The organism is Hungatella sp. SB206, from assembly GCF_051132295.1.
Taxonomy (GTDB): Bacteria; Bacillota; Clostridia; order Lachnospirales; family Lachnospiraceae; genus Hungatella; species Hungatella effluvii.
Genome location: NZ_CP096603.1, coordinates 305858 through 361057, shown reverse-complemented (window position 1 = coordinate 361057; position 55200 = coordinate 305858). Strand labels below are relative to the sequence as shown.

The window sequence follows — 55200 nt, the reverse complement described above, 5'->3', positions numbered from 1 at the left end:
CTTCCCGCATATAGGGATCGTAGGCGATGGACAGGCCGAAGAAGTTGGGTTCCTCCATGTCATAGGGCCGGTTCTCATCCTCATCCATGTCCTCAAACCAGTGCAGATGCATGGAGTAGTCTAACCCATCTCCCCATGGGAACAGGGTCCGACATCCGCCGCCACACAGGTAGGCCCACTCGTCCACCGTGGGCAGCGAAAGCCCCTGCTTTTCCAGCCTGGCAAGAAGCGCATTGTAGTCTGTGCGGTTATAAATCCAGGTCTGAAATCCATCTTCTGTCCGTTCTATGCGAGCCGACTGATGCAAGGTAAGACTGCTGCTGTCACTCCAGGCAAAATCCCGGAACTCCTTCAGCCAGTCAGGATGGGCGGTCAGTCTGGAATCATCTATCTTGACTGGCTCCCAGCAGAGTTCCTCCAACTCCCGGCCCACCAGCATGGGGCCAATGGCCGCCTGCCGAACGGGAGCCATGCTTTCCCGGATCATCTCCTCCGGGTTCTGCGGTTCCATCTCCCACTCCTGGAACAGATAGTCCAATTCCTCCCGGCTCTCCTGATTCAGTCCCACGGCAAACTGCTCCCAGCCCAGGGTGACGGTATCTCCGGGGACAAAGACGAACTCCCGGCCATCTTTCTCGAAGATGCCGGTGGTGCAGCTCTGGCCCCAACGGTCAAAGGTATGTAGACCGAGAAAGGTCATATCATAACGAGCAGCCAGGCTTTCCATCAGCGCCTGCTTCTCGGTGTTTTCCATTTGATTGAATTGGGTGCGAAATAGTTTTTCGTTCATGGAAAGTCCTCCTTCAATCCTTTTTGCGTGTTCCAGCAGATAGCTCCGACCATCCTGCTTGGCCCGTTCCAAGTATTGTGGAAGCAGGTCGGAATGGATGGCATCCAGTGAGACCAGAACGGCGATCCGCTGGTATTCCTGAAGCTCAGGAGAGTAACAGTTGCGCTCCCAAAACAGCGGAGCGAACTGTTCCACACAGTCAGGACGCAGAGCGGGCATCGCCAAAAGCGCCCGACGGCTCACATATTCATTGGGGTCCTTTGCGAAATCCAGAATTATGTCCCTGACTTTCTGACTACATGAGCATTCCGGCAGATAGGCGGCAAACTGCCACTTGGCCTCACTCTCATTGGAGGCTGAGGCCCTGCGGCAGAGGCACTCAAACCATTGGGGATGGGAAGTGGTTTCCTGTATAAATCCCTCCGCTTCGTTGTCCCTGGCAATTAAATAGACCATCTCATCCATCAGGACGCTGTCTGCCATTTCTACATTCATTTGGGTCAACACATGGCAAAAGGCATCAAATATATCATTCCACGCAGGGTAATCAACCTCCCACACACCGCCAATCTCCTCGGTGGTTTTTCCGGGATAAGTGATTTCCTGCCACTGATGAAATTTTCTTGCCTGCTCCAGCAGGCACTCCCTGATGTCCTTTGCCATACGCTTACCTCACGATTCTTTGCACCATTTCTCCACTTTGTCATTCTGAGATGCCCGTTCTACACTGCGAACCGCCTCTGTCAACAGCGCAGGAAGTTGATCCCTATCTGCCGTTTCATACTGCTTGACCGGATGCACCCAATCAAAATCCCGAATGACAAGAATGATATATCTGTCCTGATACCAGCCCATATCCAACAAAAATCCGTTTGGATATTCCACTTGCAGTATATCTTCTTTTTGTGTGTCATCCAGAAAGGTGACCGTTCCGGTGCCAAAATCCACCTTGCGCCACGCTTGAACCATCATTTATCCTCCTACAGCTTATCCCAATTTTCCTGCAAATCGCCCTGCATCAAGTGCTGGGCAATGGCTTGGTTCAGTTCCTTGCGGCAATAATAATCTTCCTGCTCCATGCCGCGAACGCATTCCTCCATCAACGCCTCCGGAGAAACTCCTTCTCGTTTGCCATAAAGGTGGCCGAAGGCATAGCACACTGACTTGAGAAAGCCGAAAATATAGTCATGATTTCCACGCATACTGGGTAGGTCGTTGAAGGAACCCATGCCTCCGTATGCCCGAAGGTGGTGGGCGACCTCCCGCCGCTGGGTCCAGTCCTCAATATCCCGCTCCAGCCAGTCGATCCAGTTTTCAAATTCAGGGTGATCAGCCAACAAAATTAGGCGCAGGCAAGACAGAGCCTCGGTATAAATATCTGTCTGTTTCATCAGATTCCTCCTAACTATTCTCCGAAATGTTCCAGATACAATTCCCGCACGGAATAGGGGCCTACAAGAGTCGTTTCCTGTCTGCCATCCCAGGAATACACATGAATTTTGCCTTCATCTCCAATGTATTGCTGATCTTCAAAGGGTGCGGGAAAGGGAAAACTCTCTACCACGCTCCAGTCGATCTCGGATTTCAACGCATCAAACTCCTCGCGCTTGAGCCTTTTGAAATTAAACACCAATGCTGACCCGATTCCATCGAACAGCAGGTCAGCATATTCTCTGGTGGTGATGCTCGCGCTCACATTGGCGGCATCAATATTGACATCCAGAACCTTGTTTCCGCAGTTTGTCCAGATTTTATCAGGAGAGAACCAGGTGGCGCGTTCCTCAGCGTCTGCAAAGTCCTCACGGGGATACCATCCGTTTGCGCTGTCCGGCTTGACGCCTTCCCGAAGCGGCCCGTTGTACGGGGAAAGCGGATAATATCGGTGCCGCACCGGATCAAATCGGTGAAACGAAATTTTCAGCAGATACCTATGCTTTTCGCTGCGCATGAGCTTATGGGGCTTCACGATATGTTCTTCGATCAAACTCCAAATGTACTCATCCACACGGATGGATACACGGGGGCGGCCGAATAGTATGATTTTGTTGGTGTCTGTATCCACATTGATCCAGACGCGATTGATCTCAACCATTGTCATTCCTCGCTTTTCAAAACGCTCCGCTATAAAATCGGCTTTCCCAGATAGCCTCAAATTCCGCTTTCTCTATGACGCAGGCGTGGAATTCCTCGCCCCAGACATGGGCGTTCAGTTCATCCACGGTGGGGATCGGCGTGATCTCGATAGCGCCTTCGTAAAGAGCAGGGATATTGCGGGTGCGGCCATCCGCAAAGATGTCAATGGAGCGGAGAGCCAGCCGCTCATTTCCTGTATCCACTTCATAGAGGATCACCAATGGTTCTCCCTCCGGTGCGTCCTCCCAAAAGAGCTTGATATATTCAATCATCTCGATACCCTCATCGTATCATTTGAAATAGTAATACCAATTCCCGCCAAATTCCCGGTCACATTCCTCCTGGGAGGCAAAGGTGCAGTCCTTGATTCCCTCAATGGGGTAATGACGCTTTATCAGCTGCTCTCTGTGATAGGAATTGATCTGTTCCGTCAGGCCGCTCCGCCGCGCCGTCTCTAATTGCGAGTCGGTGGCAAAGATGTAGGACACAAAGTAGTTGTCCGGCTGGATGTACCAACCAAACTCAATGGCCTGCTGGATGTCAGCGAAGTGATTTTTCACATCCTCCATGCAGGCTTCTATTACTTTTCGCCATGCAAACTCCTGCTCCTTATTTTTCATGTTCCACCTCACCTATACCCAGATAAGTCCGCATCGCTTTTACATCATCACAGGCCGCCCGGATCATTTTGGACAGCAGCATCAAATCGTCGATGTACTGGGAGTACACGCAGAACACATCCTCGTCGGAGTCGAAGTGAAACAGATCCACGCCGCTGTTACTTTCCTCGAACTCCTGGATCACGCCCCGGACAAGCTGTTCCCAGTCCTTGCTGCTGCCGATCAGTCCCAGTCGTCGGAATTCCTCTGTCCGGAATCCGTCGCTGATCTTTAGCAGAAGGGAGATCGCATAGGGGTGGTGGGGAATGAGAAAGAATGGCGCGATCTGCTCTGGTTTCACCCAAATTTTGAAGGGCGGGCGCAGATCAGGTATCCAGGGCAAGATTTCCCATTCGTCCTCTGGCCGGTTTCCGTATTGGCAAAGGTCTTTCATAGTGTTCTCCTCATTCGATGTCGCTTAGTTCTTCTTTCAAATCCAGTGGAGCACCGTCCAGAGATGTGATCTGTGACAGTTCTGTTTCTGTCAGATTTTTCAGGAAAATGCAGTATTCGTCCGGGTGGCCTCCCACAAACTCCATTTTAGGCATCCCGATCTGCTGTGGGTCGGTGATCCACAGGCAAGGCTCTCCCGTTGCCCAAAAGTGAGTCAGAGTAAGAATTTGGCCGTTGTAAATTACTTTCTGTTCCATTCTCATTTCTCCTACATTTTCTTCAGCAGCTTCACGATCCGCTCCCGATTCTTTGCGGTTTTCATAAAGGTTGGAAGATGATCGGCCTGGGTCTTTTTCGCTCTTCCCGGCGGCTTTTCCCGCAAATCGGCACTGAGATAGTCGATCAGATAGGCAAGGTGCTCCCGGTTGAGGGCCCAGACTGGCTTACCCTGGAAGGAGGTCAAAAACCAAAGTTCCAGGCCAAAATAGGGTTCTCGTCCGTTCTGAATATCAGCAATGTAGGAGAAAGCCTCCGCTGTTTTATGGACTTCTCCCGACATGATTGCCCCGCAATAGGGACAGGCCACATGGAGAACGGAAAAGTGCTGTTTTGCTGTATCTTCAATATCCACTCGGTAGTACCTGCCGCAGTTTTTGCATTGGTTATGAACATCATAGCGGTAAATCGTCCAGTCACAGATTTCCTGATGACCGCAGCTCAGGCATCGGAAATAGGCGTTGTCATCATCCGCTGTCACCACACCTGCGCCGTGGCACTTGGGGCATTTCACCTGGATGCCGGTGGCGAGGGCGCTGTAGGCACTATATGTAAAGTAGGGTTCATCAACAATTCGGCTCATGCGCCCACACACTCCTTTCATCCGTCTTTCTCTAAATAAAATCCCCATACGCAGTTGGAGAACTCTCCAGCAGCAAAGCGGTGGATCTGCCCGTCAATCTCTACCTGCCAGACCTCGAAGGTATGGTTTTGGTGATAGATCGGGTCTTGGACTTTTACTCGCTTCCCAGTGGGTTGCCAGTCGTAGTCAAAGATGTTCACACCGAACAATTTGCATTGACCGTCCGAGCCAAAGGTTTCATATTCCCAAGCCATGTGATGCCTCACAATCCTGTTCGCTGCCAGCCGTCCAGCCGCTCCTGCACCGCATCGATCATCCAGCCCTCGCCCACGCGCTTCATGAGGAAACGACGGTCAAAGCCGGTGTTTTTCTCTCTGGTGTAAATGTAGAGCTTGTTTTTGGTAATCTGCTCTGCGTCAAGGAATTCTTCCCCGTTGTAGGTGCCCTGGGCGCTGTATGAGAGGCCCAGAGGTCGATAGCCCGGACGGGGCTTTTCGCTCACATACTTCTCCCAAATTGCCAGCACGCGGGGCACAGCATCAGCATCTTCAAACCCAGCCTGCTCCATGTATTTCTCCCATTCTGTCATCTCGGCAAAGAAAGCGGACAAGATTCTGCGACATTCTTCCGCCGCCTGCCCATCCAGTTGGACGGGCTTTTTGGCCTTTTCCCGTTGGAGCTGGGAGAAGTGTTCCATCTGCTTCTTGGTGAATTGCACATGGGATACCGGCTCAATGCGGTTGTTGCCGGCGCTGGCCAACAGGCCCTCATAGGTAACGGCGGTATGGTCGATCTGGATGTGGGAGAGCTTGGGGATGGAAGCCGCCTGGAGCAGACCGGCATCATCCAGCCCGGTCCGGTTAAGGGTCAAAAGGTCCAGCTTGCAGCCTTGCAAGGAGGACAGGCCGCTGCCGTGAATGGCGGCGTTGCCGTCCAACAGCAGATAGCGCAGCTTGGGCATAGCAGAAAAAACGGGAAAGCAGGCGTCGGTGAGCGCACCGTCCTCCACGCCGAAGTTGGCCATGCTTTTATGCCCGGCAAAGGGGGCAAGCAGTTCATCGGTCACCGGATAGCCTTTCACATGAAAGCCCACCAGGGTGTAACCGGCCAGCTGCTCCATGATCTCTGCGGTCAGCTCCGGGACTTCAAATTGCTTTTCCCCATCTAAGGTCAGGACACCGCTCTCCCAGTTCACTGTCCGCGCCCGTTTCGGTAATTCCATAGTGCGCCTCCTTATTCCTGCTCCTTGTAGCTGGCTTCAATGTCGATGAAGCGCACATACACGGCGCAGACTTCGCCCTTGGCGTCGTAGCCGAAGTAGACGGGATAGTAACCATCACCCCAGCCGGAGGAGAAGATGGGCAGGTTGCAGTCCGTGTCCGGCACTGTCCAGTTGAGCCAGTCGCCGCAGTCCCCCTGATATTTGGGGTAGGCTTGGGCGTTTTCCTCCAGTAAGTCGCAGAACAGGTCGTTGTAGGGGTCAATGTCCGGGGCTTCCTCCAGCCGCTTAGCCCAGTATGTCTTGAAGGCCGCCTGGGTCTGGATGTCCGCAACGCAGCCCATCCCGGCGTCTACGCCAAAGCCAAAATAATCGTCCTCATCCAGTCCCTCGTCCAGATCTTCTTTGCCCGTCATACCCAACTCATAGCGGACAGGCTTCTCCCGACTGACCTCCACCTTGACACAGGCGTAGCGGTCGCCGTATTTTTCACTGGGCACCACGCAGATCTTTACGGGATAAGTCCCGGCGGGGATCGTCTGGATTAAGGGCGGTGTATCCTCCAGCTCCACCAGAGGATCGCAGGCGAAGATCGTCCCGGTAGGGAAGTGGACGGCACCAATGTCCAGCACATTCACGCCCATGTTCCCAATCACTTTTTCTGTGAAATGAGCGTCCAGGTCCGTTTTGCAGACCAGTTTATCCTTGATTGATTCGTATTTATTTAGCCATTCGGTAGTCGGCATAGTGGTTTCCTCCTGTTGATTCGGTTTAAGCATCGGTCAGCTCTCTACAATGCGAACCTGTTTTCCTCCAATTTCTATTTCCAGCTCTACGCCATAGTCCTCTGCCCAAGCAGGGCACTTGCTGAGCAGGGCCAGGATGTGCTCATCCGGCTCCCGGCCAAGGGTCACACGCAGAATTACGGGCCGATCCCCATATTCCTTTTGAAATTCCTCGCTCTGGGTGTGGTTCAGATAGCCCTCCATCTTGTCCAGCAGGGCCTTCTGCGTTTCCGGGGAGCCGTCAATAAAGCCATTGCAGACCAAAACCATTAGAACTTCTCCGGTTTTGGTTTCTGCCAGAATGTCGATCTTATCCAGTTCGCCAAACATTTTTTCAATGGACATCGTTTTCACCAATCCCTTTCCCGGATGGCCTCCTCGGTGTCAATGGGGATGCCAAACCACTCCAGAATGTAGGCCACGGTTGCCGCGATACATTCCCGTGCCACCGTTTCGATCTCGCTGTCGTTCTCGTCAAACTCCTCCTGGAGATCATTGATGCCGCAGACCGCCTCGTCCAGCGTTTCCTGCACCACTTCGGTATCGGTTTCGCCGCCTTCCAACAGGTCGATGACCTTCTGAAGCTCGTCCTTTACCTTGTCTACCAGAAAAGCAGGATAGTAATCGTCCTGATACATCTCGTCCAGCAGTTTATAATTCGGATCAAATGTTTTCATCGTGATTCCTCCTTTCTCATTCAAACATCAAACCGTATGATTCGGTCAAGCTTCCGTCGTCCTCGTGGAATATACACTGATACACGGGCTCACGCTGGGTTGCTTTGCGGAACCGCTCCAGAACCGGAGCCAGCGGCTCACCGGTAGGGATACCGAGCGCATCAGACACCCGCCGCAAGCTATCCATATCTTCCAAGTTTGTGTTACGCTGTCTCTGCCCATATTCCTCCAGTGTTTTGGAATCTACATACTGCTTTGCGTCACAGCAGTCGTGCCAGCAGATACAGCTCACAATCAGGGAAAAGAGAGCGTCCATGCTCTCGGCCAGACGGCCTGCCTCACCTTCGCTGCTGTAATATCCAATGGAGCCATCTTCCAACAGGTGGTATTCTCCGCCGGAGCCATCTCTGGCAAACGCCATGCCGGGCATTGAAAAGGTGCATCGGCCTTCCGCGTCATCCCGCGGGGATAACTCATCCAGCAGGAAGAAGTCGAACAGCGAATCAAATTCCTCTGCCAAATCAGGGTTTTCATGCAGTATTTTCAAATAGTCCATTGTCGTTTTCCTCCGTTTACGGTTTTTAGGTTATCTCGTGCAGCCTTTCCAGCCACAGTGTTTCGTCTATCATCTCATCGTTCTGGTAAAAATGGTCTTTGTCGCGGGCCAGATGATCGGCAAGCGGAGCCGCATCCATAGGAGTGCAGACTGTGAAACTGTCCCGATCCGCCCCCTTGATCTCCCGGTTGAGGTAATACACCCGCTTGGCATCGCGGGAATACCAGTGCCCAAGTAGTTCCCAGGAAGTCAGCTCTGCCTTTGGAAGCTGTTTGCCGTAGGCATAGATCCGTTTCTCATCCCTGGCAAAATAGGTATCGCCCAACGAGCGGAAAGAGGAAACTTCCGCGCCCTTGATGATTTTCACCCTGCCGTCCCCGTTATGAAAGTAGACCTGCCGGCTGTCCTTTGCATATCCCTGGGGCGCACCTGAATCGTTCTGGCCATTGTCTAATACCTGGAAGGCTGCCAGATCTACATCTGGAATTCTCCCGCTGGTGGTGTAGACGGCTGCTTTGTCAATCGCGTAGGCATAGTTTAACACCCGAAACGATGCCGGGACTGCTCCACGCAGGCGAATCCCGCCGAGAAAGCAGGCCGTAGAGGATTTGCCCCAGTAACGCCAGCAGCAGAAGTCTTTGGGCGCAACACCCTTCAACAAGCCGTTTTCATATAGGCCAGAGAAATAGACGGCTCCATCCCGAAGGAAAAATTCGTTGTCCACCGGCTCTGTGTTGGTGATTGGTTGCAGCGTTTCTTCGTGCTCGGCTGTGATGCTCAGTTCAATCTCATCGTCGCTGTAAATCAAGTAGAGCCCATGAGGAGCCTTTCTATCGAAATGCAGTTCAATGTCATGGTATTTGAGGATCAAAGGTTTCCCATCGCTTTTCATGGTGGAAACGGCATCAGGATTCCCGAAGATTTCTATGACCTCATCCTGCGATATTCCGAATTTCAGCGGTAAAATGTCCCGCGGATTCTGTAATATTTGATTGCGCCAAATAGTAAAGTCCTGTTTCATGTTTTTAGTAGCACTGGAGGACCAGCCATATCCGATCAAAGCGGCGGGCTGCCAGGTCCTCTTTGGTGATGTAGAAATAGATGTGCCCGCAGTTTCCGAACATCAGCTCGAAGTCGCCATACTCCACGATATCCAGCTGGAACAGCAGCATCCAGCGGTCACGGGCCGTTTCTTCCGCCCGCTGACGAACCTCCTTTGGAATCTTAACCCAGCCATTGCCCAGATAGTATCCTTGGTTAACCAAATCACATTCGGCAAACATGCTGTTCTGGATCACATAGGGCCAGCCCAGCAGCTGGGAGCGGTCATCCGGGTCCTCTGGGTCCTCGCCGGTCAGTTCCTCCCATGCATCGTTGAAAGCCTCGTCATCCTTCTCATCCGGGAACACCTCATGGAAGTCCTGCCAGGAAGGATAGGAGTATTTTGCGTCCATCTTGATCTTGACCATAGGAAATTTGAAATCTTCCTCCATATCAACAGGAAAGTTTGCAGCGGACAGTGCCGAAAGATCCTCAAACCAATAGACGCGGGCGCAGCCCTTGTCCTTGGGGTCATAGCCCCAGCACTGGGTATCCGTTTCATAGAAGAAGGAGAGCAGGCCGTGATCGGGCAGAAGATGCTCTTTGTCAAACTGGGCCAGCTCCTCAAAGTTGAACTGTGCCAGGAAAGTGAGGGGACGATCCTTCACCACATGGTCATAGCTCTCGCCCTCATAAGTAGGCCAAACGAAGTCCGGGGGCACATCCGGCTTCCCACCGAAGCGGGTGGCGCCCAGCTTATATTTTTCTTTCTTAGCAATTTTCAACACAATGCTGTTTTTGCCCAACGACTCCAGTTTTTCTTTCATGTTCATAACATTTTCTCCTTATTGTTTCGTCATACCTTTCCATCCAGTGCCTCAACTGTTTTCATGGCAGCGGAATCAAAGTTGCACTGCCGCAGTTCCCGTTCGATCAGGGCAAACACATCAGGAAAGCACTCAATCTCGTCCTGATACTCATATTTCGCATACAGTTTCCCGTACTCCGAGATCCAAACCTCTGCCGGGTAGTAGTAGCCGATGTGACCGATGGGCTGGCACTTCTGACCGGCAGCCTGTTCGATTTCCGCCAGCTCACAGCCGGACATATCCCGGAAATAGGCTTCTTCCAAATGGTTTTTGATCTCGTTGACCAGGTAAGGGAACAAAGCAAACTCAAAGTCAGCCGCCCATTTCAGCTTTTTCTGCGCCAAGTACCACTCGCAGCACAGGCCGAAATACTTGCGGTAAAATCGTTGGGTGGTCTTCATCATCGGGACGCCATGATCGGCGTAATACTTCTCCGCAATGGAAATATCCACACTGCGGCCTTCGTACCATCCGGCGTACTCCATCAGCTGCTTAACCTTGCTGCCCAGATCGCCAGAGATAGGGATGCGTTCTTTCGTCATGGTAGTATCCTCCTGTCTTTCGTCACCACAGCCGGTCGATCTGGGTATATATCTTATTCGGTTCTCTGTCCATAAAACTGGTCAATGAGTCGGTGGGTTCTGCAAGCGGCATCACATTCAAAATGTCCAGCACATAATACCAGATCCCGGTGTCCCAGTCTCGGAACCGCCCATTGCAGACAGCCCAACCATAATCACCAGGAATCAAATCCAGTGCCAGCTCATTGAGAGGCTGTTTTTGCCCGGTCTTATCATAGGTATATCGCTCCGGCATCGCACCAATATGCCAATCATAGCGGTAACGCACCTGGATTCCGGACTCCAGCTGAATCAGTTCAAAAGGGTGAAGCCGCATTGTGCCATTAGGCTTCCATTCCATTAGCCTGCGACAGTCCTTATCGATCTGAAATCCATCGGGCCTCTGTAAGATAGATACAAAGTGTGTAGGCAGGCCAAAGGAATAGTAAGAGAAGAAGTCTTTAGGCAGCCGCATCGCTCTGGGATACTGGTTTCGTTGTGCGGCGGCGTTTCCGCCCCGACAGTCTTTATACCATTGCAGGCGGATCTGCTGGATCAGAAGTGTGGGCAGATATTTTTCTCTTTTTCGTTCCTCAGCTCTCATGTGTGATACAGAAAATCTCCTTCTTCAAATCAAAGTAGACCACCATCAGTTCGTCGGTGATTTCCGGATTGAAGGACAGATCCAGAATGAAAACTTGCTGGTTCATCTCGCTATCCACCAGGCTGCCAAACCGTTTGAGCCGCAAAAAGTCCACCATCTCAGTAAAGGACAGCTTGGCCAGGTCGGTTCCTGGAAAAAGATCCGCCGCAATATCAGGGCCTACCTCGTCCCGGTGGAACTCCATGAAAAATGTCACAACGCTATGGTAGCAGCTGTCCTCGTCCGCCAGCGCCCCTTTGATAGCGGCTTTGGCCTTTTCCGCCAGTTTCTCCGCCTCATCCAGCATTTCTCCCACCGCATCCATAGCGGCAGGATCAGCAGTCAGTTCTTCCTCTACATCGAAAAGAAAGGGAAGTCCCGATTCCTCGGGAAAGGTGAAGATCTCCTCGCCGGGCGTATATGGTAAATCAATGCGTTTACAATTCAGTTTCATCATGGTATCCTCCTTACCCCTCAATGCAGGCAGCTTTGAGATGGGTGATGTAAGTTCTGTTTTCTTCTGTCATCGGTTTGCTCCTTATTCCTCAAACTCACCCTCGATCATCCCGTTCAGATACCGGCCTGGGTCTGCGATGAAGTCGTCCCATTTGGCCAGAGGGTGGAATTCCTCATGCTCGATGTCCAGATACCACAGCTTTTTGTCCCTGGGGCTCCACAGCAGCAGGTAGTCGCTGTAATTATCCATGGCCGCCATGAGGGAGAGCAGCTTTTTTCGTTTCCAGGTCATCTCCTGCACATCCATGTAGGCGTACAGCTCCGCCCATTTCACCCATTCCTGCTCCTGGAACTCCAGCCGCAGGGGGCCGGTTTTTAGATATTCCACCAGCTTGGCGGGCAGCTTATAGGGCATGAGCTGCCGGACCTTTTCCTGTTCGTTGTGCCATTCCTCCGGTTCCAAGGCTTTTAAGTAGTCGGCCAGCTCCTGATTTTTGTTCTGCACCGCCACGGTGTAAGGCCGGTCGCCGTATTTGTCAGCAATGGTGATGTCGGCTCCTTGCTCAATGAGCCAACGCACCATGGGGAGATTTTTGTGTCGGACAGCTTCAGTGACAGCGGTGGAGGCGTTCGGAAACACCATGTCCGGCTTGTGGTAATTGATGTCTGCCCCTTTTTCCAGAAGCAGTCGGGCAAGTTTGGTATTGCCTTCGGACACAGCGGCCCGGAATGCCTCGCCGCCAAACTTGTCCACTGTGATCCCGGCTTGCTCCAGCACCTGGATATTCTCCGGGCGCTTGCCCCAGCGCACTTCCTGGAAGGCCCGCTCTTTCTGCTTCGGGCTGAGTTTTGCGGCCTGTCCAGCAAAGAGCGCCACCACCTCTGACCCACAACAGCGGACAGCGGTGAGCAGCAAGGGCTGTTCCTCTGCCAGACCGGAATCAGCTCCATGCTCCAGTAGGAAGTGAATCATGGGCACATCATTCCGAAAAACCGCGATTTCCAATGGCATTAGCTTGATGTATTCGCTGAGTTGGATGGGAACATCTAAATCCAGACCGTCTTGGAGCAGCGCCTCCAGCTTGGGAGTGTCATGATCACAGATGGCGGCAGCCGTTTCCGGGAGAGTCTCCCAGCGGCCAATATATGCAATTTGGTACATAAGACACCTGCTTTCGTTGTTGTTTCAATTATTATTCATCTCCGAACCGCTCAGCAGCGTCTTTGTAAACAGTAATACTTTCTTCCACTCTCACTTTTTCGCTGCGAATACGGAAGTAGTCCCGTAGAATGCGCTTCAGTTCCGGGTTTTCCACCTTGCGGGGCAGCAGACTGATGAACATTTCGTCGTAGCTTCCATACAGAACACCGCCCCGGTTGTAAGTCTGCCATGTCACCGTAGGTTTGCGTCCTTCTGGGTCTTTAGCCAGATCAAAGAACCACCGCTCATCCAGATCCACATAGCGTTCAATCATAAACCTTGTGTCATAGGTTCCATAGCTATAATAACCCCAAAAAATCAGAGCGATCATTCCATCCGGGCCCAGGCGTTCATAGGTCCAGCCTTCCGGATAACAGCGGTAATGGAGCATTCCCAGCGCATGGAACAAATAGCCTTTTTGCGGCGTATCCAGAAGGGGCGAATAGGTCTCATACACCTGCTCCTTGGGCTGGGTGATGATTGCCTTCATAAAGACCGGCATCAGCCAGCTGCCGCCGTAGCGTTCATTCAGCTCATCAGCCAATGCTTGCAGTCGCTCATCCGGGTTGCGGATCAGGGCGGCGGTCAGCACTACAGCGGGAATTTTCTCTTTTTCCTTGGGTGTGGCATCCCAAATGCGAAGCCCGTCCGTAATCCACCAGGAGGTACAATCATCACGAGAATAAACAGGCGTGCGTTTCAGCTGGGCGATCCGCTGGGTGTTTTCCGCCAGGAAGCGGTAGACCTCCAGCATTTTAGGCGAGGCTTTCCCCAACATCAAATGGAAACAGAAGTTCAGTTGTTCTATATCCAGTGGCTTTGTGTCCCCCTCGTCCAGCAGCTGGGAGAGAGTCTTCAGAATAACCGGGGCGATCTGCTCCGATACACAGTCGGAGCAGGCATCTGACATGATATTGCTGCCCATCCATTTGCCCTTGACCAGTTTGGCCCACAGTGGGGCAGCAGGGGCATACTCCAGCTGCGCCAAGGCCTTCTGAGCAGCCGTTTTGCACTTGCCCTTTTCTGTATTCACAAGCTGGAACAGCAGTTCGCCGTTTGCTTCATCCTTGCCCAGCTCCAAAATGGCCTGTTCTCGCTTTACGCCCTTGGGAGGCAGTTGTTCCAAAGTCATCATTCGTTTTCTCCTATCCCACAATGGTGGTTTCCTTGACGGCCAGATTGTCGTAATCCATGGCGATCAGCTTCTCAGCGGCCTGTGGGGTACACATAAACCAGGTGCTCACGCCCCAGGCGTCCATCCTTGTGACGGTGAAAAAGTCGGTTTCTGCGGGAGTCGGATTTCTGGCGTCAATGTAGTGGTCGGCGTAGAGATAGACCAAATCCGCCTCCCGCTCCGGCAGCCACTTGGCCCGGCGCGCACGGGGTTTGCCGTTTTTCAGTGTCTTTTCTCTGGGGTTCTCGAACCATTCCAGCTCCTTGAGTTTCAGGCCAGTGAAGGCATCCATCAGCCGCTGGGCGATCTCCCAGTGGGTAAACACGCCGCAGTTCCAGGAGCCCATCAGCCATGTCTGTATAGAATCCCCCACCTTGCTGCCGGGGGCAGGAGGTCCATAGACGCTCTCATTCGCCCACATGACTTCCATCTTTTCGCACTGATCCGGTCGGGGGCAGGGCTGTTTGTTGCCGTAGCGGTACATGATATTTACATAGCCATAGTCTTCGCCGGTTCGGTCATGGCCGACGGCTTCTATTTTATAAGCAGTGATCGACATTGTAGTTCCACCTCCTGAGCCAGTACAAAGTCATTGGGGGTTAATCTGCTTCAAGTTGTTCTTGCACCTCTTTGGGCAGGTCATTCCACAAAATATCGTATGTAAAATCCCGAATCTCCGGGTAACACTCCCGTGCGGTCTTTTCCGCAATATCTCTATTCAGGTAGTGCATCTCTTGGTGGAAAAACCAGTTGAGTTTTTCCATCAGCCGATAGAGTCGGATCTGTTCTTCTTGGGTCATGGGATTGCTCCTCCTATTTCAATTTCAGCACAAATCCCCAGATACTCACCACAATCAGGAGGACACCCAGCAGAAAGAAAACCACACGCCGGTATCCTCTGCTGTGTCGATGAGCATCCCGCGTACCAGTGGGGTCGCAGAGCCAGTTCCAGTTGCGGATCGCCCCAATTAAAATCACGGCCCCGATGAGCACCCAGGCAATGTACCAATGCTCTTGCAAAAATGCTGTGATCTGTCCACTGTTCATTTACAGATACCCCCCTTTACATCATCGGGAGTTTCCTTTCGGATGATTTCCTCCCGCTCTTTTAAATCCAGCTCCAGAGCTTTTTCCTCCTCCAGATATTCCTCGCAGTCCCGAACCAGCTTTTGGGCGGCTGGGTCATCCGGGGCCAGGGCCAGCCAGCATTTTGCGTATTCATAGGCGGTGGCTGCGGAGCGGTATGCCATCAGGCAGGAATAGCCCATCCGGGAGTTCCAGTAAGGGTCGTTCTCTCCCTGGGTGCGGACGGACTCCAGCAGATCAATGGCGTGTCGGATGAGATCCTCGTCCACTTCACCGTCGGTCCCATGCACTCCATGATCTCCCAGAACCGCCAGATTGCTGTAAGCCCGACTCAGCTTGACGGTCAGCAAATAGCCCCGCTCCTGTTCCGGGATAGCTTCGATGGCCTGGATGCACTGGGAATACTCGTCCTTGCTATTCCACTGTTCGAGTTGCTCCAGCAGCTTTATTTCTTCTGTCCGATTCATCGTTTCACCGCCTTTTCTGTGTTATCCCTTGCCTTTTTTGAAGTGTCCACTGCCTCGCCAGGTGTTGACCACACAGGTGAAGATCTGGCCACAGTGCTTGCACCTAATCATGTGAGCCATAATTTCGTCTGCCCATCCATCCTCAGTCTTTACCTTCTCCAGCGAGCAGGTGGAGTCCTCTGCTATCAGTTCAAATTCGCCTTGTCCCACCAACTGCTGAATATAAGCAATACAGGCCAGGTAGTCCTTGGGGGCATCAAATTTTCTCCATATTTGAATGTTTCGGCAGTGCTCGCACATAATGGGCACCTCCTTCCATAAACGGTTGTAGTCAGCCCTGTATATCAGCGTCAACAGGGCCTTTTTTCAGTGTCCCATCCACAGTGACCACATGGCCCCAGAACATATCGTCGTCCTCATACCAGACGGTAAAACGCCCACCAGGAGATACTGTAAACTCGGTGAGCAGGATGCGCCGGGCGAACTCATCCTCGGTGATGGGGTCTTTCTCCGGGTTTCGGTCAGTCTGGTCATTGTCGGCCAGCCATTCGTTGGCCTGAGCAGTGAGTTTCTGGGCAGCCATAGTTCGCAGAGATTTATCCCAGACTTCCTGATCTGCCAGCAGTTTTTTCATCACATTGGTGACGCGGGTCCAGGACGCTTTCTTTTCAATCTCCACATCCAACGAGATCTGGACTTCTTTTCCCATCCACTTACAGGTCCCATCGAATGTGCTCATCTCACGATCCAGCGTGAGGGTTCCCAGCACTTCATCTTTCAGAAGAATGGGTTTTGTATATTCCGCCCAGATTTCCTCCAGTGCCGGACAGGACACACCTTCCTCCAACACTTCCGTGACATACCACTGGGGTTCACTGAGGGCATCACCTTTCCAGCCGCGGGCTTTGATCCGGTATATCTGGCCCTTGGCGAACCGCTTGGAATAGTCACCGGCATCCCGTTCCTTGTCCGTCAGCGGCCAGCTCAGGTAGCATCGACCGGAGATCACCTGTCCAGTCTGGACATCTGCCATTGCGAGGACATGGGTATGCGCCGCCCAGAAGGTATCCAGAAAAGTTTTATCCGCGCTGATACCGTCCTGAATCAGTACCAGCTTTTCCTCATCTTCCGGGGCGTACAGAGCAATAAAGTCCTTAACCGTTCTCTTTTTCATGGCGTTCTCCCTTTCAGGTCTGCTGGTGCTGCATGGACACGATATGGCAGTCCGGGCAGAACTCCACATAGAGCGTGCCCTCCGCACAGTCAAACACCGTATCCCACTGGATTTGGGCCAGATACTTCATGGGCTTGCCGCAGTGAGGACAGGTCGTATATTCCGCGTCCTGCACCCAGTTGGCAAAGCCGCCGATGGTGTTCACATCCTGACAGGCCGCGCCGTAAAACAAGGGTACCGGCGTCTTGCCCAGCACAAAGGGATTTTCAGTGAGGGCCTTGTAGTCCTCGGGCCGAACATAGCACTTCGTCTTCTCCGCACCATCAAAGAGTTCGGAGGGAAAGACCTCCACGCCGCCGTCCAGAGTAAAGCGGTTGAAGGCGGGGCCTTTCAAAAATCCCACACAGTTGGGGCAGCAGGTGGCGGTCAGGATGCCGTCCAGCCCCAGGAATTTCAGCCGCTCATCCCGGCCATCCAGCACCAAAATATCCACCATGTGTCCGCCGCAGTGGGGACAGGTGTCCTCCCGTGCTCGGCCAATGCGGATGGGAGATTTCTCGCCAGTGGTTCCCTTGACCATAGGATAGCAGGTGTCGAAGTTGAGTTGGATTCTCTGGCCCTCCTTGTCGAAGGTCCAGCCTCCGATCTGCGCATAGCTGGATGAGTCTACATAGAGACCCTTGCGCCAGGGCCGGGGATTTCGCTCCAGCTCCAGCAGAGTCTCCATTGCCTTGTCATCTCCTTGCATAGCAAGGCAACTCATCAGGTCGGCGGCATTCCGAGAGTATTCTGCTTTTAGCAGGGCAGCAACTAAAGCGTCCCGCACATCCTCTGGCGCGTGGTAGTAGAGCTCACAGGGCCAAAACACCTCTGCGGCCAGTGCCACCTGCTGAATCTCCGGGGTGATGGCATCATGGTAGCCAAGCAGCTGCCAAAAGTCGGTGAACTCCGGGTCCTCCATATCAGCCAGCTTCTGGATGTTCTGGATCAGGTTTTTCTGTTTCTGCGTGATTTGTTCCGGCGTCCAGGCAAGAGCAGCTTGCCGTTCTTGCTCGCACTTACATTTCCAACACAATCCCTCATAACCCAAGGGGGTTCCACAGCTGGGGCAGGTATATTTCAGACTCATGTTCTCATACTCCTTTCAGGCAATAAAAAAGCCCCACGCCGCACTGTCATAAAGACAGGCTGACGCAGGACATGAAGAAGCCGCGTTGAAGGAGCCGCATCCACCAGCAGATGTAGTTTCTTCAACAACCAAAATATTTTTTTCGTATCTTAAAGCAGCAAATTGCTGTCCAATATATTGTTTCATCGCAGCACCCTTTTTGTTCACATAGCATTGTTTTTTATTATACCACATATTGTTTTATTCGGGAATATTTTTCTTACCCTAAGTTGTTTTATATTCACCAAAAATTGATACGCATTAACCTCACACCCACCTTCCTTTTTTATAGATAACTGTCTAATTTTTTCTCTGATTATTATATTTCTTCAAGTGATACCTTCTCTTCATATGTCATATTGCCATATCCCATATGCCACCAAGAAAACAAACTGATCCCTTGGTGGCGTATCTTCTAGCTGCTGTCTATCAGCGTATATAAAAGACTGCTTTTTCCTCCGTTTTCACGCCACCTCTGTTCCTTTTTTATAAGCCCAGCCTTTACCAGATCCTGAATCGCCCGCTCTACAGTTCTCCGTGATAGGTTTAATTCCTTTGCGATAGTACCAATCGCAGGATAGCATTGTCCGTCTGTATTACTCCGGTCTTTCAAATACATATACACAGCTTTAGCCCGATGGGGCAGATCTGAAGAATAAATTTTAGAAAAATAAGCCATCTGTTCTCCTCTCTGCTAATCGGTTCTAAGAGGTGGTCTTCGAGTAGCTGCCTTATGCTGTTTTTCCTTCGCTGTCTCTCCATGAGCCTTTCCTCCTAAAAAAGAAGCCTCCTCCAACTTTCCGCTTTCAACAGATCCCCTCCATAAATCTTCCTCATCAAAATCAGACCGCCTTACTATTTCCTCCTCCAATTCCAATCGGTCAGCATATACAACTTCTCTTGCTGCCTGTTCCGGGACTTCATAAACCTCCTCAAACCGGATACCCCATTTTAAAAACAAAGGAAGTCTTGTTTTCATAGGGCATACCCCCGTCTTAGCAAGAATGAAATTCCCTTTTGGCAATGTCTTTAACTCCTCCGGCGCCATTAATGGTCTGCTCATCATCTGCAGGCTCTGGCTGGGGTCATTTTTTCCTTTGGATATAGAACCAGACAACACCGTTCTGTTTCCCAATGCTTTGGATAAGATTTCTGCGCTCTCTGAGTTTGGTGCAAAACCTCCAAACAAAATATCCTGGCAGTTATCGATGATAATACTGGAACCTTCTTTTCCATAATTCTTTTCCAACTGCGCAAAGCTCTGAATGATAGGAACCATGCTGATCCGTCTGGAACGGCCTGCAGAAAACATCATCTCCATGGATTCAATTTTCGGTATGGTTCCGATTTCATCCGCAAACATCATGACTCTGTTGGGCAGCTTTCCTCCATGTTCATCTGCAATCGTCAACATTTCCCGGTAAAGCTGCTGTAAAAACAGGGATACCATAAAATACTTCGTGTTATCTTCTTCCGGCAGCACAATAAAAATTGCTGACTTTTCCCTACAGAATGTTTCCGTGTCCAAGGTACTCTCAAAGCACAGGATCTGTTCCATTTCAGAATCCAGAAACGCATTCAATCTGGACATGGTTGTGGATAGCACAGAGGCCATTGCCTGATCCGCAGAATTTAAAGCTGCTCCTGCAAACCACTTCGCCTTGTGAGTAGGTGGTAGCTTATCCATAAGTAACTGGAACAGGCTCCGGTTCTTCACGGGGGATGGCGCCAGAAGATCCTGAATCAGCTTGAACACAGAAATGATATGGCGTTTCTCTGGCGGGCAATACTCTGCAATCAACAGAATCACAGAAGTCAGCAAACCTTCTGCTGCATCATAGAAAAAAGCATTTTGTCCATAACTGCTGGCAGAAGCCCCTTCAGAGCAGATGATTGTTTTAGCTGTAATTTTTGCATACTTCTCTGCTCTTGCCTTTGCTGCCAGATTTTCAGGATTCTTTAAATACTCATCCATGTATTTATTAACCAGCGTCAGGATATTGTTGCCATCAGAACGGGTGGGATTTCGTAAATCCAGAATGGAAATCCGATAGCCATAATATTCCTTGGCTATACCTGCATAATTACGAAACAGATCGCCCTTCGTGTCTGTGGTGAGAAAACTCATTCCAGAAGCACAGGCATATTCGATATTGGGGTATAAGAAGTTTGCGGTCTTACCCACTCCTGCTGCCCCGATCATGAGACAGTGAATATCTCCACTGTCTACCAGTGCTGTGATGGAATTTCCTTTCTTTTTGTATCCAACTACCAGCCCCTGCTCTTTTGGTAGACGCTTTCCTGCTCTCCATTGCTCCGGTTCATATGGTACATGAGCATACGTTTCCCGTATTTCCTTTTCCGTTGCAAACCGTGCAGTTCCATACTGCCCGTCTCCTACCGTTCTCGATTTAATTCCGTTTAAGGTATAATGATTTGATATCATTACCAGACTGCCGATTACAGCGAACATCCCCAAACCTATACAAATAAATATAATGACTCCCTGTATCCTACTCCCCTCCTCTCACATCATCTGTATAACTGTCTGCTGTCTGTTCATATATTCCGGCGGTGGCTTCTTCAGTTCTTGAAGATCCTCATTCCAATCCTTAAGATTTGAAAAAAGCGAGAATACCATATGGTATCCCCGCTCAGGCAGGTTTTTCTTTATCCGTTCCCTTGCCTGGATTCCCGCCTTATCATGATCCAGACATAAAGCAATTTGGGAGATGTGCGGTGCATCATTCAAAAGCTGCATCAACGCATGTTCTGCCACCCCACAGAGTGCCACATAACTATGATCCATCCACCCCTTTTGATACATGGAAATAAAAGACAGCATATCAATCGGTGCCTCAAATACATACACGGTATTGCTCTTCCCAACCCAACGAAAACTGTACCTTGGATCGCATCCTTCTACATTCCCCTTAAATGGTTGTCCCTTCTGACAGGTTCCCCTTTTATGTGCATGGCGTGGAATTCCATCTGAATCAAAACCCACAAACACAACATTATGATATTTGACATCTTCATAAATCATGTGTTTTCCTGCAAATACAGATACTACTTTAGGATCCACACACCTTGTCTTTATCAGATACGCAAAAGCACGGTGCATGGTCTGGTTCGCTTCTGGAAGTACGAATGGCTTTTTCGGTTCTGGTTGCTGATTCACGCTTTCCTGGTATGCAACTCCCTGTTCTCCGCTAAGCAGCATTGTAACTGCGTCCGGAAAGCTCTGGTTATAAAACATCCGCACAAAGTCAATGGCACAGCCTCCCTTTTCTGTCGCGTGATCATACCATCGATTTCCCCTCACTGTAATACTGTGATCACTGGCCAGGCGCTTTTCTCTTCCAGAACGAAGCAGCTTTTCCCCCTGCCTGGAAAGAAAATCTTCCAGATCCACCGCATTGGCCCTCTGTTTCTGTTCTTCCGTAAAATAAACAAATTCTCCCATGCCATCCTCCTTCGTCAATAAATACCTTGTGCCGGCTCCTGATCATCCCTATGATGTCCTTGAGCCTGCTTTTTCTCTGACAGTTTCCTGCGTCGTTTCCGGTCAATCTGATACCGCTTCATTTCCATTGGTCTCTGTACTTCTTCGCAAAACAGCTTTTCCAGATGATGAAGCAGTCTGGTTGCTGCCAGAAACAAGGACGGATCCTGATATGCATCCAGATGTTCCAGTAAAAAACTGGCATACAGATTTCCTTGTTCTGCCGATGCTGTCAGATATTCCACTGCCTTTTCCCGATCACGGGAAACATCTCTGCCACAGAGATATAACTTTCCCAACGCATACTGAGCATACTGGTTTCCTTTTTCCGCACATAGTCCCAGGTAATGTACTGCTGTTTCCACATTTTTCGTTACATGTTCTCCTGAAAGATATAACTTCCCTAACTGATAAAAGGCCCATTCATTTTTCTGCTCCGCTGCCTGTTGAAGCCATTTCATTGCCACTTCCACTTGGGGAGAAAACTCTTCCCCCTTGAGATATAGCATTCCAAGCCGATACTGCGCATACGGATTTCCTTTTTCCGCTGACAGACTGAGCCACTTCACAGCCGCTTCCACATCCTTCGGTATTTCCTCCCCCAAAAGCAACAAACATCCCATCCGATATGCAGCATATTCATTTCCAAGTTCTGCTGCAGAGCGGAACCATTTCATGGCCTGATCCATATCTTTATTAAAATACACACCATCCTGGTATAATTTCCCCAACACATACTGGGCAGCTGAGTGCTCTGCATTTGCTGCTTTTGTAAGCCATTCCACTGCCTGGCCGCTGTCTCCACTTCCCGTTTCCAGCCAGAGTTTTCCGAGTGCATACTGAGCATTGGTATTTCCAAGCTTGGCAGACTTTTCCCAATATTCAGCTGCTCTCTTATCATCCGCTTCGGTTCCCGTTCCTGTGTGGAGCATCTGACCAATTCGGTACTGCAGTTTATCATCATGACTTTTTTCTTCCAATATCACGAAACCGGAATACGCATCCTGAAATCCTCTCTCTGCTAGTTTGGGATCCGGCTCTGTACCAAGACCATCCCGATACATCTTTGCCAGTTCCAGACTGGCATAAGGATTTCCCTGTTCTGCCGAACTCCTGTATAAAGAGAATGCCCGCATATCATTTTGCTCCACCCCCCGTCCCCGTCGGTAAAGCCCAGCCAGAGAATACTGGGCATACTTATGGTCCATTGCAGCCGCCTGAGAAAACCAGTGTGCCGCCTTTTCATAATTTTGTTCTGCTCCCAAACCAGAAGCATACATTTTCCCAATACGATATTGCAGATATGGTTTCTCCTTTTTCTTTACGGATTCTTCTCTTACAAGAAATGCTTCCAATGCTTTCTCATACCATTTCTGTGCCAGCCCCACATCCGCATCCCGTCCCAAGCCATCCGCAAACATCCGGCCAAGGTCGTGCATGGCAAACCCATTCCCCTGCTCTGCTTCCTGAAGGAACTTCTGATATGCCTTTTCAAAATCCTGTAATGTAGAATCGCTGCCATACAAATAATTCCTAGCCTGTATATATCCATCTGTCCACCAGTTGGAACTGGATTTTTCTTTTCTGCCATTAGGAAAAAGCTCTTGCTTGAGTTCCTCCTCCGCATAGTCCGAATCTAGTTCCCCTGTCAGCTCTGCTACCGGATCTGGTTCTTGTATAAAAAAATCGTCCTTTGGTTCTGAGTATCCATCTTCATTCTCTTCAAACAAAAAATGATGACTGCCAAGCCTCAATGCTTCTGCAATCACCATATTTTTGATACTTTTTAATTTAGGCTGTTTTGATAAAGGCGGTAATTCTTCCGTCTGTTTTCGGTAGGTCTTCACAATCTCATCCTGCCATAGCCCCCATTCCCGGTACAGGGCAGACACCCGGTCATCTTTCTCCAACTCATCTACGATATGATCAACCAGATCCTTCACATCTCTCTTCAGGTAGCCATAAACCTTTTTCCCGCCTGTATTCTGCAGCCGTTTAGAAAGCTGCATCATACTGGTTTCAATTTCCGAACTCTTAAGCGTCCCCGCCCGTATTTCATCTATCCATGTTTTCATTACAACTTCCGACCGTTCCTTTAAATCCATACGAGACTGTGCCTGCTCCTCATAAATATTTGCAAAATCTTGACGGAAAATATCATGTGCCAGCTCAGAACGCATGGCCTCAATCGACTGCTTTGTCAGATACCCTTCTCCATCTTTTACTGAGTACACCAATAGATGAACATGAGGATGATGGCTTTCATTATGAAATGCAGCGTACCATTTCAGATTGGCGCTGTCAATTTTCATATGCTTACACAGCATTGCCCGTTTGGAACGCAGCAATGCCATCCACTGAACAGCACTGTCGTACCCTAACCGGGCTGCGTCCTCGCGCCGAAGGGAAATCACATGTGTCCACACAATTCCCTTGTGATCTGCCACCTGATTCTGCACCTGTCCAAGAACCACCGGTTCTCCCTCATCTGTAAACAGGCCATGCTCCCCAATCTTTTCTACACGGGGACGATGCGCCAGATAATCCACATAATTTTTTCGCGTCGCTGCTATATCAAGATTTTGTTCCAATGCACAGGAAATAAATTCCGAGGCATTTTCGATTGTTGGTTTTCTTTGATAATCTTCATACTCCAGCATTTCTTTTGTCGCCGGAAAATCCTGCAGGAGCTGATGCACTAACTTCTTTTGACTCACCGTTGCTGGGAGGTGCTTTTTACTTGTATCAATTTTCTCTACCCCTTTCCGCGTTCCAATGTAATGGACATAATTTTCTTTCTGAGATGGTTTTGCATCTTTTAAATATCGGGAAGTAAAAATAAGTTTTGCCATGTTACTCCTTTTTAGAAAGCAAAAAGGAACCTATGGCTTATCACACACCATGGCTCCTTTTACTTTTTATCACATCTTCTTCCGTTACATAGTTTCAACATTTGAACATATCATGTACATTGCTTGATCCAGTCAGAAAGAAAGTCCATCTGCTCTTTCGTATGAAACCAGTGCTCCCCGTTTTCCATAACTGTAAGTGTTGCTCCGATTCTATCTGCAAACTCAGCTATTGTTTCATACGATGTCAGGTTATCCTTTTCTCCATACAGAATGTGCGTTGGAACAGTCCAGGTAACAGGATGCTCCCTCACATAACAAAGATAAGCCCAGGAAAGTGTTTCTCCAAAGGATGTCGGGATTTCTTTCTGTTTCTGCAAGTCATCTTCGGTCACATTCGCCCACTGCATCATATTCCGAATCAATCTCTCCATGTCTACAACCGGAGAAATAAAGTATGCCTTCTCTATTTTGCTGTCTGCCAAAGCACTCATAGCAAAGAAAGCACCAATGCTGTTCGCAATCACTGTTACCGTTTCATATGTTCCGCATAGGTTGTCAAACAATCCGGGAAACTCTTTTTTCGCTTCCCAAGGTGACTGTGAGGAATAGTCAAAACCAATTACATCATATTCTTCAAAGAGCGCTTTATAATACTCTGCCTCTTTCGGATTTCCACCTTTACCATGTATATACAAAATTGCCTTGTCCATTTATTTGTTTTCCCTTCACAATACCTATTTTTTCTTTTTGGATTTGGGCAGCGGCAGTTCATCATACATCGCGTGGAACAGTCCTGTCAAAAATTCTTTCTGATCAACCTCCTCTACCAGCAGCATCTCTTTTGCTCCCTCATAAGGTACTTCATATACCGAATCTGTCATATAGGCAATTGCTGACTTTGTAGGTTTTACAAGCAGTCTGTCATCATAAATACCTCCTATAATCTTGCCACGATAATAAATAATAAATTCTCCCATCATAGCACGGTATGTAATTTCATCCAACTCGGACAGCTGCTCTAAAATAAATTGTAAATAATTTTTGCTTGATGCCATCGTTTACCTCAAACCAAATTTTGTGTAAGAATACATTACATTCTTAATGTCCTCGATGTTTCTCTTTTTTCTTTTTTTGTTTTAAATCAAACATTTTTTTCTCTTCTGCCAATTTGTCTTCCCGGCTTTTAGACTTACGCTGCTGTTTCCTTTGTTCCTGCTGCAGCTTTAGTGCTTGCTGAGATTTTGTTCCAACGCCCCTATCCAACATTTGTTTATGAATTTCACGCTGGAGCTTCTTTGGGTTTTTTGTTAGTTCCTTTTCAGTAACCTCCACAGATGGACTAAATCGCAAACGATCATATTCCTTTAGCACAAACTCCCAAATCTCATAGTCCTTTGGTTCAGTTCCAAATGTTACTTTGGAAACGGAAAGTTTCCCATTTTCAACTCTCTCAAAAATACCTACCCAAAATGGTTCCTCAAAAAACACTGTCAGCTTGCCTGTCCTTATACTCATGGCAATCCCTCCTTAATGATTGAAATGAGCAAAGAATGGACAACCCGGAGGGGCAGGTTACTTACCCTGATATGCAGGACGGCCGGGCTACCTACCGGCTCTGGTATGCATCACTGCATACGTTGCGTTTTTATCTTTACTTTTATAATCAAGCCTCCTCGGCCAGATTAACACATATAATTTTTCTGTTTCTAATTAAAACCAACTCGCCTTTTCATCTCTAAATTTAGGCGTATCACTATCCTCATAAGGATTATAACTGTTTAAGTTACATCCAAACTCCTTTAATGATTTTATTTTATTATCTGCTGTCCATACAATCAAGGACATTCCGTCAAATTCCTCTATATTCCCATTATTCATTTCATTTTTAAAATACCACTCTACAACCGTCTGGTTATCTTTATGAAAGAACTGCTTGATCTTCCACTCCATCACCTTGCCACGTGTATTCCATTCATTAAACCAATGTTTTACAACTTGACGGTTATTATATTTTGGACTCCAGCTTTCAGTATAAATCACGTCTTCCGCAAAAATGTCATCCATACCAAGATCCTGTTGTGTAAGCCACATTTTGAACCATAGTTGAATGATTTGTTCTCTCTCATTCAAAATTCTACACCTCGATTCGTTTCTTATATATTATAATCGATGAGCTGTTGCATCGTAAAGGACAAATCTATATTTTATCTCTTCTGAAAATTCATCACACAACCAGAGGGAAGTACATATAAATTTTCTTTCCATCTTTTCTTTTCCAACAATATCTACACATCCCGCTTTTGATAATGATACGCATCTTCAAACTTCACAGTTCCATTGATCCGCCTCACTTCATCAACACATTTTGCGTGCAGCCTGTTTAAAGATTCTTCATCCACATCATGAGTGTAGGCAATTACCTGTGAGAGCTTGGACAATTCCACTGCTATCTTAAAGTCCATTCTGGCCAGACGGTTCTCACTATCCTGAATGGTTCCCGTAAGCACAGAAGCCAACGACTGCAAAAAATAATTTTCTGCTTTTCCTGCAAGAAGATACCCTATATAGAATTTAAGCGCTTCTGCTACAAATTCATTCCGGGAACGCACATTGGCTGTCTCTAACAGACCATCTGCCTGGTTTAAGATTTCCTTTTCGACATAAATTCCCGCACGTACTTTCGTATGTTCGCTTCCCATCGTTTCCTCCTAACCCTGGTATTCACAAAATCTCTCTCATTTCCTCCAAAATTCTGCCACTTTCAAAAATCCAGCACCATTCTTACGACCGCCTTCCCCAAAAGTATTCAAACCAGATTTTCCGAACGGCTTTGCCGGTCGGTGTTTTCCAGGGGTGGGCTGCCAAAAGCAGCATACCCCCTTTAACCTGCACACGTTTCGACCCAGCCAACCACTCAAGAATCCCGTATTCCCCCGTGTTCTTGCTGTTTCCATAACCTTCTCTCACATTTGCCCAACACCGCTTAAAATCCTCGTATGGGTACCACGATGCCACCTAGCTGTCCAAAGCCCGACACAGGGGCACACAGGGGGCTACACGGGGATGTCATGGATGACTGGGGATTCCGTTTCCTTTTTTCTGGTTATCATACGATTTCTGATTCTTCCAGCTGGGACTCCTCCCGTCTCGCAGTCCGATCAGCTCTCCGGGTACGTTCTCTGGCGGATATTTCTCTTGCCACCTTGTCATCAATATATTCACGGGTAGCCTGTGGGACATATTTTTCATACAGTTTCTGTACTGTATCATTTAATTCCCCCTGAAGATCGGTATCCCTTTTTTCCATATGGAACTTTAACGCATCCAATTTTTCTGTGTTAAAACTGACATTGATCGTAGTATTTCTCATTTCAAATCTCCTTTTTCTTTCAGAAAGCAAATCAGGCGGCTGCTCACACAGCCGCCCGATCTCGTTTCATCAGGTTCTTAAATAATGGATTAGTTCAATGGCATCTGCAAGACCTGCCTTATAATACCTCAGACGCTCCTGTTCCGGTATATCCATTTTAGCCATAAGTTGGTCGTCCAACCATTGTCGGTCATCCTCTGAAAGGCTATTGAGAATTCGATCCATGCGGAGGACATGCTCCTTGGTCTCTGTGCAATAAGCGGGAACCTTGTCCTCTTCACTTTTCCTCTTCAACTCCAGAACTCGTTCTTCGATTACCTGATTTAACTGATCCATAATCTCATCCATCGGTTACTTCCCTCCTTTCAGCCACACACAATACCGAACTTTTTTCTAAAAGTCGATATCACATATCCATAAACTGTCCAGGCAAATCTGCACAAATTTCATTTTTAGCTGTCTCATTCCGGAATAGTTGCCAGCCTTCCAAAAGCATACAGATGGCTGTTCCAGTAAGGAGAAGTAAGGTCCGCATAGCCAATAGGCGAACCACAATGCAGCATCCTAGAGCCTCCAACATAAATCCCCACATGGCTGACCGCCCCTGCAGATGCATAAGTTCCCGTAAAAAACACCAGATCTCCGGGTCTAGCTTCCTCTCTTGACACAATCGCACACTGGTCATAAATCCCCTGAGCTGTTGTTCTAGAAAGATGATACACCCCGGATCTCGTGTAGACCCAACAGATATATCCACTGCAGTCGAAACTGGTATCTGGAGAACTACCGCCCCATACATAGGGATAACCAATATAACGGGTTGCCTCTGCCATCAGCGCGGAAAAACTCCCATCTCCCATAGCCTGTCCGGGAGGAAGACCATTTCCACCCGGTACACTCACACCGTATTTTGCCAGCATATAGATGCGCTGTACATTCGTTTTATCTTCCAGAGAAACCTCCTGGTTTAATTCTGCAGCAAGATTTCCATAGACCATATTCAGGCTTTGGATTGGAATTGCAACCGTATAGGTTTCTCCCTCTTCATCCTCTCTCTCCTCATACTCTACAAAACAATCTGCGAATGCCCGGTAGTCCCCCTCATCCATCCGAGGGTGCTCCTTACCAAAAAACAGGGCATAAAAAATCGCTTTTACCTGGTAGGGATCTACTTCTTCGGCTTCTGCCATACCATTGATTTCATTTAACACCCCATCCAGTTTTTCAAAACTGTCCTGCATATTTTCGATGTACATCCGATACTCTGCTGGCACCTTTGAGGACAAATACCCCCCATGAAAGGACTGCTGGACAGCAGAAATGTTATGGTCTGCAGTCCCAGAAAGCGTGCACAGGATCATGGTGACAATTAAAATAACAGGGGTTACTAATGCTGCAATAACAGAAAAAAACACAGTCCGCCCATTCCGGTCAGAGAGGGTAAGCGCTACCAGTTTTGCTGTCACAGCGGCAGCTGAGACGGCCATAAAATCACTCCTTCCACACTTTTTATCGAGATATTCATCTGACGCATCAGGATTTATTTCATTCCATCATAGCCCCCCATATGAAACAGGCTCTGCTGATAGAAGCATCCCTCTCTTTCCTGTTTCTGTACAAGCTGATAAGCATGTTCGATTGCGTCCTCCAGAAACTGGGTTTCAAACCCTGCCGTTTCGTACCCTTGCCAGATTACATTGGCATAATGGTCAGAGGGAATTCCAAATGAATGCCCTGGTGTCATCACATAAACCATGGCCGGAACAGTTTTTCCATCCAGTTCAACCTCCAGCATCTGCTTCCCATACAAATTGGGATACCCTTCATAAAGATCCAGCGATGCCTCATCTCTGTTTTGGATCTCCCAGATCAGCACCGGCACAGTACTCCCTGCTTTAGGTTCTACGGTTGCCACAGCTCCCCTGCGGCCTCCCCGAAATAACAGTTCATAATCTTTTAACTCACTCTTTCCTACTACCTTCGCAGTCGGACAACGAAATGCCATCTGCTCCAGATTCAGATTGCTCCCATAGGCAATATAAAGTCTTTGTTTTCCTTTCAATTTGCTTCCTCCTGTCACATTCGCATACAAAAAGCCGGGGATTCCTGTGCTTCCCCAGCTGATTCTAATTCCTCAATTGGATGAATGATTTCCTGTCTCTGGATCCGTTCTGCCAATTCCTTCTCCCGCTTCTGTCGCATTCTTTCCTTTTGTGCTTCCGCCTGAGCCGGATCCTTCCAGGCAATACAGCCCGGCAGATTTGCCAGCAGATGCTGACGAGCTGTGGCGAATTCTTCTCCATTTAATCCTAGCCGTAAAAGCCAAGTGCGGAATGTATACTTCTCATTGCTGGTCTGAGTTTTTCTTCTGCTGGCACAGGACTGATTCAGCGCTTGGGCGCCAATCGCCAGACAAAACTGGATATAGGCCTTAATCTTGCCTGCATGAAGCGTCCCATTGAACAGACGAAATTCCACAGTTCCTTTCTGAAAAACAGAATGAAGGTTCAGACAATGATAGCGGCTATCATCATAATGCGCATCCCTCCGGCTCTCTCCGTTGTACCAGATCCGCTCTACAGCTTCCATACTTCTAGGTTTTCTCCGGTTTAACTCATCCAAAAATCGTGTATCCACCGGCTGACACCAACGATGCTGCCTTTCCACAGACACTCCAAGCGCTTTATAGATCAAGTCTTCCTTGGATGCCATGATATTGGTGATATTACGGAGAGTTCTGGCATCAAACGGCTCTGCATTGATATGCACATGGATTCCGCAGCTCTTGTTTGTCAGGGCACCATGCTCTTTCAGTTTCCGAATAATTTCCTGAATGGTAACAATGTCTTCATAGCGGCAGATTGGACTTACCATCTCTGTCCGGTATTCCACATCAGCATTTACCCTGCTTCCATTTACCTTCCGTTCTGCGTGAATACTGCTATCGCTCATAAATTTCCACTGCCGCCCCTCCGTGTCAATGGCTGCATAGGTATCGTAATAGGTTCCCAGATATTTGACTCTAGTTCCAAAATACTCTGCCGTTACCTCAGCCGCTTTCGCACGGGTAATGCCGGTCATCTCAATCTCAATGCCAAATTTCTGCTCCTTTAACTCCATTCATAGTCTCCCCTTTTAACGTCCTCCTGCCTTTCCGAACAGTCTGGCTTTGTGTTCCGGGGCATTTACCATTAAGTTATACCGCTCATTTCCACATTTATACAGGCAAACTCCCCTTTGTGGATACCGGATCAGGTTATACTCACTATCCTCCAGCTGCAGGGTATCCGTATAAAACTTGGCATCAATGCTCCCCGCATTGAACAGAAACTGATGCGTCGGGATGGAAAACAGCGGCTTGGTATACTCTCTCACGCCATCCAGATTAAAATCCTCTAGGTTCTGGCTTGCTATGATAACTGCAGAATCTTTTTTTCGCACACGCTTCATAAAATTTCTAACATACTCTACTGCAGTCAGGTTGGAAAGGAACAGATAAAACTCATCCAGGCTGGCTGCCGTATTGCCTTGTGTCAAAAGAACATCGCTCATAAACGAAAGCACATTAAAAAGCAATGCATTTTTAAGGCTCCTGCTGGCCTGTAACAGTCCTTTTACCCCAAAAGTAATGAAGCCATCATCGGTGATATTGGTATGTCCATTAAAGAACTTGCTCTCAGCTCCCACACACATAGAATTCAGCCCAAGAAGAATACTCTGAAGCATTTCTGCTGTATAAAGCTGTCTTCTGTTTTCGTCAAATCCCTGATATTCTTCCTCAATGAACGCATAAAGATCGGAGAGAACCGGGTAATCCTCCGCAACCAGGCATTCAAAATCACTTTCGTCTGTAATCCCCCATCTGGTATATAACTTCTGCAGCATGATCTCAATCACATCAATTTCCCTGTCGGAAAAATCCTTGTAGCTTCGGAAAAAGTCCTTTAAGAAACTGATATGCTGGGATAATCTGGATCGGATGCGAAAGGTCTGAGGTGCATCCAGATCCTCCGGGCTTCCCGCTTCGTCCCAGGTTTTCGGTTCCAGAGGGTTGATAATGAACTCCCCGCTCATTAAGTCGATAAAACACCCTCCCAGATTATTGGTCAGATCTTCATACTCCATTTCCGGATCCAGAGCGCAGATATGCATTCCGGACTCCCTTAAATTCGTCAGCAGCAATTTAAGCAGATAGCTTTTTCCCTGTCCGCTGTTTCCCAGAATCAGGATATTGGCATTCGTCTTATCATCTGCTCTCCGGTTAAAATCCACCAGTACATTACTCCCAAATTTATCTCTCCCAATATAGAACCCGTGAGGATCCGTCTTTCCTGAATAGTTAAAGGGATACAGATTCGCCACACTGCTGGCCGGAAGCACTCTCTCAAACTGATCCTTAAACAGGTTATAACCGCTTGGCATTACACACCGGAACCCCTGCTGCTGACGGAGGATCAGTCGGTCTACATTCAATTTTGACCGGATCAGTTCCGTTAGTACTTCTGTCTGAAGAAGCTTCAAATGCTCCAGATCATGGGCACACAACTCCAGATATACTGCCGTATGGAGGAGGGGTTCTCGGTTGCGGTGCATCTGGGCTACGATGGTAGTTACATCTTGTAAATTACTTTCAGCCAGAACGGTCTGCTGTAAATCACTGGTATTGCTCCGATCCATCCGGTTTTTGTTGGCTGCATTGCTGATGATCTTCCGCTCCTCAACGGGTGTCACATGACGAGTATAGATCCGCAAGGTTACACCGTCTTTCTCCCCTAAATGGGAGAGAATTGCCTGCTCTTCCGTAGCAGTCGGGTACTCCCGCAGTGCCCAGACACAACGATAGGTGTTACCACAAATAAAATGATCTGTTTCAAATTTAATGACAGACGGGGCGATCATATCCAGAAATTCCTGGATACGCACATTATCTTCCCTGTCATCAACTGCTGTTCTTCCTTTTTTCAAGTCATCTCCTCCTCACTCTAAATCTCTGGTATGATCCACCGCTCCCCGTCAAAGTCTTCAAACTTCTCTGTGGTCACGTTCTGCTCATAGTAAACAGCCAGGATACGTTTGATATCCTCTTTATCTGCCCGTTTAACAGAAAAACTCTGTTCCTTCAGGGATTTTTCAATCCTGGAAAGGTACGGAAAAATATCCGATTCCTTTTCATCTTTTAACCGCAGCATAATCAGAAATTCACGGGCTGTCGCCATCTGCACCTGAATCCGGTCCAGATGGGTCTGATCCTGTTCCAAAAGACGGCGTATGACTGGATTCTCTTCCTGCTCCATCTGACTTTTCAGAAACCGCTTGTTGTCTTCAAAGCTTTCCCTGCTGTTTAGACACAGCATCTCAATCTCTGCCACTCCTTTTAGCACAGTCATAAGAGCATAGATTCTTGCCCCGACACTAGATTCGGACAAAACAGAAATATTCGTTGGTTTTACAATAAAATACACCAGCTCCCCCTGTCCGTAGGTCACCAGACTGTAGTCTGTAATCTCCTTTGCACCAATGAACTGCCGTGTGGAGAGGCGCTTCTCTGCCTCTTTTTTCGCTTTTCTTTTCTCCCTGCTCATTCATACCTCCACTCAAAAAATTGCTGACGCATAAAAAAATACGCACAGGCATACCGGACAAAATCCAGAATGCTGGTATCTTCAAATCGGATCGTCAGAAATCCATATACCCCTGTCAGAACACAAGGGAACATAAATCCCGCCTGCGTAGCTACTAAAATGGAGACCAATCCGCAAATACCAAGAATCCCAATGTCCCGAAGCTGCCATAACCAAAGTGTTGCTTTTGATTTCAAATGGTCCGGATAAATATACAACCGATCACCTCCAAATAATAACCGCCGGCATGATGAAGCTCTGCCGGCGGTATGTTCGATCCTTCCTCTTATTCAGTTTCCTCAAGTTCTGCCTTTCCCTCTGTCTCCTGCATCTCTCCAGATACTACATGTTCTTCCTGCGAAAGTACATCTTCAATCAGTCAGATCACAAATTCTTTCTGGCTCTGTCCTGTCTTTTTGAGGTATTTTTTTAACCTCTGAAAAAACTCCTCTGATACCTGAAATGCCAGTGTCCTGATTCCGTTTGCCATCTCTCTTTCTCCCTTCTCAAAGTGGTCTTTTAGAATCCGTTCCATATACTCGTTCAGCTTGATTCCCCATTCTTCCTGTTCTTCCCTCACTTTCTTATGCAGGGATTCTGGAATCATGGCGCATAAATTTTTCTTACGCTCTTCCATTTGACTCTCCTTTCCTCGTTTTTACAAGCCAAGTATATCCATAAAGAGATGAGATAGCTATGACGATACCCAACAAAGATTGCCTGAAAACGGAAGCAGAACTACCAATCTTATGGTTCTTTCTCCTCCTTCATCTTCCGCAAAAAATAAGCGATACCACGGAGAACAAAATCCACACACGGTATCGCTACGCTATTTCCAAGAGCTTTGTAACGGGCACTGTCCGAGGCACCAGGGATATCTGTCCAGTGATCCGGAAAACCCTGCAACCGTTCACACTCCAAAGGCGTCAGCCTCCGGATCAATTTCCGGTTCTCAACAATACATTTATCTTCGCTGACATATTGATTATTGATCCCCTTATGATCTGTATATCCAATGGTTCCTACCGTATTCTGATACGGCTCACACACCAAATCCGTAGCATCCTTATGCTGTCTGGCACTCTGAGTCGCTGTTACCCGATTTTGCAGAAATTCATCACTTCTTTGGCGGCTGAACACTGCATGACGGTCTGCACTAGTAAGAGTATAGGAAATATCCGGCTGGCATCCCAGACCATTTCCTCCATTTTGTACTTCCCGATCAATGATATTTCCGGCAATACAATAACTCTCCGGCATATCTGAGACCAGTGGGACATTGTTTCCTCCTGTTCCATACCGGGCTGACATGGTAGGGGCCACCTCATGCGGACCTGTATATCTGGCATCAATCCCGTGATTCTCAAACAGAATCTGCTGATTGTTCCCGCCGGTTTCTGCCTCCTCTGTAAGAGCTGGATCCGGAATTTCCTCTGTCCCAGCACTCCCCTGCTGGATGCCCATCACCAGAGGCGGATGACCACTCATCCCTGCCCGCAGGGTTGCTGTTATATCGACCGAAACATCCATACGCTCTCCTCCTTGGTCATTGAGGCACAGACACTCTTCTTTTTTTTCTGCACTTTCAAACTTCCTCATCCCCTCTGCCACAAAGGTCTGCATCTGCATATTGGTCGTTGCCATCAAAGCTCCGGATATTCCGTTGAGGTTGATCGTTTCTTCCCTCTGATTAATATGGAACGCAAAAATATCCACCTGTTTTTCCTCTGCTACTCTACTCCCGCCTGAATCCGCAGAGCTGTTTCCAGCTGCGGTGGTAACTCCTTTCCCCTGACCTTGGCCCTCCGCAGGATCCCTAAGCAGGCGTTCCTGCTCAAATAATATCTTTGGTGCGGTGAGTCCTCCAAAATCTGCGACAAGGAAGATTCTACGGCGGCGCTGGGCGACTCCCCAGTATTGAGCATCCAAGACTCTCCAAGCCAAGCTGAATTGATCTCCCAAAATGGCAGCCCCAGCAGATTCCCAGCGCCCGGTGTCAGGTCGAGGCACATGACAGGTACTGTCCTTGATATGGACAATCTCCTCGATGACCGCCCGGAAATCTTCTCCATTTGCGGAGCTGAATGCTCCAGGGACATTTTCCCAAACGAGGTATCGAGGTCGAATAAAGTCATCTGATACCCCTCGTCTTTCATCCTCTGCTCTCATCTCCTTTACTATGCGTACCTGGTCCATAAACAGGCCGGAGCGCTCCCCTGCCAATCCTTTCCGTAATCCGGCTACTGACAAATCCTGACAGGGGCTGCCTCCACAGATTACATCCACAGGCGGCAATTTTGCTCCATCCAGTTTTGTAATGTCCCCTACATGGATCATATCTGGAAACCGGAGTTTGGTTACCCTCATGGGAAACGGTTCTATCTCACTGGCCCATACCGGCACACCTCCACAGTGAACTGCCGCCAGAGGGAATCCTCCAATCCCATCAAATAGGCTCCCCAGTGTCATCATCCGCCCATCTCCATTCCCTTTTGTATCGGTACTTCACACAGTTCCCATCCAATTTCCTGTTCGCTGACCCGTCTAAGCGGAATCCGGAGCTGCCTTGCTGCACGGATTTCCTGCTCCATTCCTGAAGACAGTTCACTTCCACACGCCCAGATTTCCTCACAAACCTTCAAAATCCGAAGCCCCATATCTGTTCCCAGCTTTCTCTCTTCTGGGACTCCATCATCCAGCATCTGCGGATATAGCAGATGAGAGGCAATTGGCGTAACCCCCTGGTTCATGGCATAACGACAGGCTGCCTTTGCAAATGCTACATTCCGCTCAACATCTCCAGAATACGGAGATGCAATATACACCAGTTTGTTGTGTTCCATCCTTCACCGTCCTCTCTACTTGGAAACCACTTGCACAACCGTCCTTGTTAGGTTCATAGCTCCCTGCGCTGCATAGACTGCTCCCATCACATTTGCTTTGGTTCCTGTTTCCAACCCAAACTGCCCCGCAATCCGCGGAATCTCACCTGCCGATAACATAAGCCCCAGACCAAGCAGTGCCTGATCCTTAACGACCATCAGACCTGCGATCAGGACCGTCGCCTGTAAAAATGCGGTCAGGCACAGACCGATTACCTGCTTGCACCAGCCAACAAATCCATCAATATATCCCCTTGGCACACTGAATAAATAAAGGCTCCCTACTGCAATCTGAATCAGCAGGATCCCGCCCCGTTTTAAGTTCGCAAAGAACACTTTGATTACCGCATAACCCATGAGAATCAGGAGAAAAATCATAAAAATCGGGCTACTAATCATTCCGATTCCACCAAAAACACCTGATGCGGCAGCCTCCTGCCAGGTGGCGGCATCCTGAAGAGACTGCACAATCCCTGCCGCAACTGTCCCAATATCTTCTCCCAATCCTGTAATACCAGCTGTAAAACTTCCCTGAAGGGAAACACTGAGTTTATACAGTTCCACTGGAACAGTAGTAAACAGGCTGGCTGCCAGGAATCCCTTGATTACGTTCAGTGCCGTGTCGCGTATGCTGCCCCTGCCATTCTGATATTCAATTCCACATTCAAAGGCTGCCACTACGATTCCCGTCACATAAAGTGCCCATGCCAGATAAGAAAAAAGAAGCACGACAGACTGCACCCAGCTCATTTCAAACAGTTCAGCCCCCATGCTTCCCATCTGCATGAAAAAATCTCCCAGAAATCCAACAATCTGACCATACAGCCAGTCAATGATCTGTCCCAGAACCGTATCTGCAACAAAATCCCAGATAAACAAGTTTTAACCACCTCCCCTTAACACATCTTCTGTCCCATTTGCATAGCTTCCTCCGGTTCTTGAAACACTTCCAAATAAGTCTTTATCGCCTCGCTGAGTACTTTATAATCTTCTTTCCCGGGCTGATATACATACCAGCTGGTCTCTTTTCCATAGGACCAAATGTGGGGATTTACCCCATCACGAAAATTAGGGTTCGTCGTGTTTTTCAGGCCCCACACATCTCTAAATTTCACAACCATGCTGTCGATCATTCCTTCATTCCGATTCAAAAGGGTCACTTTCAATCGGTCATAATGATCCGCAACCATGCCTGTCTGAAAGTTGATTTTGACACGGATCTGATCCGTCAGCCTTCCATAACAACAATTCCCAACAAACCTTGGTTCTGAAAAGCTCGCTCCCGTTCCAAACATTTTTTTTAGTTCCCTTTCAAAAAATGTCATGCTTTCCTCCTCCGACCTATGTGGGTTCTCACGTTCTTCCCCTTCTTTCTTTCCTGCCATTTTTCCCGGTTCCACCTTCTGGCAAACGCTTCCTGTCCATAATGCAACTGTTTCTCCCTCTCTTGTAAGCAGTTCATCCATCCTTCCAATCAGTTTTTCCATATGCGCCTGCCAGTGCTTCCAATCCCGTTCCTGAAACCAGCCGCACCACAAAACTCCCGACTTCTCCTGCTCTTTTGCACATTTACGGCTGTAAAAAAGAGTTTCCGACAGATATTCCCTTACCCACTGAAGGGATTCTTTCGATGCTGTAAAAGAAGACAGGGAGGAAAACTTCTTATCCCCCCTGATTCCATCCAGTGCAGAAAAATCCTTCTCCTGGAATTTTACAATTAGTTCTGCCACTGCCATTGGGCTTGTATGAGACACCCCTTCTGACACTTCCGGAGGGGCATTCCAAGAATCTGCCTTCAGCCAGGCAAGCATCTGCCGGAGTTCTACATCCCCTTGTTCCGGAAGATGTTTCCGTATGAGACTGATGGCATCCAGTCCAGCATCGGACTCAAACGCAGTAATTCCCCAACATCCCATGATATACCTCCTAAATTCCAAGAATCTGCCAGATATAAAGCGGTGCAGTTAGGGTAAATACCAGACAGGCAAACAGAATTGCAGGTGCTGCCCATTCAAACTGTCCGTGCTTCCGATAATCAAAGTATGCCGTTCCCAGTTTTCCAAAAAAGAACACGGCAAGGATCAAATCTATAGCGGGAAATACAACATGATCGACAACTGTTTTAATCTGTTGGGATGCCGTCTGCCAAGTTCCCTCAATCGCACCGGCTACATCGCCCGATGCATATACCGGAACGCAGAACAAAACTACCAGTACGAATACCATGCACATAACTGCTGAAATTTTCTTTGTTCTCATTTATTTTTCCTTTCTACTAAGATTGTGTGAGTTTCAGCCCCATTCTTTGCTGTCTTTCAAGAAGAGGAGCCAATTCGATAATATCCGGATGTTCCTGAAACTTTAGATCTCCCCGAAAGCCAACTTTTAAACTGCTAAACCGCTTTGCCTCCTCCTGCAAAGAAGTAGGTGCATCTAGTGGAAGTTCCTGATTCCACCGAACCCATTCCCCATTTTGAAAACGTGGCTGCAATCTCAAAATCACATAGGATTCCGGAACAAATACAGGATAATACCTTAATACTCCTCCAACTCCATAGTAAGGCTTCCCTTCCATCATCACCGTCTTTTGCATTAATTCCAGTGTATCCTCTAAAGATGTACAAAACCAGCATTCCTTATCACCCATCCTTCGTATCCTGCCATCCCTCAGAATATCTTCCAAATGGTCACGGGTTGTGTAATGATACAAAAATCCCCTTGGTTTCTCCGTCTGTTGATATGACATACTTCCTCCTACTCTGGTTTCTGTGGTGCGATATGCCAGTCACTCCACAAGTTCCCATCAATGATAATAGAATCATTCAGATTCATGGAGAGCATTCCAGCCGGTGTCCAGCAATCCAGCAGCCAAGTATATGGCGTATAACTTCCATCCGGATACCAAATTGGTGTAAAATGCGTTCTCCTCTCATAGGTACTGTAACCATTTTTCTTAAACTCATGGGTCATATCATAGCCGCCATTCATCCGTTCCAAAAGCCTCCAAAACCTCTCATACTGAAATTCCGGAAAATAAGTCACCGCATTCTGCGCAGATGTCACTGCAGAACTCTGATTGGTGCTGACATGTGTCGTTACCTTCTCTTGGAATCCATAACCGGATTTCATCGTCCTTCCCGTAGCGGTAGGAGACTTTTCATCGGTTGTAATTCTCATATCTGCAGTCAGGCTTGCGGAGTATCGATCCAGGTCAAACTCCCACCAGCCATGGTCACACCAGTACCCGTCATCATCCTCATCTCCGCTGTGCCATACCCAATGTTCCTGCCACCATGGTCTCCACACGCTCCAGGATGCGGAGGTTACTTCTGCATTAGAAGGAATCACAGGCCTTGTAAATCCGTCATTCCGGTCATCCGCATTGGGATCTGGCGGTGGATTTTCATCCAGATCCACGACATTGATATGAAGAGTCCCTTTACTGGTTCCTCCTCCACCTCGCACACGGACGGTCATCGTCATGGCCTGGGGTTCTTCCGGTGTTGTCCAACGGATCCAAGCCAACTGGCTGTCGCCGGATGGATAATATACCTCCCCTACCTCATAGCTTCTTCCTCCTACAGAAAATGTTACGGATACCGGATGATCCGGATCACTCTGCCCGCCGCTTACCTCTACTGCCGTAATCACTTCCGTATTCGTCCGATATTCATAATCATAGGTCGTGATTTCCGGTTCTTCTGGAGGCACATCCCGGAACCGTACAATACCAAGACCCAAGGAACTCTTTATTTCACTGTTGGAACGGACTCCCGATGTCGGACCTCCCCAGGCCGGATATCCCAGATCCGGTGTTTCCAAAAACATGGACAGCGGCAGGTTCTGAAATGCCACGGTTGGAAGAACAGCTCGAAGCCCTCCGCTTAACATCTCATCATAGAGTGCTGCCTCTGTTGCCGTGACCGCAATCAGAGTTCCCTGAAATTTTAGAAAACTGATTGGCTCCAATAAAAGCCGGTACTCTCCTCCCACCAGTGTATCAAAGTCCATTCCGGTTAGTCCGGCAATGCTGCGCACCACCTGTTCATCTGTAAAATAGCTTTTGATCTGCTCAATATTGGCTTGCCCCAAGCTTTTCGAGCTGATGATTCTTGGTAGGGGCTGTGCCGGATTCACAAACTCATACGGATTGGTGTCGATCATTAGGGCACTTCCTTTGGTATATGACATTTTACTGACTTTCCCAAAGGAGTAGGTAATGTTGGGATGCTTATTTGTTAAGTCAATCGGTCTTGTTACCGGATCATGGCTCTCTGCCCGGATTACGGTAACCCGCACTCCTTCATTTCCCGGTGACCAGGAATTCTGGCTGGTCCCCTGTCCCATACTTCCGCCACCTCCATCCAGGTTCCCGTCCCCTACCGCATAAACCTGGATGGAGAGTATCAAAGACAGTAAGATTGAGACTGTAAAAAACACATATTTCTTCTGTTTCAAGTATCCTCCTTTCCAACCACGGGAAGCCTTGTCTCCTTCCCTAGTTTCTGGGAAAAGAAAAAACACCACATTGATGCGGTGCTTCCTCTTTCTGTCTTAATCCATAATGCCAATCTTATTCCCGTTTTCATACATATCTTCTGCTGCAGTTCCAGAGCCTCCTCCTCCATGGTTTTCTACCCAGCCGAATCCTGGAACATAGATCTGGTTCCCGGAAGTATCTCCTGCCTGCGGCTGTTCCGGATCTGCTACCGGTTCGGAAGGTTTTTCTACCGCTTCATGATCCACGGGAACCGGAGGGGTATCCTGCTTTGTACCATCCGGTTTTTGCGTTGGATCTGTCAGGATCTCCTTGCTTGGCGGTTCTGGTTTGGTTGGTTTCGGTTGGATACTCTGCGTTGTCTGATCAGTCTGTGGCGCCCGACTGTCCACCGCCTGAGTGTCTGTTTCCTGATTTTCTCCGATTCCCGGATGAATCACAAGGCTCTCTTCTTCTCTGGATACTACTTTACTTTCCTCTTCCTTCTTTTCAAAATCTCCAGGATCTACAATCAATTCTGTTTCCGTTTCCCCTGTTCCTGGCAGAGCATCTTCACCGGACGGTTTCGGACCAAACTGCATTCCAATGGCAGCGATCAGGCCGATTCCTATGAGCACGCCGCCCAAAATTGCCAGATTCTTTTTCATCTTCTCTGTCAGTTTCATAATTCTGCTCCTCCTTTATCCTGTTTTCTGTTTTGTTATGCACAACATACTATACAATCCTCTCAAAGTCCAGGTCATTCCCTAGAACACCTCTGTATATCCAGCCTGTACCTTCAATGTGATCCACATGGATGGAAGAATCCGGCCGCCAAACCGAACCGGAACCTCCAGTCTAACAATAGCATCTGCCTCAAACCGCTGCGCATGGGCTGGATCCGATGGGGTCAGAGGTGCATTCCGAAGCATCACTTGCAGGCTGTCTATGGCAAACTCCATTGCAGTTCCAGTATCCGCATACTTTACATGCCTGCCGCCAGACAATTGGGTCCCTATGGTTTCATCCAGATAATCATAAATGTCCCCTTCATTCAGATCTTCTTCCCAGCTTCCCTCTCCAAAGGGAACATAGCTGCCAGAATATCCCTCCCTGACTCCATGATACACACCTGCATAATTATCATTGACTGTGGAAATGACAGCATCCTCCACGGCTTCCCGCACACCTGCCGCAATAACTTGAAACCGGAAATACTCACTAATCCCACACATCAGAATAATCAGCGAAAGAACAATCCCCATGGTCATGGGAAATGAGGAGGCTCGCCTGTCTCTCAGTATCTCTTTCATCCGTTTCCGCAATCCCTCCACCTCATTTCCAGTAAACTTCTGATTTTCCAGCTGCCTGTGCGCGAAGCGTAACCGGAAAAGAAGCAAACTCGCCAAACAGACCGATATTTGTATCCATCGTCAGGGTAACGGTAACCTCTTCATTTAACTGGATTCTTCCATGACTGGACCATAAAATGTCCGGATGAAGCCCTGTTTTTTCTGACAGCACAGCGGCACGGCGGCTTGTCTCTGCACCTACGCGCCCGCTTACCTCTGCTTCACGCACCAGTTCTGTAGCGAAGGTATCCAGCTGCTGTTTCTGAATAAAAACCGGAAGCACACGCATGGCAAGGGCAAGCACCATGACCGCACACAAAACCAACACGATCACATCCACATATCCTTCGCCCCGTCTTTCTGACAGTGCTCTCCATAAACGATGACTCCTCATCCTCTCCTCCTTCCTGTCTAAAACATTCCTCCGAGGCTCTCCAATGCCACATAGCAGATAATCGCCAAGTAAGTCAGCAGAAAACATACCAGCATGACAAAGGAAAAAACACGGATCTTAGGAGGGATTTTCTGTGCCTGTGCTTTTAATCTCTGCAGTTCGATCTGCTTAAAATCATGAGCCAGCATCTGAAAATACACTGTGCTGTCATCCCCTCGAAGGACACCAATCAATCCACGTACCACATCGGACAGCATGGGCGAGTTCAGTCTTGCCTCGAATCGTGTCAGCGCCGCTTCATAATTGGAGGAACGCATATCCGCCAGAAGAATATCTAACTCTCCAGTCAGCGCTGGTCCCGCATTCCCCTTGAACCGCTCCAACATACCGATCACATTACGGCTTGCTTTCAGTTCCTGTTCCATAGTCGCCACCATTCTCGGAAGCTCCCCCTCTATCTCTTCCCGCTTTGCCTTTAAGGTTTCATCCGCTTTCTGATTTTCCTTAAAGTAAAGAAGTAAGGCCAGCACAACCACGACAGGAACTAGAAGCGGAAAAAGGAACATGCAGGGAATCGCCCCTAAAAGAACTGCGCCTGATTTTACCAGAGCATACGCCTGATACACTTCCGGGGTCATATTCATTCCACTGGCTTTTAACACATTCTGCATCCTGCTTCTCTTATATGCATCCATCCGGATGAAACCAGACAGTCGCACTGCCAGGATCATAAAATAAGTTTCCAATGTCTTTGCCGCTTTCCGCTCCTGTTTTACCGTACCCAGCATGGCCTTCGCCGCACCCATGGTAGGTAACTTTAGAACAGACGCAGTTAAAAAGAAAAGTCCCAGAGCTAAAAACAGCCCGAATAAAAATAACAAGCCTTCCATAGCTACCTCCTGTATTCAATGGGACGGGTCAGTTTCACTACAAAGCCAGCGGATATAAAAATAGCCGCCGCAGTAGCAGCCAGAATACACTGTCCCAGTACCGTATGCATCAGTACATCATACCAGTCCTGATTCAGCAGATACATAAGAGGAATATTGCCTACTACAAACACAACCATGATCATAAACTCTTTTCTTGGTTCTGCGATCATGTATTCCAGTTCTGCGTTCACGTTCCGCATATCTGACAGCTTTGATACGATGGGCGGCAGTGTAGTCTTTAAGCTCCGGTCATGCTGGCAGTCACTGACCGCATCGCACCACTCCCGAAACACCTCATTATCAATCCTTCCCCGCAAAATCCGAAGGGCGGCCTGAACATCCGGATTTACCATTTTAATCTGGATGAGAAAATCCTGAAATACTCTGGACACTGGAGGATTTAAATATGCTGTATTCTCCTCCACCGCCGTCACAATATCTTCTGTCCTCAGATATGCTGTGGTAATGACCGAAAGCGCCGTTTCCAGTTCTGCAGACACATCCCTTTTATAATGATTGGCAGTCAGTTTCACATACCAGAATGGCAGAAATAAAAAACCCACTGCCATCACCGGAGCCAGGAAAAAATTCCCTAACAAAATGGCAATGGATCCCCCAGCGCAAAACAGTGCCAGAGCAACTGCGCAGATGATGGAAAACCGGTTCCCCCTGCCCGTCATTTGAAGGATGTTCTGTGCTTCCTTCAGTTCCCTGCGCAAAATCCCTGATTTTTTTCTTCCTGATGATTCCCTGATGTCTTCCCGCAGACTTCGTTTTGGATTCAATAAAAATCCAAACAGGCTGTCCGTAAACTCCACTGGCTTCATTCCCAGCAGTAAAAATACACCCACGATCATTCCCGCACACGCCAATAGCTGAATCGCCGTCATTCGTTCTCCCCCTCTCTATCCTTTTTTACATTCAAAAGTCCTGCCAGCGTTTCCTGCGGCATTCCATTCTCCATCAGCCGTCTTGCCAGACTGTCCGAGATTGGGTTGATTTGTCTATGGTGCCCCACAATTACAAACTTTCCATCCTCCACCCTGTTTTCCGTAATCTGATATTGAAACAGCGGACGGTATCGTCTGGTTCCATCTGCCAGAATCTCACACTCCATGATTTCCATTAAACGGCGTTCCTTGTTTTCCAGCTGTTTGCAAAATGCGATGATCGGATAGGCTTCCGTTACAAATCCCATCAAAGTCTCATCGCTCATATCCACAGCACGTTTACACAGGGAAACCATGCGGCGGTAGGTTGCCTCACAGCTCATGGAATGGATGGTTGTCACAACCGCAACACCGGTTCTGGCTGCCTCCTGTGCCGCATTCGCTTCTGGTCCACGCATTTCTCCTACCACAATAATATCCGGATTAAAGCGTAGCGCCATATCAAGAAGTGCAATCTGATCTACTCTCTGCCTCTCATTCTCGCTGTCACGGGTCAAGGTATGAATCACGGAATTGACTACCCTCCCATCCTTTCTGCGTACCAGCGCCAGCTCCCTTGAACCATTCTCAATACTGTAAATACGCTTACCGTCCGGAATTGTGGTCAAAAGCCAGCCTAACAGTGTGGTTTTTCCGGAGCTTGTGGCTCCCGCCACACACACAGAGATTCCATACCGGATGCACTCCGATAAAAAATCCAGCATCTGACTGGTTGCCGTTCCTCCCTTTATAAAGTCCTGTTTCTTCATACTCTGGGGATTCACAATTCGGATCGAAGCTGCCACCCCGACATCCTCATCAACAAGAGGTGTCTTCAGTACAGCAATACGGATATTTTTACTTAAATGTCCCAGAACGCTTGGACTCGCATCATCCAGCACCATTCCAGACACATGCAGCATACGCCGAATGACATTGATGGCATGTTCGGGGCTTTCAAAATGCTCGTTCAGTTTTTCTGTCACTCCACCAGAATACTGGATCTCCACATCATCCCAGGCATTTACATCGATCTCCTCGATTCCTTCCCCGTAGATGTACTTTGTGAGAAAACCGAACTCTGCCATTTCTGAATAAATCGCATCAATCAGCTCATCCGTGGTTTTTCCCGGTACTTGTATACGGTTATCCTGAATATACTTCCCGGCAAATCGGCGGATCTGTGCTTTTATTTCTTCGTTTCCATCTCCGGTTACCAGATTACTGTATTCTTTGGAAAGATACGCCTGTATCTCCTGCAGCACGGACTGAAAGTCACGCCCTTCATCCTCCGATGCAAAAAACAGGTCATGGGTACGGAGAGAACGGCCTCCCGTTTTTTGAGTACACAAAGGAGCCTCTATGTCATCCTCTTCTGACCAGATATCCTCCTTTCCATTCATCTGTCCTTCACAAGCCTGTTCCGACAGGCTATCATTTTGGAAGTTTTCTTCTGTCCCCTCCCTTCCATCCAAGCCATCCAAAGAAGCCTCCGTTTCCATGATCTCCTCCGGAAGATGTCCAGAATCCTGTCGTGTTTCTTCCCGAACAGCTTCGGGAAAACCCGCAGAAAACGCGGGTTTGCTGCGTCTTTCCCCTAACATCCGAACACCTCCTTTATGATTGCTTCCATGGTTTTTCTAAACCCCTTACTGTCCTTTAGTACCAGTTCTTTCAGAAGGTTCCCTTCCAGAGCCTGTGCCTTTACTTCCTCGGAATGAGGGATCTGGAATGCCACATTGCCGAGCACCCGTTCAATGTGTTCGCTGGCCTCATTGGGATATACATTGCTCGCCACTTTATACTGCTTTTCTGCATCCCACTGACTGTCCTTAAGAAGCGGAAGCTGGCTGGAAAGATAACTGATGGATTTCAGATCACAGTTTACCAGCCGCAGCACTGCATCTGCCTCCATCAAGGCAATGGCCGAAAGAATGTCATTGGCAATACAGCTTCCACAATCAACGATGATATAGGGAGCGATCTTTCTCAAACACTGCAGTAATTCCTCTGCCTGTGTCCGCTCGTAAGGTGGATATGTGTATTCATTTTCCCCCTTCCTCATTCCAAGGATCGTTAGATGGCGTATTTTTTTATGAGTAATACAGTTATGGCGTACCAACGATTCCGACACATGGGTTGCTGCCAGAACACTCCCCAGAGAATGCTCCTCTTCCAGGTCTCCAGGAGGACAGATACAGGGAAGCATCGGTGTATTCATATCACACAGAAGGAGAGCTACATCCTTCTTCTGCATGGCAAGACGCGCCGCCAGCTTCACTGCTGTCGTGGTTTTACCAGATCCAGGACTTCCCCAGACTGCCAGCATTTGATTCTCATTTTCCGGTTCCCAGTCAGGAGAGCTGTCCCCGGCTCCCCTGCTGAAAATACTGTTTTTCAGAAAATTCAAGGCTTACTCCACCCCGCTTTCCTCTGTTTCGCCCTGTCTGGTTTCCTCCTGCTCCTCTGCTTTGGTTTCCTCTGGCTCCTTATCAGAATGATCCAGTGCCTCGTTTTCTTCCGCTTCTCCTTCCATATCTTCTGGAGGATACAGTTCCGTTAATATCTGGTTTTGCGCTTCCAAAAACTGCCCTGCACTCTTTTCATCCCCGCGATACACCAGAGATAAATGCAGTTTTCCATCTGCCTCCAGTTCTGCCAGAACCATTGACTGCTCTGGTGTTACCAGCAAGGTAACGGTTCCAGGCAGCTCACGATCCGCTCCATCTTCCAGTTCTTCTCCCGTATTTGCGTCATATCCACTGTTTGCAGTCACAGCAATGACCTCCACATACTGAAGTTCCGCAGGAATTACTGTTTTTCCCTGCTTTCTATAATCTGGAGCTATGACTGACACAATATCGCCGCTCTTTAGCTTTCCGGACAATCCATTGGCAAATGCCTTAACCGTAACAGAGATTGCTTGCTTTTCTCCTGTCAGATGATAGAGATAGGCATTTTCTGCCGCCGGCTCTTCTGCAATCTTGGATGTCAGGATGTAATCTCCTGGCGCCAAATCTGCAGATGCAAATGCCCCAACTACAGTATCCGAATGCTTTACTACATCATCCGGCAGGTTATAACTGCCAACCTCTATGGTCTTTACCATGTCAGAAGTAATTTCTTCTCCCACTGAAATTGGTTTTACTACACGGACAATTTCCGTCTTTTCACTCATAGCCTTATTAAACAATGGTGTAACTGCAAAGCAGATGATCAAAGACAGCACGATGCAAAGCACACCAAGTACAGTCCTGTTTTTCAAAAATCGCATTTCATCTCCTCCAACTCTTTTCCTTATTTTGATTCCTTTTTAACCAGTGTTCCACTGACTGCTGTCTTCCTATTTTCTGTTGTGGTATACGATGGCCGCAACCATTGTAAGCGGCACTGCAACACAAACCATGATCCATAATTTCTTCTTCATATCATCCATCCTCCTAATCTCATACAATAAACAGCTGCCGCTCCTCCTGCCAGAAACGGTCCCACAGGAAATGCTTCTTTATCTCGTTTTCCCTTGAACCGATTCCACAGGCAGACCATACAACCATACATCACAAATCCTGTCAGTCCTAAACAGGAAGCAGTCAGGCTTGCCGGAAGTCCCAGTACCAAGCCGGTTGCTCCTGCCAGCTTGATATCACCGCCGCCCATTCCACCTTCCCTCTTGCAAAATAATGCAACTATGAGGTATGGCACTGCCCCTAAAGCTCCAAGCAGCTGTCCGGGGGCAAAGTTCAGAAAGGAAAGCAGGGCAATCCCTGCCTGGAATCGGTCCGGAATAATCCGGTACCGAAGATCCCAGGCAGAAACCGCAATAAGCAGCGAGAAAAAAAGCACTGCCTGTACCGCCTGAAGCAGCGATATCCTGATCTCCATATCAACCGCTATAGTCAAACATTTCCTGCACCCTGCGTACCAGTGTAGGAAGTACGGTATCATTAAACAGTGCATAAAGACCTGCCAGAAGCAGTGCTCCCAGCACAACTGCGATCAGGATCTTAATGGCTGTGTCCACATATCCCTCACCGGATGTATCCTGAAGCTTGTTTTTTACATTCCACATATGCATAACCATTGCATTTCGATAATTTACCAGCTGTCTTTTAATATTCTTCATTTGATCTCCTCCATTGATTTTCTGTTTTTGTTCTCTGTACCCCTTAAATCAGACCATGTTCTGCCCTGGATTTTGAGGGGGTGCTGTCTGTAAGGTAGATGCCTGTGCCATGGACAGTGCCTCTCCATACGCTCCCAATACCGCCTGTTTCAGCTCGTTGCGGAATTCCTCCGTCACAGGAAAACAGATATCCTTGTATCCATCCTGTGTTTTCCGGCTGGGCATAGACATAAAGAGCCCATCCTTACCTCCCTCGACGATTTTGATTCCCCGGACGGCAAAACACCCGGCGATTGTGGCGGATGCATAGGCTCTGATTCCGCCCTGTACTCCTGGTGGATACATAGATGTAATCCGAACGTCTAAATCTGGCATACTGATTCTTCCTCCTTTGTTTCTTTCTGCTCATAAACCGTTCCTTTCTGGATCTATTTCAGTCAAACAGGCAGCCAAAACTGCCTGCTAAAACTGCATGGTGTGTATGAATTCCTCCACCGGTTGCGGCTCTGTAAAATCAATTCTCTTAAAGTCATAGCGATCCACATAAAAAAAGGAACTCCCTGTTTCATCGTAGAGTTCCAGCACATCACTAATGGACAGCCCATGACCTGTATAACCGGACGGCGGATGATACCGGAATTTATCATAGAGTTCTTCCAGGTCATTGGTGTCAGATGCCCCTTCATAGACTTTGATATAAGAATCCGGCTTGGGGGAGCCATATTGCTGCTCCATCTGGGAAAGTGCAAGGAACTTCATATGCACATCCACATCTCCTCTCAGTTGCCAGATGCGTACATCTTTTAACCCCTTTGCCGATTCCATATCTTCCTGGCTATTTGCCAACCGGTCGTAGATCCCGTCCTGCCACTGAATTTTTTGGATATTCCTCTGCTTACGCAGGAAGCTTTCTAATGCTTCATTCTGAAACATGGGATCCACTACTGCACATCCTTCCGTCACACGACCTACCCGGTTCCCATAATACCGGATCACTCCATTTTCAATCTGAATCTGCTTCATTTCCCTTCCCTCATTTCTAAATCATCTCCATCCCCCCGTCCTTCTGTGCCTGTTGAAACTGTTCCAGACTCTGCACATCGGGAAAGATCATCCTTCCCTCTAACATTTCCAGTACGGCAAAATCATCCCTGTCGCAGATCAAAATCCGATACTGGTAGTCCTTCTGCATCATTACATAGCTCCATACTTCCTCTGGATTTGCCAGCCATACCCCTGACGCATAGCGTCCATCCGGCAGAAAACTGTATCCAGAATATTCTGGGGAATGTCCATGTAAATCCAGCGCCCCAAATGGACGGATCTGGGAGAGCTGGAGCCGTTCCTTTTCCCCCAACAGTTCTGGCCGCAGCACACCAACCACATCCCTGTTCCAGCAGTGCCATGCCTCCCCAGTAGATAAGGAAACCAGATGGGCAATGGAATGTCTGGGATTTTCTGTTTTCTGGATATTCGTACAGAAAAAAAGCTGCCCCGTGTAATGCTCTGGTAATACCTTTGAGGGAAGAACCACCACCCGGTTCTGGATAGATGCCTCCTTTTCTGTCTGCATACAATCCTTTTCTGTGAATTCCTGCATGATCTTACCCCTCCTTTTTCTGCAGCAGTCTGCTCAGTTCTCCGATCAGATCCAGTCGGAGGCTGTCCGGCATAAACTGAAATGCAGTACGGACATATGCCTCCACTGCCTCCGGAGACTGATCTCCCACCTCGATAACCTCTACCTTCCGGACTGTAATTTTTCCACCCGCCATTCCCAGACAAACAATATCCCCATACTCCAGCTTTGCCGCTTCCCTCATAGATTTTGGAATCAGGACACGTCCCTTTCCATCCACTAAACGATACATCGGTTTACTCATCTGGTCCTTTTCTCCTTTCCCATCAATGCCTCCACTTCATTGGGTTCAATCCCCAGCTCATCGAACACCTTCAGATAGGGTTTGCAAACCGTCTGTACCGGAGCCTCAATACCAATCAGAATCACTCCGGGGACTGTTTCTATCATCAAATCACAATCAAGCGGAATCCCAGCCGTCAATAACAGTTCACTAGGCACAGAAAGGACACCGTTTTCCTTTTTTTGCACCATTGTTTTTCTCTTGTTTTCTGTTCTCATAGCACCTCTCTTTCCGGACAGATTTCTTCCCGGATCTCATAATGATCCGTTTCTCCATCTCCCCACATTCCAAATAGATCCAGCTGTCTTGGTTTTGACCGCTCCCTCTCACCAGGATCATAATTGGTAATAATGACCTCTGGAAACTCACAACCGCCCTCATACCTCTGGGCCAGGTTATTGATGCGGGTAACGGCTGTAATAAAATATCCTGCATACAGTTCCCGGATGAAATCGCAGTCATTGTAGCTGACCATCCACTTCCCCCTGCTCCCTGTCAGAGTGTCTCGGAGCCGTTTGTGATCCTCTTTTCGGAATACCACTGCATAATGACCTTCCGTCTCATAATAGGGCGGATCGCAATAAAAAAAGGCACTATCCCGGTCATACTGCCGAATCAGTGCCTCAAAGTCTTTATTTTCTATTACGGTATCTGCCAGCCTGCGGGATGCCTGCCAAATGGTGTCAAAGCAGTTCCTCACATCAAACGGACGGCAGCCAAAGGACGTGCAGCCACTTCCATAGCTGTACCGGATCAGTTTAAAAAATGCAGCCGCCCGTTTTACATCGGTTACCTCTGCATTTTCCAGCAGGATTTTTTTCACTTCCTCATAATCCGGCGGCATCAGATGCTTCTCTGCCAGCTCCAGCTCCTCAATTAAAAATCGGGTATCCGGTTCCTGCTTTTCAATAAAATTACGGATTACTGTAAATTCATCCCTGCTGTTTAACGGAAGAAATCCGAGTTCCTTAAGGAATGCCCCCGTGCGGTTCTTGACGCAATAAAACAGGTTTGCCAAGTTAGAGTTATAATCATTATAAATCTCCATACACCGGTCATCTGGTGGTTTTCCAAACAGTACCCAACCACCTCCGCCGAACACCTCAATGTACCGGTCATAACTTGCAGGAAACATCGTGTAAATCAGGCTGCGGAGTGCTTTCTTTCCGCCAACCCATGAAATAAAACTGTTGATTCTGCATCCCTCCTAACATCCGCAATACTCGTGAAACATATAACTGAGTCCTACGCAAATACCGGTGACATCCCAGGTTCAAAATCCAACTCCTCTGCCTGTTCTACTGCTTTTTCCAGTCTTTGGGCCTCCCTATCAAATCGGTAAACAAAATTCCCCAGCCTTTCCTGTGGATCCACGGCTTCCGCATTTACTGCCTCTACCATCGCATTCAGTTCTTTTACGCTCATATTCTCTGTTTCTTTTAGAATAATCGTTTCATGAATCGATGACGGAATCACGATTAAATCTGATCCCAGCTTTTCTGCAATAAGAGACATTACTTCTTCATCACACATATAAACCGCCCCATTGACCTGATTTGAATTCGTCAGAACATACATCATTGCATTGGGATCCACATCCTCTAAATGTTCCAAACTACCGGCCTTTACATCTCCCGGTTCGTCAAAATACATTTTTGCCAGCATATCCTGTAAATCCAAAAAACAAGGAGGATTGCTCTGCTTCATGTTTTCCCAGGCATCCTGCTTTAATTGCTCCTCGCTGACTCCCAGCCACTTCAGCCTGTCATAATTGATAATGGCACTTCCGTCCTTTTCTCCGTCCACCAACACATGAAATCCATAAAGCAGGGCCAGATCCTCACGTATTTCATGAGGACAATCTGCAAGAAAATCAACATTTTCCTGTGCATTTCGGACATAGACGGTCAGCCCCTTCTTTATGGTTTCATAATCCCATTCTTTACTGGAAATGCCATCTATGGTTATTGCCGTTTCCTGACACTTCTGATAATCCCGAGCAATGTTCTGCCACACATCTTCAAGCTTCTTTCCGTTCTCAAGTTCCTGATAATAGGATTCCAGATATAAAAGCGGGACGGAGGTGTAGCTTGGGCTGCCTGACAGATATACTCCCTGTAATTTGATGTTGTTATTTTTTAAAACCTCTCTGATTTCCACTTTTCTCGCCTGAAAAGATTCCGGAAAAAATCGTTTTAAATTCTCTTTCGTTGATTTCAAAAACTCTTCATAGGTCATTTTCTATTCTCCTCTACACCTTATTCATATCGTTTTCCATCTCATAAGCCGTCAGACGAGTACCTTCCTTGCATACTATTCAAAAAATACAGCTCTCCTTCCATGGTATTAAACTATCGAAAGATATAAAATTCTCTATCATAATGCTCCAAAAACAATTCCTCCTTTCTGAATATCAGATTCCTGCTCTTCTCCTTTCAAACCTTCCTCTGTGGTCAGAAAGAATTCATCTCCACTGTTCCAAAAGCTAACATACAGTTCTCCTTCCGGAATTTTGATTCCCCGCTGTTCAAAGCCCTCTCCCCACCCATCACTTTCCTGACCTTCCCAATACGCTTTTACTGCTTCAATCTCTCTTTCTGAAAGCTGATTATGACTTTCTACTTCCAGAACTCCCCATAGCTCCCCACGCCAGACTTCCACGGTGGGCTTCATACTATAAATATTTTCTTCTAATTCTGGAATATCCAAGTAGACCTCCAGTCCTCTGTCTCCTTCTTCCGGAAGGCACTCCTTTGCAACCTGTTCCAAAATTTCCGTCTCATAGCTGCACAACTCAGCTGGAAATACCTCCTCACTGCATTCCTCCAACTCTCCCCAGTCATCCTTTGCATACATGGTAGCTGTCAAAGGACTAAATATCCGAAGTACAAAACGCTCCGTTGTTTTTTCACTGATGTTGTCCGATTTTACTTCTGTCAATGCTTCTTTCCTCCTCTCGCAAAACTCTGCTTCCATGCCTGCGAATCACACAGGCCGTCATAATCCATTCAAATGCTCGGTCGCTTACCAACTCTGGATCTGTAAGTTCTGATAAACGAATATGGCTGCTTCCCTGATACAGATCCCTTGCCATATGAAATAATACATAGCCGTCCAGATCTACACCATGAATACGGATTTCTGTAAAATGTATCCCATCTCTATCAACATTTCCCAGTGCTCTGCTCCACAAAAATCGATCTGCGGAAAGAAGATAGACTGCAGAACAGGCAGCTGATTCTTCCATAGTTCTGCTGCACTTCTCTCCCATAGCCAAGAACCGCTCTCTATGCCCATTTTGAAAAAAGCACAGATTTCTCCTTCCTGTCAGACGGCACACACGGCTTACAAAGGCGCTGACAGCTACTTCCTCTGCCAACACCTCCAGAAGCTCATAAAACGGGATACAATCGGTAACACGGCTTTCACACGGGCTTCTCTGATTTTCCAGACAACCAGAAAGGCGGCTGATAACCATTCCGCTCCTCCTTGGACGAAACCCTGGTATATGCTGCATTTCCTTTTCCAGTCCAGCATAACGGGTATCACTCATAAATCGAATCATTGTATTCTACCTCCTCAATATCTCAATTCCTTCTACCCTAATGTCATTCCTCCATATCCTTGTTCTTTTGATTCTAATAATGTTTCAACTGCCTCCTCCCTTGTACGAAACATTCTCCACGGTGAAACCCGATGATAAAGTCCAGTATGACTTTGTACTCCAAAATACCTCCCGTCATAACTCTCTACCGTATATTCGCAGGTACTTTTTTGTTTTGTTTGTGATCATCACGCAGGTATCTCCCTTATTCCATCCATAAGGAAAACCCGAATCTTCTTTTAGATTTTTTTCATCCATTTTCTTCAATTACCACACTCTCCTTTTCTTTGAACTTTTTAACGCCAAAAAGCCAACCATGTTCTAGCAAATAAAACATGATTGGCTTATCTGTTTCTGATACAAATACAGATTTCCTCTATCAATTTATCTTTATATCAGAAAGTATATGAATCCATTTGATATTATCGTGTAATTATAACAAGGAGCCTTTTTGTTTCTGCTCTAAGTGAACCCGAAAAATGAATATTCTCGCATAGAAATCCATATATATTTTTTCCCATAATCAACTTTGATTTCACACTGAGCAACTTCTCCTTTTCATCAATCTGTCAGTTGTCCTCTCCACGCTCCTGGTAAATAGATGATGTTTCGACAGTGTTTCCAAACTCTTAACTTCTAAAACTCTCACAGCCTTTCATCTTAATTCTCTACAAATGGCTACATTAAAATCACTTTATCTCCCAAATTCGATTTTTCTACATAACAGATGAATCCAGACTCCTCTTTACAAATGAAATTATACTTCTGTTTTCTTTCTTTTGAATTCTTCCACCATCTTCTTAATTCATTTTATCTTTTAATCTATTTAAAAAAATGGGAAAAGCACAACTTTCGTACTATCTCCCATTTTAATTTTATATCATATCAAAACCTATTTATTATGGCTAATTGAAAAAATAATCAGTCGTTATCGTCCATAAGCATTTTCATTAATTCCTCTTTTGTCGATACTCCCATAATTTCCATCATTAACTGTAAATTGTTCATAGCCTTACCTGTTGCCTTAGCCTTAGCAACTCTACTTCTTGCATCCTGAATTGATTTTAAAGTTTGCTCATCTAAATCGCTATTATTAAGAATCATCTGTTTTCTTTCATCTTTTGTAGGATAATGGCTAAAATGTAATTTAAAATCATTATTCTTTACTTGTTCAAACTCTTTGCAAAGAACTTTCATCTCTTCACCATATCCCATTACTTTTACCCAGCCTTTACTTCTAGTAATAGCAGTAAATAAAGCATTTCTATCACTTCTAGGAATCAATGAGTTAATACATCTTTGGGCATTAACAATATACACCATAAAT

General features: G+C 47.7%; 76 protein-coding genes (2 of these 76 only partly in view). All 76 read right to left on the bottom strand.

The features are described from left to right. On the bottom strand, window positions 1–1453 hold the 5' portion of the coding sequence (locus M1L66_RS01690) for a hypothetical protein (protein ID WP_181968290.1). The gene continues 188 nt to the left of window position 1, outside the view; only the first 1453 of its 1641 coding nucleotides appear in the window; its start codon is at window positions 1451–1453; its stop codon lies off the left edge, out of view. Between the two features lie 9 nt (window positions 1454–1462). Further along, window positions 1463–1762: a hypothetical protein gene (locus M1L66_RS01685; RefSeq protein ID WP_242990538.1), complete on the bottom strand. Its 300-nt coding sequence runs from the start codon at window positions 1760–1762 to the stop codon at window positions 1463–1465. A gap of 8 nt (window positions 1763–1770) precedes the next feature. Further along, the gene (locus M1L66_RS01680) at window positions 1771–2181 is read right to left on the bottom strand and encodes a DUF6966 domain-containing protein (protein WP_117471900.1); all 411 of its coding nucleotides are present in this window, start codon (window positions 2179–2181) and stop codon (window positions 1771–1773) included. 14 nt (window positions 2182–2195) lie between these two features. Then, a complete protein-coding gene (locus M1L66_RS01675; RefSeq protein ID WP_242990539.1) occupies window positions 2196–2882 on the bottom strand; it encodes a hypothetical protein in 687 nt (228 codons plus the stop codon). A 16-nt stretch (window positions 2883–2898) separates the two neighbouring features. After that, window positions 2899–3195, bottom strand: coding sequence for a DUF6881 domain-containing protein (locus M1L66_RS01670; protein ID WP_117471902.1), 297 nt, complete (start codon window positions 3193–3195; stop codon window positions 2899–2901). Between the two features lie 18 nt (window positions 3196–3213). Then, complete coding sequence (locus M1L66_RS01665) at window positions 3214–3543, bottom strand: hypothetical protein (protein WP_412248277.1); 330 nt, start codon at window positions 3541–3543, stop codon at window positions 3214–3216. Further along, a complete protein-coding gene (locus tag M1L66_RS01660) occupies window positions 3533–3976 on the bottom strand; it encodes an Imm51 family immunity protein (protein ID WP_117471906.1) in 444 nt (147 codons plus the stop codon). Before M1L66_RS01660 ends, M1L66_RS01665 begins: the two co-directional genes overlap by 11 nt. Before the next feature lie 10 nt (window positions 3977–3986). Then, window positions 3987–4232, bottom strand: coding sequence for a hypothetical protein (locus tag M1L66_RS01655; RefSeq protein WP_181968291.1), 246 nt, complete (start codon window positions 4230–4232; stop codon window positions 3987–3989). An 11-nt stretch (window positions 4233–4243) separates the two neighbouring features. Continuing rightward, on the bottom strand, window positions 4244–4834 hold the full coding sequence (locus M1L66_RS01650; protein ID WP_117471910.1) for a hypothetical protein: 591 nt from the start codon (window positions 4832–4834) through the stop codon (window positions 4244–4246). Between the two features lie 17 nt (window positions 4835–4851). Next, a complete protein-coding gene (locus M1L66_RS01645; protein ID WP_117471912.1) occupies window positions 4852–5088 on the bottom strand; it encodes a hypothetical protein in 237 nt (78 codons plus the stop codon). A gap of 8 nt (window positions 5089–5096) precedes the next feature. Beyond that, the gene (locus tag M1L66_RS01640) at window positions 5097–6056 is read right to left on the bottom strand and encodes an NTF2 fold immunity protein (RefSeq protein ID WP_117471914.1); all 960 of its coding nucleotides are present in this window, start codon (window positions 6054–6056) and stop codon (window positions 5097–5099) included. Window positions 6057–6067: 11 nt separating this feature from the next. Continuing rightward, a complete protein-coding gene (locus M1L66_RS01635) occupies window positions 6068–6799 on the bottom strand; it encodes a DUF4241 domain-containing protein (protein WP_330593489.1) in 732 nt (243 codons plus the stop codon). A gap of 36 nt (window positions 6800–6835) precedes the next feature. Further along, entirely contained in the window at window positions 6836–7183 is a 348-nt protein-coding gene (locus M1L66_RS01630) for a DUF6572 domain-containing protein (RefSeq protein ID WP_117471918.1), read from the bottom strand. Window positions 7184–7188: 5 nt separating this feature from the next. Beyond that, window positions 7189–7515: a DUF5713 family protein gene (locus M1L66_RS01625; RefSeq protein ID WP_117471920.1), complete on the bottom strand. Its 327-nt coding sequence runs from the start codon at window positions 7513–7515 to the stop codon at window positions 7189–7191. A gap of 16 nt (window positions 7516–7531) precedes the next feature. Next, the gene (locus M1L66_RS01620; RefSeq protein WP_117566501.1) at window positions 7532–8071 is read right to left on the bottom strand and encodes a hypothetical protein; all 540 of its coding nucleotides are present in this window, start codon (window positions 8069–8071) and stop codon (window positions 7532–7534) included. Window positions 8072–8096: 25 nt separating this feature from the next. Beyond that, window positions 8097–9092, bottom strand: coding sequence for a DKNYY domain-containing protein (locus M1L66_RS01615; RefSeq protein WP_117471924.1), 996 nt, complete (start codon window positions 9090–9092; stop codon window positions 8097–8099). A gap of 4 nt (window positions 9093–9096) precedes the next feature. Next, a complete protein-coding gene (locus tag M1L66_RS01610) occupies window positions 9097–9945 on the bottom strand; it encodes a YwqG family protein (RefSeq protein WP_279019862.1) in 849 nt (282 codons plus the stop codon). Between the two features lie 23 nt (window positions 9946–9968). Then, window positions 9969–10523 carry an SUKH-3 domain-containing protein gene (locus tag M1L66_RS01605; protein WP_117471926.1) on the bottom strand — a complete coding sequence of 185 codons (555 nt, stop codon included), beginning with the start codon at window positions 10521–10523 and terminating at the stop codon, window positions 9969–9971. A 22-nt stretch (window positions 10524–10545) separates the two neighbouring features. Continuing rightward, window positions 10546–11145: a hypothetical protein gene (locus tag M1L66_RS01600; RefSeq protein ID WP_434690446.1), complete on the bottom strand. Its 600-nt coding sequence runs from the start codon at window positions 11143–11145 to the stop codon at window positions 10546–10548. Continuing rightward, window positions 11135–11638: a DUF2004 domain-containing protein gene (locus M1L66_RS01595; protein ID WP_117471930.1), complete on the bottom strand. Its 504-nt coding sequence runs from the start codon at window positions 11636–11638 to the stop codon at window positions 11135–11137. The genes M1L66_RS01600 and M1L66_RS01595 overlap by 11 nt, the downstream gene beginning before the upstream one ends. 84 nt (window positions 11639–11722) lie before the next feature. After that, on the bottom strand, window positions 11723–12802 hold the full coding sequence (locus M1L66_RS01590) for an ankyrin repeat domain-containing protein (protein ID WP_117471932.1): 1080 nt from the start codon (window positions 12800–12802) through the stop codon (window positions 11723–11725). A gap of 31 nt (window positions 12803–12833) precedes the next feature. Then, window positions 12834–13976, bottom strand: a complete 1143-nt coding sequence (locus M1L66_RS01585) for a hypothetical protein (protein WP_117566502.1) — start codon at window positions 13974–13976, stop codon at window positions 12834–12836. 10 nt (window positions 13977–13986) lie between these two features. Beyond that, complete coding sequence (locus tag M1L66_RS01580) at window positions 13987–14574, bottom strand: hypothetical protein (protein WP_117471936.1); 588 nt, start codon at window positions 14572–14574, stop codon at window positions 13987–13989. A gap of 40 nt (window positions 14575–14614) precedes the next feature. Next, window positions 14615–14815 carry a hypothetical protein gene (locus M1L66_RS01575; RefSeq protein ID WP_117471938.1) on the bottom strand — a complete coding sequence of 67 codons (201 nt, stop codon included), beginning with the start codon at window positions 14813–14815 and terminating at the stop codon, window positions 14615–14617. Window positions 14816–14828: 13 nt separating this feature from the next. Beyond that, on the bottom strand, window positions 14829–15062 hold the full coding sequence (locus M1L66_RS01570; protein WP_117471940.1) for an immunity 17 family protein: 234 nt from the start codon (window positions 15060–15062) through the stop codon (window positions 14829–14831). Continuing rightward, window positions 15059–15568, bottom strand: a complete 510-nt coding sequence (locus tag M1L66_RS01565) for a hypothetical protein (RefSeq protein WP_117471942.1) — start codon at window positions 15566–15568, stop codon at window positions 15059–15061. The genes M1L66_RS01570 and M1L66_RS01565 overlap by 4 nt, the downstream gene beginning before the upstream one ends. A gap of 21 nt (window positions 15569–15589) precedes the next feature. Continuing rightward, window positions 15590–15868 (bottom strand): hypothetical protein, encoded by a 279-nt coding sequence (locus M1L66_RS01560; protein ID WP_117471944.1) that lies wholly within the window; start codon window positions 15866–15868, stop codon window positions 15590–15592. A 31-nt stretch (window positions 15869–15899) separates the two neighbouring features. Then, on the bottom strand, window positions 15900–16742 hold the full coding sequence (locus M1L66_RS01555) for a DUF2262 domain-containing protein (protein WP_279019850.1): 843 nt from the start codon (window positions 16740–16742) through the stop codon (window positions 15900–15902). A gap of 13 nt (window positions 16743–16755) precedes the next feature. Next, the gene (locus M1L66_RS01550) at window positions 16756–17490 is read right to left on the bottom strand and encodes a hypothetical protein (protein ID WP_434690441.1); all 735 of its coding nucleotides are present in this window, start codon (window positions 17488–17490) and stop codon (window positions 16756–16758) included. 396 nt (window positions 17491–17886) lie between these two features. After that, window positions 17887–18057: a hypothetical protein gene (locus M1L66_RS01545; protein ID WP_181968292.1), complete on the bottom strand. Its 171-nt coding sequence runs from the start codon at window positions 18055–18057 to the stop codon at window positions 17887–17889. A gap of 268 nt (window positions 18058–18325) precedes the next feature. Continuing rightward, window positions 18326–18589 carry a helix-turn-helix domain-containing protein gene (locus tag M1L66_RS01540; protein ID WP_002593789.1) on the bottom strand — a complete coding sequence of 88 codons (264 nt, stop codon included), beginning with the start codon at window positions 18587–18589 and terminating at the stop codon, window positions 18326–18328. Between the two features lie 15 nt (window positions 18590–18604). Next, window positions 18605–20383, bottom strand: a complete 1779-nt coding sequence (locus M1L66_RS01535; protein WP_117471952.1) for a VirD4-like conjugal transfer protein, CD1115 family — start codon at window positions 20381–20383, stop codon at window positions 18605–18607. 54 nt (window positions 20384–20437) lie between these two features. Then, the gene (locus tag M1L66_RS01530) at window positions 20438–21376 is read right to left on the bottom strand and encodes a DUF3991 and toprim domain-containing protein (protein WP_412248262.1); all 939 of its coding nucleotides are present in this window, start codon (window positions 21374–21376) and stop codon (window positions 20438–20440) included. Between the two features lie 14 nt (window positions 21377–21390). After that, window positions 21391–24267: a MobP3 family relaxase gene (mobP3, locus tag M1L66_RS01525; protein WP_117471955.1), complete on the bottom strand. Its 2877-nt coding sequence runs from the start codon at window positions 24265–24267 to the stop codon at window positions 21391–21393. A gap of 110 nt (window positions 24268–24377) precedes the next feature. Beyond that, window positions 24378–24977: an alpha/beta hydrolase gene (locus M1L66_RS01520; RefSeq protein ID WP_117471957.1), complete on the bottom strand. Its 600-nt coding sequence runs from the start codon at window positions 24975–24977 to the stop codon at window positions 24378–24380. A 24-nt stretch (window positions 24978–25001) separates the two neighbouring features. Continuing rightward, window positions 25002–25322 (bottom strand): TfoX/Sxy family protein, encoded by a 321-nt coding sequence (locus M1L66_RS01515; RefSeq protein ID WP_117471959.1) that lies wholly within the window; start codon window positions 25320–25322, stop codon window positions 25002–25004. A 43-nt stretch (window positions 25323–25365) separates the two neighbouring features. Continuing rightward, window positions 25366–25782: a YjdF family protein gene (locus M1L66_RS01510; RefSeq protein ID WP_117471961.1), complete on the bottom strand. Its 417-nt coding sequence runs from the start codon at window positions 25780–25782 to the stop codon at window positions 25366–25368. Window positions 25783–25977: 195 nt separating this feature from the next. Continuing rightward, window positions 25978–26397 carry a nuclear transport factor 2 family protein gene (locus tag M1L66_RS01505; RefSeq protein ID WP_117471963.1) on the bottom strand — a complete coding sequence of 140 codons (420 nt, stop codon included), beginning with the start codon at window positions 26395–26397 and terminating at the stop codon, window positions 25978–25980. Between the two features lie 155 nt (window positions 26398–26552). Continuing rightward, window positions 26553–26966, bottom strand: a complete 414-nt coding sequence (locus tag M1L66_RS01500) for a hypothetical protein (RefSeq protein ID WP_117471965.1) — start codon at window positions 26964–26966, stop codon at window positions 26553–26555. Between the two features lie 407 nt (window positions 26967–27373). After that, window positions 27374–27637 (bottom strand): DUF6103 family protein, encoded by a 264-nt coding sequence (locus M1L66_RS01495; protein ID WP_055650613.1) that lies wholly within the window; start codon window positions 27635–27637, stop codon window positions 27374–27376. A 69-nt stretch (window positions 27638–27706) separates the two neighbouring features. Further along, window positions 27707–27985 carry a hypothetical protein gene (locus M1L66_RS01490; protein ID WP_002593799.1) on the bottom strand — a complete coding sequence of 93 codons (279 nt, stop codon included), beginning with the start codon at window positions 27983–27985 and terminating at the stop codon, window positions 27707–27709. Between the two features lie 113 nt (window positions 27986–28098). Next, window positions 28099–29124, bottom strand: coding sequence for a C40 family peptidase (locus M1L66_RS01485; protein ID WP_279019812.1), 1026 nt, complete (start codon window positions 29122–29124; stop codon window positions 28099–28101). A gap of 53 nt (window positions 29125–29177) precedes the next feature. Beyond that, complete coding sequence (locus tag M1L66_RS01480) at window positions 29178–29642, bottom strand: gamma-glutamylcyclotransferase family protein (protein ID WP_242990551.1); 465 nt, start codon at window positions 29640–29642, stop codon at window positions 29178–29180. Window positions 29643–29713: 71 nt separating this feature from the next. Then, window positions 29714–30757, bottom strand: a complete 1044-nt coding sequence (locus tag M1L66_RS01475) for an amidoligase family protein (RefSeq protein WP_244052304.1) — start codon at window positions 30755–30757, stop codon at window positions 29714–29716. A gap of 15 nt (window positions 30758–30772) precedes the next feature. Continuing rightward, the gene (locus tag M1L66_RS01470; RefSeq protein WP_117471975.1) at window positions 30773–32602 is read right to left on the bottom strand and encodes a VirB4 family type IV secretion system protein; all 1830 of its coding nucleotides are present in this window, start codon (window positions 32600–32602) and stop codon (window positions 30773–30775) included. Window positions 32603–32619: 17 nt separating this feature from the next. Further along, window positions 32620–33219, bottom strand: coding sequence for a hypothetical protein (locus tag M1L66_RS01465; protein WP_002593804.1), 600 nt, complete (start codon window positions 33217–33219; stop codon window positions 32620–32622). Continuing rightward, a complete protein-coding gene (locus M1L66_RS01460; protein ID WP_117471977.1) occupies window positions 33216–33476 on the bottom strand; it encodes a hypothetical protein in 261 nt (86 codons plus the stop codon). Before M1L66_RS01460 ends, M1L66_RS01465 begins: the two co-directional genes overlap by 4 nt. Before the next feature lie 161 nt (window positions 33477–33637). Further along, entirely contained in the window at window positions 33638–33895 is a 258-nt protein-coding gene (locus M1L66_RS01455) for a 4-oxalocrotonate tautomerase (RefSeq protein WP_117471979.1), read from the bottom strand. A 110-nt stretch (window positions 33896–34005) separates the two neighbouring features. Next, window positions 34006–35730, bottom strand: coding sequence for a DNA (cytosine-5-)-methyltransferase (gene dcm / locus M1L66_RS01450; protein ID WP_181968502.1), 1725 nt, complete (start codon window positions 35728–35730; stop codon window positions 34006–34008). After that, window positions 35727–36101, bottom strand: coding sequence for a DUF7768 domain-containing protein (locus tag M1L66_RS01445; RefSeq protein ID WP_117471981.1), 375 nt, complete (start codon window positions 36099–36101; stop codon window positions 35727–35729). Before M1L66_RS01445 ends, dcm begins: the two co-directional genes overlap by 4 nt. A gap of 15 nt (window positions 36102–36116) precedes the next feature. Continuing rightward, window positions 36117–37019, bottom strand: a complete 903-nt coding sequence (locus tag M1L66_RS01440; RefSeq protein ID WP_117471984.1) for a conjugal transfer protein TrbL family protein — start codon at window positions 37017–37019, stop codon at window positions 36117–36119. 17 nt (window positions 37020–37036) lie between these two features. Further along, window positions 37037–38056 (bottom strand): DUF4259 domain-containing protein, encoded by a 1020-nt coding sequence (locus M1L66_RS01435; RefSeq protein WP_117471986.1) that lies wholly within the window; start codon window positions 38054–38056, stop codon window positions 37037–37039. A gap of 10 nt (window positions 38057–38066) precedes the next feature. Then, window positions 38067–38372, bottom strand: coding sequence for a DUF3852 domain-containing protein (locus tag M1L66_RS01430; RefSeq protein WP_434694180.1), 306 nt, complete (start codon window positions 38370–38372; stop codon window positions 38067–38069). Window positions 38373–38415: 43 nt separating this feature from the next. Continuing rightward, window positions 38416–38886 (bottom strand): hypothetical protein, encoded by a 471-nt coding sequence (locus tag M1L66_RS01425; RefSeq protein WP_117471990.1) that lies wholly within the window; start codon window positions 38884–38886, stop codon window positions 38416–38418. Window positions 38887–38894: 8 nt separating this feature from the next. After that, window positions 38895–40598, bottom strand: a complete 1704-nt coding sequence (locus tag M1L66_RS01420) for a hypothetical protein (RefSeq protein ID WP_349769166.1) — start codon at window positions 40596–40598, stop codon at window positions 38895–38897. Window positions 40599–40694: 96 nt separating this feature from the next. Beyond that, on the bottom strand, window positions 40695–41303 hold the full coding sequence (locus M1L66_RS01415; protein ID WP_244052302.1) for a DUF6550 family protein: 609 nt from the start codon (window positions 41301–41303) through the stop codon (window positions 40695–40697). 81 nt (window positions 41304–41384) lie between these two features. Continuing rightward, window positions 41385–41930 (bottom strand): hypothetical protein, encoded by a 546-nt coding sequence (locus M1L66_RS01410; protein ID WP_279019816.1) that lies wholly within the window; start codon window positions 41928–41930, stop codon window positions 41385–41387. Window positions 41931–41952: 22 nt separating this feature from the next. Next, window positions 41953–42363, bottom strand: a complete 411-nt coding sequence (locus tag M1L66_RS01405; protein WP_002593815.1) for a DUF4320 family protein — start codon at window positions 42361–42363, stop codon at window positions 41953–41955. 17 nt (window positions 42364–42380) lie between these two features. Further along, complete coding sequence (locus tag M1L66_RS01400; protein WP_002593816.1) at window positions 42381–43253, bottom strand: hypothetical protein; 873 nt, start codon at window positions 43251–43253, stop codon at window positions 42381–42383. Between the two features lie 2 nt (window positions 43254–43255). Beyond that, entirely contained in the window at window positions 43256–44185 is a 930-nt protein-coding gene (locus M1L66_RS01395; RefSeq protein WP_244052300.1) for a type II secretion system F family protein, read from the bottom strand. Next, the gene (locus tag M1L66_RS01390; RefSeq protein ID WP_320967801.1) at window positions 44182–45828 is read right to left on the bottom strand and encodes an ATPase, T2SS/T4P/T4SS family; all 1647 of its coding nucleotides are present in this window, start codon (window positions 45826–45828) and stop codon (window positions 44182–44184) included. Before M1L66_RS01390 ends, M1L66_RS01395 begins: the two co-directional genes overlap by 4 nt. Continuing rightward, window positions 45822–46634, bottom strand: coding sequence for an AAA family ATPase (locus tag M1L66_RS01385; RefSeq protein ID WP_244052298.1), 813 nt, complete (start codon window positions 46632–46634; stop codon window positions 45822–45824). The genes M1L66_RS01390 and M1L66_RS01385 overlap by 7 nt, the downstream gene beginning before the upstream one ends. 3 nt (window positions 46635–46637) lie before the next feature. Further along, on the bottom strand, window positions 46638–47498 hold the full coding sequence (cpaB, locus tag M1L66_RS01380) for a Flp pilus assembly protein CpaB (protein WP_244052297.1): 861 nt from the start codon (window positions 47496–47498) through the stop codon (window positions 46638–46640). Between the two features lie 149 nt (window positions 47499–47647). Next, window positions 47648–48124, bottom strand: coding sequence for a prepilin peptidase (locus M1L66_RS01375; RefSeq protein ID WP_243015273.1), 477 nt, complete (start codon window positions 48122–48124; stop codon window positions 47648–47650). Next, window positions 48108–48347, bottom strand: a complete 240-nt coding sequence (locus tag M1L66_RS01370) for a DUF6133 family protein (RefSeq protein WP_002593822.1) — start codon at window positions 48345–48347, stop codon at window positions 48108–48110. Before M1L66_RS01370 ends, M1L66_RS01375 begins: the two co-directional genes overlap by 17 nt. A gap of 48 nt (window positions 48348–48395) precedes the next feature. Beyond that, on the bottom strand, window positions 48396–48722 hold the full coding sequence (locus M1L66_RS01365; protein ID WP_002593823.1) for a SpoVG family protein: 327 nt from the start codon (window positions 48720–48722) through the stop codon (window positions 48396–48398). 87 nt (window positions 48723–48809) lie between these two features. Beyond that, window positions 48810–49370 (bottom strand): YodL domain-containing protein, encoded by a 561-nt coding sequence (locus tag M1L66_RS01360; RefSeq protein ID WP_244052296.1) that lies wholly within the window; start codon window positions 49368–49370, stop codon window positions 48810–48812. Window positions 49371–49386: 16 nt separating this feature from the next. Continuing rightward, window positions 49387–49947, bottom strand: coding sequence for a hypothetical protein (locus M1L66_RS01355; RefSeq protein ID WP_002593825.1), 561 nt, complete (start codon window positions 49945–49947; stop codon window positions 49387–49389). Window positions 49948–49951: 4 nt separating this feature from the next. Then, on the bottom strand, window positions 49952–50230 hold the full coding sequence (locus M1L66_RS01350) for an AbrB/MazE/SpoVT family DNA-binding domain-containing protein (RefSeq protein WP_002593826.1): 279 nt from the start codon (window positions 50228–50230) through the stop codon (window positions 49952–49954). Continuing rightward, complete coding sequence (locus M1L66_RS01345) at window positions 50227–50487, bottom strand: hypothetical protein (protein WP_008400407.1); 261 nt, start codon at window positions 50485–50487, stop codon at window positions 50227–50229. The genes M1L66_RS01350 and M1L66_RS01345 overlap by 4 nt, the downstream gene beginning before the upstream one ends. Further along, window positions 50484–51404, bottom strand: coding sequence for a DNA adenine methylase (locus M1L66_RS01340; protein ID WP_008400408.1), 921 nt, complete (start codon window positions 51402–51404; stop codon window positions 50484–50486). The genes M1L66_RS01345 and M1L66_RS01340 overlap by 4 nt, the downstream gene beginning before the upstream one ends. A gap of 110 nt (window positions 51405–51514) precedes the next feature. Beyond that, entirely contained in the window at window positions 51515–52507 is a 993-nt protein-coding gene (locus M1L66_RS01335; RefSeq protein ID WP_244052293.1) for a DUF5688 family protein, read from the bottom strand. A gap of 138 nt (window positions 52508–52645) precedes the next feature. After that, entirely contained in the window at window positions 52646–53038 is a 393-nt protein-coding gene (locus M1L66_RS01330; protein WP_320967800.1) for a hypothetical protein, read from the bottom strand. 139 nt (window positions 53039–53177) lie between these two features. Then, window positions 53178–53834, bottom strand: a complete 657-nt coding sequence (locus tag M1L66_RS01325) for a hypothetical protein (RefSeq protein ID WP_244052291.1) — start codon at window positions 53832–53834, stop codon at window positions 53178–53180. A gap of 174 nt (window positions 53835–54008) precedes the next feature. Continuing rightward, a complete protein-coding gene (locus tag M1L66_RS01320; protein WP_279019570.1) occupies window positions 54009–54140 on the bottom strand; it encodes a hypothetical protein in 132 nt (43 codons plus the stop codon). A gap of 654 nt (window positions 54141–54794) precedes the next feature. Further along, a protein-coding gene (locus tag M1L66_RS01315) for a DEAD/DEAH box helicase (RefSeq protein ID WP_244052290.1) crosses the window boundary here: on the bottom strand, window positions 54795–55200 show its end. 1697 nt of this gene lie beyond the right edge of the window; 406 of the gene's 2103 nt are visible here — the last part of the coding sequence; its start codon lies beyond the right edge, outside the window — the gene reads right to left on this strand; its stop codon occupies window positions 54795–54797.

Bases quoted from the DNA above. Each gene is read 5' to 3' on its own strand.
- M1L66_RS01685 (WP_242990538.1), bottom strand. From the start codon at position 1,762: ATGATGGTTCAAGCGTGGCGCAAGGTGGATTTTGGCACCGGAACGGTC.
- M1L66_RS01680 (WP_117471900.1), bottom strand. From the start codon at position 2,181: ATGAAACAGACAGATATTTATACCGAGGCTCTGTCTTGCCTGCGCCTA.
- M1L66_RS01675 (WP_242990539.1), bottom strand. From the start codon at position 2,882: ATGGTTGAGATCAATCGCGTCTGGATCAATGTGGATACAGACACCAAC.
- M1L66_RS01670 (WP_117471902.1), bottom strand. From the start codon at position 3,195: ATGATTGAATATATCAAGCTCTTTTGGGAGGACGCACCGGAGGGAGAA.
- M1L66_RS01665 (WP_412248277.1), bottom strand. From the start codon at position 3,543: ATGAAAAATAAGGAGCAGGAGTTTGCATGGCGAAAAGTAATAGAAGCC.
- M1L66_RS01660 (WP_117471906.1), bottom strand. From the start codon at position 3,976: ATGAAAGACCTTTGCCAATACGGAAACCGGCCAGAGGACGAATGGGAA.
- M1L66_RS01655 (WP_181968291.1), bottom strand. From the start codon at position 4,232: ATGGAACAGAAAGTAATTTACAACGGCCAAATTCTTACTCTGACTCAC.
- M1L66_RS01650 (WP_117471910.1), bottom strand. From the start codon at position 4,834: ATGAGCCGAATTGTTGATGAACCCTACTTTACATATAGTGCCTACAGC.
- M1L66_RS01645 (WP_117471912.1), bottom strand. From the start codon at position 5,088: ATGGCTTGGGAATATGAAACCTTTGGCTCGGACGGTCAATGCAAATTG.
- M1L66_RS01640 (WP_117471914.1), bottom strand. From the start codon at position 6,056: ATGGAATTACCGAAACGGGCGCGGACAGTGAACTGGGAGAGCGGTGTC.
- M1L66_RS01635 (WP_330593489.1), bottom strand. From the start codon at position 6,799: ATGCCGACTACCGAATGGCTAAATAAATACGAATCAATCAAGGATAAA.
- M1L66_RS01630 (WP_117471918.1), bottom strand. From the start codon at position 7,183: ATGTCCATTGAAAAAATGTTTGGCGAACTGGATAAGATCGACATTCTG.
- M1L66_RS01625 (WP_117471920.1), bottom strand. From the start codon at position 7,515: ATGAAAACATTTGATCCGAATTATAAACTGCTGGACGAGATGTATCAG.
- M1L66_RS01620 (WP_117566501.1), bottom strand. From the start codon at position 8,071: ATGGACTATTTGAAAATACTGCATGAAAACCCTGATTTGGCAGAGGAA.
- M1L66_RS01615 (WP_117471924.1), bottom strand. From the start codon at position 9,092: ATGAAACAGGACTTTACTATTTGGCGCAATCAAATATTACAGAATCCG.
- M1L66_RS01610 (WP_279019862.1), bottom strand. From the start codon at position 9,945: ATGAACATGAAAGAAAAACTGGAGTCGTTGGGCAAAAACAGCATTGTG.
- M1L66_RS01605 (WP_117471926.1), bottom strand. From the start codon at position 10,523: ATGACGAAAGAACGCATCCCTATCTCTGGCGATCTGGGCAGCAAGGTT.
- M1L66_RS01600 (WP_434690446.1), bottom strand. From the start codon at position 11,145: ATGAGAGCTGAGGAACGAAAAAGAGAAAAATATCTGCCCACACTTCTG.
- M1L66_RS01595 (WP_117471930.1), bottom strand. From the start codon at position 11,638: ATGAAACTGAATTGTAAACGCATTGATTTACCATATACGCCCGGCGAG.
- M1L66_RS01590 (WP_117471932.1), bottom strand. From the start codon at position 12,802: ATGTACCAAATTGCATATATTGGCCGCTGGGAGACTCTCCCGGAAACG.
- M1L66_RS01585 (WP_117566502.1), bottom strand. From the start codon at position 13,976: ATGATGACTTTGGAACAACTGCCTCCCAAGGGCGTAAAGCGAGAACAG.
- M1L66_RS01580 (WP_117471936.1), bottom strand. From the start codon at position 14,574: ATGTCGATCACTGCTTATAAAATAGAAGCCGTCGGCCATGACCGAACC.
- M1L66_RS01575 (WP_117471938.1), bottom strand. From the start codon at position 14,815: ATGACCCAAGAAGAACAGATCCGACTCTATCGGCTGATGGAAAAACTC.
- M1L66_RS01570 (WP_117471940.1), bottom strand. From the start codon at position 15,062: ATGAACAGTGGACAGATCACAGCATTTTTGCAAGAGCATTGGTACATT.
- M1L66_RS01565 (WP_117471942.1), bottom strand. From the start codon at position 15,568: ATGAATCGGACAGAAGAAATAAAGCTGCTGGAGCAACTCGAACAGTGG.
- M1L66_RS01560 (WP_117471944.1), bottom strand. From the start codon at position 15,868: ATGTGCGAGCACTGCCGAAACATTCAAATATGGAGAAAATTTGATGCC.
- M1L66_RS01555 (WP_279019850.1), bottom strand. From the start codon at position 16,742: ATGAAAAAGAGAACGGTTAAGGACTTTATTGCTCTGTACGCCCCGGAA.
- M1L66_RS01550 (WP_434690441.1), bottom strand. From the start codon at position 17,490: ATGCAAGGAGATGACAAGGCAATGGAGACTCTGCTGGAGCTGGAGCGA.
- M1L66_RS01545 (WP_181968292.1), bottom strand. From the start codon at position 18,057: ATGAAACAATATATTGGACAGCAATTTGCTGCTTTAAGATACGAAAAA.
- M1L66_RS01540 (WP_002593789.1), bottom strand. From the start codon at position 18,589: ATGGCTTATTTTTCTAAAATTTATTCTTCAGATCTGCCCCATCGGGCT.
- M1L66_RS01535 (WP_117471952.1), bottom strand. From the start codon at position 20,383: ATGTTCGCTGTAATCGGCAGTCTGGTAATGATATCAAATCATTATACC.
- M1L66_RS01530 (WP_412248262.1), bottom strand. From the start codon at position 21,376: ATGGGAGAATTTGTTTATTTTACGGAAGAACAGAAACAGAGGGCCAAT.
- mobP3 (WP_117471955.1), bottom strand. From the start codon at position 24,267: ATGGCAAAACTTATTTTTACTTCCCGATATTTAAAAGATGCAAAACCA.
- M1L66_RS01520 (WP_117471957.1), bottom strand. From the start codon at position 24,977: ATGGACAAGGCAATTTTGTATATACATGGTAAAGGTGGAAATCCGAAA.
- M1L66_RS01515 (WP_117471959.1), bottom strand. From the start codon at position 25,322: ATGGCATCAAGCAAAAATTATTTACAATTTATTTTAGAGCAGCTGTCC.
- M1L66_RS01510 (WP_117471961.1), bottom strand. From the start codon at position 25,782: ATGAGTATAAGGACAGGCAAGCTGACAGTGTTTTTTGAGGAACCATTT.
- M1L66_RS01500 (WP_117471965.1), bottom strand. From the start codon at position 26,966: ATGGGAAGCGAACATACGAAAGTACGTGCGGGAATTTATGTCGAAAAG.
- M1L66_RS01495 (WP_055650613.1), bottom strand. From the start codon at position 27,637: ATGAGAAATACTACGATCAATGTCAGTTTTAACACAGAAAAATTGGAT.
- M1L66_RS01490 (WP_002593799.1), bottom strand. From the start codon at position 27,985: ATGGATGAGATTATGGATCAGTTAAATCAGGTAATCGAAGAACGAGTT.
- M1L66_RS01485 (WP_279019812.1), bottom strand. From the start codon at position 29,124: ATGGCCGTCTCAGCTGCCGCTGTGACAGCAAAACTGGTAGCGCTTACC.
- M1L66_RS01480 (WP_242990551.1), bottom strand. From the start codon at position 29,642: ATGGCATTTCGTTGTCCGACTGCGAAGGTAGTAGGAAAGAGTGAGTTA.
- M1L66_RS01475 (WP_244052304.1), bottom strand. From the start codon at position 30,757: ATGGAGTTAAAGGAGCAGAAATTTGGCATTGAGATTGAGATGACCGGC.
- M1L66_RS01465 (WP_002593804.1), bottom strand. From the start codon at position 33,219: ATGAGCAGGGAGAAAAGAAAAGCGAAAAAAGAGGCAGAGAAGCGCCTC.
- M1L66_RS01455 (WP_117471979.1), bottom strand. From the start codon at position 33,895: ATGGAAGAGCGTAAGAAAAATTTATGCGCCATGATTCCAGAATCCCTG.
- dcm (WP_181968502.1), bottom strand. From the start codon at position 35,730: ATGATGACACTGGGGAGCCTATTTGATGGGATTGGAGGATTCCCTCTG.
- M1L66_RS01445 (WP_117471981.1), bottom strand. From the start codon at position 36,101: ATGGAACACAACAAACTGGTGTATATTGCATCTCCGTATTCTGGAGAT.
- M1L66_RS01435 (WP_117471986.1), bottom strand. From the start codon at position 38,056: ATGGGATGTTGGGGAATTACTGCGTTTGAGTCCGATGCTGGACTGGAT.
- M1L66_RS01430 (WP_434694180.1), bottom strand. From the start codon at position 38,372: ATGTGCATGGTATTCGTACTGGTAGTTTTGTTCTGCGTTCCGGTATAT.
- M1L66_RS01425 (WP_117471990.1), bottom strand. From the start codon at position 38,886: ATGTCATATCAACAGACGGAGAAACCAAGGGGATTTTTGTATCATTAC.
- M1L66_RS01415 (WP_244052302.1), bottom strand. From the start codon at position 41,303: ATGAAACTGACAGAGAAGATGAAAAAGAATCTGGCAATTTTGGGCGGC.
- M1L66_RS01410 (WP_279019816.1), bottom strand. From the start codon at position 41,930: ATGAAAGAGATACTGAGAGACAGGCGAGCCTCCTCATTTCCCATGACC.
- M1L66_RS01405 (WP_002593815.1), bottom strand. From the start codon at position 42,363: ATGAGGAGTCATCGTTTATGGAGAGCACTGTCAGAAAGACGGGGCGAA.
- M1L66_RS01400 (WP_002593816.1), bottom strand. From the start codon at position 43,253: ATGGAAGGCTTGTTATTTTTATTCGGGCTGTTTTTAGCTCTGGGACTT.
- M1L66_RS01395 (WP_244052300.1), bottom strand. From the start codon at position 44,185: ATGACGGCGATTCAGCTATTGGCGTGTGCGGGAATGATCGTGGGTGTA.
- M1L66_RS01390 (WP_320967801.1), bottom strand. From the start codon at position 45,828: ATGTTAGGGGAAAGACGCAGCAAACCCGCGTTTTCTGCGGGTTTTCCC.
- cpaB (WP_244052297.1), bottom strand. From the start codon at position 47,498: ATGCGATTTTTGAAAAACAGGACTGTACTTGGTGTGCTTTGCATCGTG.
- M1L66_RS01370 (WP_002593822.1), bottom strand. From the start codon at position 48,347: ATGAAGAATATTAAAAGACAGCTGGTAAATTATCGAAATGCAATGGTT.
- M1L66_RS01365 (WP_002593823.1), bottom strand. From the start codon at position 48,722: ATGCCAGATTTAGACGTTCGGATTACATCTATGTATCCACCAGGAGTA.
- M1L66_RS01360 (WP_244052296.1), bottom strand. From the start codon at position 49,370: ATGAAGCAGATTCAGATTGAAAATGGAGTGATCCGGTATTATGGGAAC.
- M1L66_RS01355 (WP_002593825.1), bottom strand. From the start codon at position 49,947: ATGCAGGAATTCACAGAAAAGGATTGTATGCAGACAGAAAAGGAGGCA.
- M1L66_RS01350 (WP_002593826.1), bottom strand. From the start codon at position 50,230: ATGAGTAAACCGATGTATCGTTTAGTGGATGGAAAGGGACGTGTCCTG.
- M1L66_RS01345 (WP_008400407.1), bottom strand. From the start codon at position 50,487: ATGAGAACAGAAAACAAGAGAAAAACAATGGTGCAAAAAAAGGAAAAC.
- M1L66_RS01340 (WP_008400408.1), bottom strand. From the start codon at position 51,404: ATGTTTCCTGCAAGTTATGACCGGTACATTGAGGTGTTCGGCGGAGGT.
- M1L66_RS01335 (WP_244052293.1), bottom strand. From the start codon at position 52,507: ATGACCTATGAAGAGTTTTTGAAATCAACGAAAGAGAATTTAAAACGA.
- M1L66_RS01325 (WP_244052291.1), bottom strand. From the start codon at position 53,834: ATGATTCGATTTATGAGTGATACCCGTTATGCTGGACTGGAAAAGGAA.